The organism is Pseudomonas sp. CFII68, from assembly GCF_000416195.1.
GTDB classification, from domain to species: domain Bacteria; phylum Pseudomonadota; class Gammaproteobacteria; order Pseudomonadales; family Pseudomonadaceae; genus Aquipseudomonas; species Aquipseudomonas kilonensis.
Genome location: NZ_ATLN01000092.1, coordinates 111,174 through 168,844, shown reverse-complemented (window position 1 = coordinate 168,844; position 57,671 = coordinate 111,174). Strand labels below are relative to the sequence as shown.

Below are 57,671 nucleotides of genomic sequence, written 5' to 3'. Positions count from 1 at the left end.
CCCGGAGCTTGGGCGCCTCGCCAAGGTGCTCGACCGCCAGGCTGACCGCAGCGACCGCCGTCGCCAACTGGTCCACGTTCTCTCGCTCCTGCGGCGCCGTCATCAACTCGCGCAATTGCTCGACCACCGGCGCGAGTGCCGCGCTGGCGTTCCGCGCCGCGGTGGCGGCCGCCCCATTACCGGTCACCAGCATCTTGGCCACATTGGCGATGATGATCCGTTCGCCGTTGCGCAGGATATCCAGAATGCGATGAGCACTTTCGATGTTGCTCACCCGCGCCTCGTGCTCAGCGGCGCGGGCATCAACCCCCTTCAGCCCATCGGCGATGCCCTGTTCGACGAGGATCGTCGCCTCTCGCATCCGCCCGTAATGGGCTGTCATGTTCTCCGTTTCGCCATCCATGGTCAGGGTCGCCGCTCGCAAGGTGGCGATTGCCGCGGCGAGCCTTTGCAGACTGCCCTTGAGCGATTGCGCCTCTGCCACCGGAATGGCAGTGAGGCCGGCGATAGCCGTCGCCACCATGCCTTCGGCCTGGGACAGGCTTTCCTGGTCGCGGGTGGCGATGAAGTTTTCCACCCGCCCGGTGGCGCCGTTGACCGAGGCCAGAATTTCCGCAGAATGACTGGCGGAATCCACCGCACGCACCATGCCGCGCAGGCCATAGAGGTTCACCAGCGATACCACCAGCATCAGGAACACCAGCGCGGCGACCGCCAGGCCAATCCTGACGGCAATGGGCCTGTCCGTGGAGGATTTGAATGTCAACATGGCGCCTCGCCCCCTCGCTCCACGCCTGCCACTACTGCTTCGTCACCTCCGGCAAAGGCGTCGGCGCCGCCGTATTGCTGATGGCCGCGTCGATCATCGCCGCAACGGAAGCCTGGCTGTAGAGAGGATTGGCAGCGCCGCCCACCGGCATCGTGGCGAGCCAGGTGTCCAGGTCTTTCGCATCGATGCGTACCAGCGGTACCTCGACGAACTTCGGCACCTGCTTGCCCGCCAGAATCTGCTGGGCCACCCAGAAACCCACCTGGGAGACGCTCGGAGAAGCGGAGACCGAGACGGTCTCGTAGCCATTGGCATCGCGCTCCTGTTTCCACAGGGCGAGTTCATCCTGACGGTTCCCCATCACGATGATCGGCAAAGGGCGTCCCGCCGCCTTGAAGGCCATGGCCGCGCCATAACCATCGCCGCCCTGAGTCGCAACGGCATCAATGCTGGGCAGCGACGGCAGCGCCAGCGCCACCTCCTTGCGTGCGACAGAAGCCGTCCAGTGCCCGTACACGGTCTTGGCGAACTTCAGGCCCGGATAGTCGCTGGCGGCCTTGCGAATGCCGTCGCTGATGTTCTTATCGGTGGCATCACCGGCAATGCCGCGGATCTCCAGCAGCGTTCCGTTCCCCTTGAGGCGCCCGGCGATATAGTCTATTTCCACGCGGCCCATGGCGGCCCAGTTGTAGTCGACGGTATAGGCGCAGGGTTCGGTGACCAGGCTGGCCATGACGACCACCACGATGCCGGCGTTGCAAGCATCGCGGATCACCCCGTTGAGGGCCGTGTCGGACGCGGCCAGGATGACGATGGCGTTGGCCCCCTTGACGATCATGTCCTGGATATGGGCCGCTTGTTCCGATGCCGAGTTATTAGCGCTGACCACCGGCGCCTCGCGGATCAAGCCATCCTTTTGCGCCTGGACCGCAATCTCCTGCCAGTTGCGCACCATCACCTTGCGAAAATCGCTGCCAGCGTAGGAGTTGCTGAAGGCAATGCTATAGCTTGCGGTAGGGCCGCCGGCGATGCCGCCGTCGGCAGCGTGGGCTGGATTGACAGCAACCAGCGCCAGCCCGGTCACGCAGCCGGCCAAGCGCCAGAAGATTTTGTGGGCGATCGAAATACACCGATGGACACGCGTTACCAGACTGCGCATTCGACCATTCAGAGAATAGAACCGGGCATGAAGAATCAGACACATACAGACTCCTTTCCTTGGTGGGCGACAAGTGAAACCAGTACATTGCCTGCAGTGGCAATGAGCATAGTCTCAACGTGCCCGCTTCGCGCGGCCATGGAAGGATTTCAGCCAACTGAGCGATACACAAGGTCACATCGGCTACGGCTATGAAAGGGTCAACCGCAGAATCGCAGGCATCGTAGTCAGTATCAAGATGATGGACATGGACACGTTGAAGGCTAACGAATAGCTGGGGCGCGTTAGCACCTGACGTAATGCAGCCCCACCCACTGCCCAGACTCCCACGCATAGCATCGACAGAGCCGCCAATAGAGCAGCTGCTATACATAGGTTCAGGACATGGTTTTCGACGGGTATATAGGTTGCAGATGCGCTAATTGAAAGCGCCCACGCTTTCGGATTTATCCACTGAAATGCCGCACCCGCTAATAGCCCCATTGGAGGCCGGCTGTCTTGACCGATTTCCAGCGGGCCGCTGGTTGCAATTTTCCAGGCCAGCCAAAGGATATAGCCTGCGCCGACAACGCCTAGCGCTGTATGAAAACCTGGCGCCGCGTCAAATAGGGCACCTAGCCCCAGCCCAAGCAGCACGAACTGCAAGCTGACTCCAAGGGCGATACCACTGACCAAGGGCATCGTTCGCATCACGCCCACCTTCGCACCTGAGACCAACACCATGGCGTTATTAGGGCCCGGTGTACCGGTCATCACGATGGCGAAAATCATGAATGGAATGAGGAGCGTGGGATCGGTCATGACAAGGATAAGCCTGGTTGAGAAGTGCGGAAATTTTATAGCGCAGTACACGCACAGTGGTTGCATAATCACGAATAAATCCAGGACAAACACAACTAATGAGCGAACTTGATCAAATTGACAGGAGAATATTGCGTGAGCTTTCGCGGGACGCCCGCCAGACCAATTTGAAGCTGGCCGAACGAGTCGGGCTGTCTGCCTCCGCCTGCCTGAGAAGGGTTCAAGAGTTAGAGCGATCTGGGGTCATCACAGGCTATAGGGCAGTCATCGATAGGTCTCGCCTGGGAGCAGGGTTTGTGGCCTACGTGACCGTAGGACTCTCCAACCACACGAAGGACACGCTTCGGGCTTTTGAAAAAGCGATCTGCGCCTGTCCGGATGTGGTTGAGTTTCACACTGTCACCGGGACGTTTGAGTATCTTCTGCGTGTCGAGCTGGCGGACATGAAGGCTTACAAGACATTCCACAGTGAGGTCTTGGGTACGCAGCCGCATGTTTCTTCGATTACGAGCTACATCGTAATGGACACGCCAAAGAACGACCGTGCCTAAGCTTGGAGAACCGCGGGCGGCCATACATGGAGCTTCGGCTCAAGCCGGATTGGAAACAGCCAGTTTGAGCCCAAACGCGACAAAAACACCGCCCGTGAGTCGGTCAAGTGCCTTCAGGGCCGCCGGACGCTTCAGGAAATTGCTCAGCGGCACCGTCGCCGCTACCAGAATGCCGAACCAGGCCAGCGTCAACAGCACGTGTAACGCCGCAAGGAAGAAGGAGTAACTGACCACGCTCGCGCCACTCGGGACAAACTGGGGGAGGAACGTGATGTAGAAGACACCAATCTTGGGGTTCAGCAGGTTCGTTAATAATCCGCGAATAAAGGCGTCACGCGAAGAGCCAGCCATGTTCTCGATCCCCTGCCCTTGCAGCGTTGTCCTGGGTCGCAGCAGCAGTTTTACACCCAGCCAGACGAGATAAGCGGCACCCACAATTTTCAGCGCAAGATAAGCCCACTCCGAAGCTTGCAACAAGGCACCAAGCCCCAGTGACACCGCGGCTCCCCACACCAGGCACCCAAGCACAATACCGATAGAGGCCATCGCCGCCGAACGTCGTCCCCCGGTCGCTGTAGCGCGAAGCACCATGGCTGTGTCCACGCCGGGGGTAACCGTGAGCACTGACGCAGCAGCGATGAAGGCAAGCAGCAGGGATAAGTCGCTCATTTGGATCTCCATGGCAGTCGGCAGCTGTACGGCTATCCACTCTAACTAGCTACTTCGGAACATGCTTGCAAAGTGATCCCGGTTTTCAGCGCCCTGTTTAAATTCAATGGCCTACGGCGGGCGGTGATGCCAACCTGCCTGTACATTTTTTGAGCGCTCGTTAAAACGCCCTGCCTACCTGGCATCGGCGTGGTTATCCACAGACATACTCACGGATTTCTTGGATAACTGGATGGGGTCGTGAAGCACTCCTGCCGTAGCGAACCTATGGATTCGATGCCCTGTATTTCGCGAGATGTAACCCCACCTTTAATGCCCCTATATTTTCAACGGATCAAATCCGGTGTATGACAACATCCAGTCCTTCCGTCTGGTCGGGTGCACGAAAGTAGCTCGTGATCAGGTCGAATTCAGCATCAGTGGCTGCGAAGTCATGCTCGGCACGCGCATTCCTGTGGTGCAGCCTTTGACGGCAGATGTCATCTTCCACTTCGATGTAGTGAACACGATGAGGGACTTTCGCAGCGTCAGCCAAGCTGCGTAGCCAGTGACGATCTGCTGGGGTGTTGGCAGGAAAATCGAGAACCACGGAAGTCCCCGTCGAGAGCATGTCGATGACCAGCGGCCCCAGAACATCCCGGATCCGATGCGCATGCAGGATGTAGTCCGCTACCGATTTGATCTGATCAGGGTAGAGCCTTGAAAGCCAGTGATCTTCGCTCAACAAAATGGCTGAATGCTCAGCCTTTAACGATCGGGCCAGCGTGGATTTTCCCGAAGCAATTTTACCGCACAAGAGGTGGAGTACAGGCGTGGGCATGGGACGTGTCCTTATGTCGAGGTCCGATAATGGCCCATCGAGTATTTTGGACGCAATGTGGTGAATGGCGAATGAGCAACGGACTGGCAGTGTTCACACCCATCAGGAAACATGATGAAGGGCTTGGAGGGTCAGTGCCATGTCAATCTTCAGCACCTGCGGCTGGAACATGGCCAGCAGGTTGAGGCCCGAATAGCCCGCGCCAAAATCGTCGACAGCGGTAATGAAACCCTGGCGCTCGTACTCCACGAAAATCGATTTGAGGTGCTCAGGGTCTACCACCTTCTCGCCTCGATGCTTTCGACATGCCCCGACACAGGCTGATCAAAGCCCATCAGCATGATCCGCGCCGGCTTGCCGACGTGGATCTGCCGGATCTTCGTCTCCCTCAAAATAACCTGTGATCCAGAAGCTCGCCGCGTCGAGGACAGCAACCGTTGTCGAACCGGCCGTCGCATACAACGATCGTCGCCAGCCACATACTTTTCAATGACGTTCTCTCGACGATGAAGGCTGCTACACGATATCGCCATCATCCTGAGCAGGCGGACGCGCGGGTGCTGAGGACGAGGTTTGGACCTGCGTAGCTGCGAGCGGTTGCATGGGCACGCTCTGACCATGAACGGCTTGGCTTTGAGAGGTGGCCGCGGCGCGTTGCCTCAGGGCTCCAATGCTTTTGTCCCAGGCCGATTGGGAGGTGGTGCCAATGGCGCTGGCAACGCTAATGACTCCATCCCCTGCCGCTTGGGCTGCACTTTTTGTGTGGTGGGTCGCTGAAACAGCTGTCTCCTTGGCAAATCTGACGCCGGTGAGCGATGTCTTGACTGCAAGCTCACCTCCCTTGACCGCCACCCTGCCAGCAGCATCTGCGCTCCCTTCTACTGCTTTTGGTACATGGGTATCGACAGCAGCGACGGCTTTTTTCGGCAATGATCCACCTAGCGAGGCACCAGCTGCCCACAGCCCGAAAGCCAGGGTACCCAATACGTTTTTTACACCCTCCGAGGCTGCGGTGGCCGCCATTTTTCCCAGCTCCTTCGACTTGGCCAAGTTGGCTGTGGCGGCTGTACCCGCGCCCATGGCAGAAAAACCGCCAATCAGCAGACCATTTCCTAAAACGCTGACCGGGTCTGCTATCTCTTTCAAGGCATCGCCGCTGATGACCGCATTCAGAGCCGTAGCCGCGCCTTCACCCAGCCGCGCGGAGACCATCTTGACCAGGGCAGTGGCATCGAGATCCTTTAACGTCTGGAAGTCATCCAGCCATTCGGTATCTTGATCAATAGGCTTATGAGCCTGCCCTTGCGGCACAGCATCGCGACGACCATAGAGCATTGCCGGGTCAGCTACATGGTTAGTGCGGTCGCGGCTCACATGGTAATGCTCGATTGCCATGCCCACGATGATAGCCGTGACCGGTCGTAGGGCAGGCTGCAGGACTGCATCCAGGTGCTCTTTGCCAGCAGCGGTCATGGCAAGCGTTGACGCGTACATTGCCGTATTACGTACGGCAAACCCGGTAAGCCACTGATTGGCTTCGTCAAAAGCATTACGCAATGGACCCTTGTCCAACGCCAGCAGCTTTTCCGCCACTGATGCTTGAAGCGCCGGGTGCAGCGTATTGCTCTCGGGCTTAAGGTAATAACCAGGCTTGAAGCCCGCAATCATCTTGTTACCGCCAGCATCCGCCATACCGGCATACAAGCACGCCATGGCGTTCTCTATAGCCGCTTCGCGTACGGTATTGGCATGCTGGCCCGCTACCTGGAGGATGGACGGCTGGAAATTTCCTGCCTCGGTAAGCGCCGCAAAAGGCGTCCCCCCCATCCCTGACTTTATTGAGGCAAACAATCTGTCGGCCCTGGCCGCGTTTTTTTCCGCCTTCTCCATGTCATGGACGTTATAGCCGCCTGCCTCCAACCGTTGAGCACGGTCATCGCGAATGGCGTTCAGCTCCGCGTTGCGGGCGCTTGAAGCAGGGGCAGCGGGTTGATCGGAGCCCGCTTCTGTTTCAAGGTGAGCCTCGAAATGGTTTTGAAGCCGCGTGCTCATCGCTAACCCGATAGCGCCGAGGTCAGGAGAGTGAGAGGCCTGTTGCGTTGCTTCCTGCTGTATCTCATCAGGTACACGAGTCAGCTCGCGGCTTGCACGTACATTAGGCGTATCCATGGCATGTCCTCTTAGTGATCGGCAGCTGGAAGAATGCAAATGACCCCGGTATGAGCGGCGACATCCTTACACCTGAGTGACCGTGCCGAGAGAAGCGTTCCAAAGGATGTGATAAAAATGAACACCAAGCGGCTACTGGATAACCCGCGCCGTGGATTGACCGCCGCAACAGCGGTTTTCCAATCTGGACCTCACCCGTTTTTTCCACTGATACAGACCGTCACAACCAATCATGCCTTGGATCAGCGTCCCGCCTGACACTCATCCCAAACACCGCGCATCAGTTCCTTCAGCATCAGCGCATCGCCCCAGCGATCCGTTATATCGCGCCCATCACTCCCTGTGATCGCATAGGGTGGCGGGCCAAGCTCGCAGGTGAAGGACAGGCTCGCGGGAGTGTTCGGTCGCGCCAGCCAATCCTTGATTCCGTAACGCCACCAGCCCAGAAACCGGTCCAGCCAGGGGCGATGCTGGGCGAAGGTCAAGGGCACCTGGACCTGCTCACTATTAGCGACCCGCCCATGAAAACCCCAACTGTGTCGTAGGATGGTGTGAATCTGTTCGTCGTCTTCGGCAGTGGCCGACTCAGGCAATTCGCGGCCCACGACGTAATGGGACAAGTCAGCCAACAATTTGAGGTCGGGCATCTGCGCGAGCAAGTCGAGGGTGAACAACAGGTCGCTGGTGAGACGATAGCGGTGGGTTTCCAGCAGGATCGGAAAGTCCACCTGCTCGGCCAGACGCTGCCAGCCTTCGATCAGTGTGATCGCCTGTGCCAGCGTGCGCGGCCGGACGTCGGCTTGCAGCGTGAGGTGGTGGCAGCCGTAGCGGGAGGCGACCTCAAGCGCTTGCGCCAAGTCACTCACGGTGCGGGGAAACAGTTGACCTTCGATTTGCAGGCCTTGCGCCTTGGCAGCGGCATGCAGGCGCTCGGCCTGTGGCGCGATCCAGAAATGGTCGGTGATCCCATCGAAGCCAGCAGCGGCAATCTTCTCCACCTGCGCCTCAAGGGAAAGATCGCATTGACCACGGTGATCTTGCATGGCCCACAGGGACTGAAATACCAGGAATTCACGCATGTCAGGGCCTTAGCAGATGTTTGAGCGACACATCGGCGTCGGCCAATGCGTCCACAGAGAGTGGGGTCAAGTTGGCAATCAGCCGTTCACACAACTTGATGTCCTTGGCAACGCTGTTGCCCTGCCCCCAACCGCAGGCGCCTTGCAAACGTTGCTCGGTGTCCAGGTAGAACAGCAGCAGACCACCGCCTGCCAAGGTGCGAACGGCCGAAGGTGGCGTCGTTGAGATCACGCCCACTGTCTGCAAGCCCCAGTCGTACTGATCAGACCAGAAGCCGGGAACCCCCTCGAACGGCAACTCGCCGCCCAACAGATTCAATGCCGCGTGGCGGCCCTGGGTCTCGGCATTGCGCCAGGTTTCCTGGCGCTGGAATAACGCGTCGGCGTGCAGGCGAAACTCACACACATCGCCGGCAGCAAAGATGTCTGGCGCGCTGGTGCGCAACTGGGCATCGACTCGAATCCCCTGGCCCACTTCAAGCCCCGCCGCCGCGGCCAATTCGATGTTGGGTTGCATGCCGATACCGACCACCACCCAGTCACAGGGCAGCACCTGGCCGTCCACCAGTTGCACCGCCTCAGCGCGTTCAATGCCTTGTACCCTTTCAAGCGCTACGTTCAGCCGCACGTCAACGCCGTGTTGCCGATGCAATTCCAACAAGGCCTGGGACACAGCTTCAGGCAAGACTCGCCCGGCCAGTCGTGGCCCGGCTTCCAGCAACGTCACCTGACAGCCTAAGGTCCGGGCCGTTGCCGCGACTTCGAGGCCGATAAAGCCACCGCCGATGATCACCAGGCGCGTGCCGGGCATCAATGCGCTGCGCAGGGCCAGGGCTTCGTCATGGGTGCGCAGGTAAAGCACGTTGGCCAGAGGTTCAGGCACCAGGGACAAGCGACGCGCTCGGCCCCCGGTCGCCAACAGTAATCGGCTGTAGGGCAACCAACGTCCGTCGGTCAATTGCAGGCGGTGGTGCTGCGGATCCAGGCTTTTTACCGGGTTGCCCGCCAGGTGTTCGATGTTCAGTCCAGTGCGCTGGCTATCCCTCCACAGGCTGCAATCGTCCAGGTCCATCGTGCCCTGCAGCAAGCCCTTGGACAGCGGAGGACGCTCGTACGGCAAATGGTGTTCATCGCCGATCAGGATCAGCCGACCGGTATAACCCTGCTCGCGCAAGGTCAGCGCGGCACGGCCACCGGCATGGCCGGCGCCGACGATAATCAGTGGAGCATTCATGGCGTGCACTCCTGGCGGTCAAGCCGAAATGGCGAGCAGAACCCGTCCCGCGTCGACCCGTACCGGATAGGTCTTGAGATTGACGCACACTGGCGCCCCCAAGGCTTTGCCGGTGCGATAGTCAAAGCGCCCGTTGTGCTTGGGGCACTCGATGACATGGTCCATCACCAGGCCGTCAGCCAGGTGGATCGACTCGTGAGTACACAGGCCAGCAGTGGCAAAAAACTCGTTGTCAGCAGAGCGGTAGATGGCATAGGTATGCGGACCGTGGTCGAAGCGAATGACGTCTTCTTCATTGATTTCGCCCACGGCGCATACATCGATCCATTGATCGTTCATGGCGTTTTCTCTTGTTCGGGATACAGCCGGAAGGTGTCAGCCCAGGGTGGCTTCAGCCTGTGGATGAGCGTCGGTGGCAGGCCTTGAGCTACCGACGGGGCGTCGCACGAAATACGTCGGGTCCTTGCGCTGCTTCAAGAGGGTCGGAATGATTTCCTTGAAGGCCTCGCCTATGTTGGCGTAAGGCGGCGGGCAATCGTGGCGGATCTCTTCATGGAGTTGCGCCAGGGCGTGGTACGGCACCATCGGGTACATGTGGTGCTCAAGGTGATAGTTCATGTTCATGTACAGAAAGCGCAGTACCCGGTTCATATAGATGGTGCGGCAGTTGCTACGGTGGTCCAGCACGTCTTCCGCCAGGCCCACATGTTGGGTGAGGCCTAACAGGTAGGACAACCAGCCGCCATACAGGATGGGCAGGCCGATATACATCAGCGGCAACCAGCTGTGCAGGTAAAGCGCCGCGCCAAAGACAACGGCGTAAATCACCAGCCAGATGCGGGCCGCCAGGAACACCTTGGACCATTCGGACTCAGGGATAAACGTCTGTTCCTCGGCACCCATTTTGCCAACCGCGTGCCGGCACACGCCTCCCATCGTCTTCAGCAGCAACGGGATCTGGAACAGGCTCAGCAGCATCATGAACAAGCTCGGTGGACGCGGTTCGACGATTTCCGGATCGCGGCCGACGACGATGGTGTCGGTATGGTGCCGGGCATGGCTCCAGCGCCACACATGGGGCTCGAACATGCACATGAAGCTCGCCACCTGGTAGAGCGCATCATTCATCCAGCGGGTCTTGAAGGCGGTGCCGTGAACGGTTTCATGCCAGCGCGGGTTGGAGGCGGTGGCGTATAGAACGCCATACGCAAGGAAAAACGGCACACAAGCCCAAGTGCCCCAGAACCAGTAGCCGCCGAAGCCGGTGATCAGCAGGGTCAGCAGCCAGATGGCGGTGTCGAGCAAGGCCGGGCCGTCGCGGCGCTGCATCAGTTGCTTCATGCGTTGACGGGAAATGGGCGACTGGTACCAACTGGCCGATACAAGGCCTTTTTCAGCCGCGCGGGCGGCTTCAGGGCCGGTCAGGCGATAGTCCCGAGTAGAGGCGGTGTTGTCTTGAGACATTGTTATTGTTCTCCGCAAGCGTGAGATGTCAGGTGCTTTGCGTAAGAAAATATAGAGAGCGTGAAAGGCCCCCTCAAGGTCTTGAATACATTCCCTATCAAGCTATCATCCAGCTCCTGCGGGGCTTGATAGTTTTCTATCAAGACGCTCTGAAGGTGCATCATGAGTAACAATAAACGCCCCACCATCGCCACGGTCGCCGAACACGCAGGCTTAAGTGTCGCCACCGTCGACCGCGTGCTCAACGCTCGCGCCCCGGTTAATCCAGCCACTGCCAAACAGGTGCTTCAGGCCGCCGAAGCCGTGGGTTATTTTGCCGCGCGGTTGATCGGCCAACGCATTCTCGAACGTCGCCCCACGTACCGTTTCGGCATCCTGCTACTGGGTACCGCCCAGGCGTTCTACGCCAACCTGGCCCAAGCCATCACCGAGGCCGCACAGCGCCAGGCCGGGGCCAACCTGACCTGCCAATTCGAATACGTTTTTGATCGCACCCCCAGCGCCATCATCGCCCAGATCGAACAGTTGGCGGTGCAGTGCGACGGCCTGGCGGTGGTCAGCTTCGCCCACCCACTGATCAACGCCGCCCTTGCCCAGATTCGCGAGGCCGGAGTGCCCGTGGTGGCATTGCTGTCGGGCATTCATGGGGCGGCGGCCGAGCCCTATGTCGGCCAGGACAATCAGGTAGTCGGACGCACGATGGGGTGGCTGCTGGCCCGCACCTGTGGCGCGCGCAAAGGCAGCATCGGCATTCTGCTCGGCGGACATCGCTTTCTTGGTCACCAGGAGCGGGTCGAAGGTTTGCACAGCTACTTGGCCGAACACGCACCTGGGTTGCGCCCGCTGGAGCCGCTGATCAATCTGGATAACTGCGACATCACCGAAGAAGCAACCCTCGACCTGCTGGTTCGGCATGACGATTTGCGCGGGTTGTGCGTGGTAGGCGGCGGTGGCGACGGGATTATCAACGCCTTGGCGCAACTGCCCAAGCGCCCGGCGCTGTGTTGCATTTTGCAGGAGTCCACCGAGCTGTCACGCCAAGCCCTGGCCCAGGGTTTGGTCGACGTGGTGATCGATTCTCAGCCACGCCAGACGGCAACGGCGCTGGTGGATCTACTGGTGGAATTGCAGACTGCGGAGCAGTTCGATCCTGTGCGTCACCGGGTGCACATTCCGTTGCAGATTGTGACATCGGAGAATTCCCAAAGCTGATGGGCGGCGGTATAGGTGACCTTTACCTTCGTGGTGCACCTAATTTCATGCAGCCCCAACGCTGGTGTCATTCCAAACTCTTCAAAACCCAACTCATCCAAGAGTTCGTCCTGATAGGCAAATTATTCGTTCCGTAGACTGATTCCTGGTGCCCGACCGCATCTACGCGCGGCAATCTTCCAATCGCAGCAGATCCATCGCCGTCAGGATAACGAAATCCGGCGCCAGCACCTCGCAGCGTGACGCCAGCCCGTACCCGTAAGCCGCCCAGCAACTCGCGACGCCAAGGCTGCGGGCATACCCGAGATCGATCTCGGTGTCGCCGACCACCAGAACCCGGGCGTTGTCGCCGTGACACATCCGGGGCTTGATCTGTTCAAAAAAGCTCTCCGGGCCCGGCTTGGGCACGCGATCACCGACAGCCGCCACTACCCCGCGAAAATACGAGCCCAGATGGTATTGCTCAAGGGTGGCCTGGATCGAGACCTCGCCCTTGTTGGAAACAATAAACAGCTCCTTACCCGCCTCGTGCATCTGCTGCAAAATGGTTTCAATACCGGGATAAGGCGCACTCTCGGCAACGCCCAATCCGCCGTTGTAGATCGCCCGATAGTCAGCGGCCCACGCCGGCAACTCAAGCCCATCCGCAGGCCCCAGCAACACAGCCAGCATATCCACCAACGAGAGTCCCTGATCGATCACCTGGTCGATCAAGTGCACGGCAAACGGCGCCACACCACGGCGGCGGGCCAGGGCTTCAAGGGTTTTGCGGATCGCGTTGCGGGTGTCGAACAGCGTGCCATCGAAATCAACCAACAAGGTGCAATAGTGCATAGACGATGGATCACTCAAAGGGGCAAAAACCACTCAGGCAAACGCCCGGCGAAACCGTGGGCGCAAGGCAAACGGCACCGTGCAATCGAAGACGCTTTTGGGTGCGGTCCCCGTGTACTCCCCCGGGCAGTAAAGGCTCGACAGCGTAGGATCAAGCGGCGTGCCTGGCAGCGGTCGGGTGCCGTGAATATCCATTTCTGCCCGAAAGCGGGTGGACATGGCCCACAACACGTCCTCGGCGGAACAGGGGTTGACGTCCTCGTCCACCAGCACAATATTCTTGGTGCTGGAGATGGCTTCGAGCAGGCGCTGCGAGAGCTGCCTGACCAGTTGATCATCCGCCTCGCAGGACTTGACCACCTGCAACACGGTAAACAGGTGTCCGCCGCCGGCGGGTTGCGCCACGATATCCTTGACCAGCCTGTTCATTCCCCACTCGCTGAGCAACCGCAGGATCGATGCTTCCTGGCCCGCACCCAATAACTCCGACTGCTCTCGACCCGGCCCCGAGAGCGCCTGATACAAGGCACCCGGGCGGTGACTCAAGGCGCTCACACGCAGCGTCGAGACTTCGCCGCACGGTGAGTAGTAACCCAGGTACTCCGGCATGGAGTGCGCATCACCAACCTCTGACTCCGCCTCCATTTCGGTCCCCAGGCTCGCCTCCAACACGATCTGCGCGTGTTCGACAAACCGTCCGGCGTTGGAATAACACGGCGCAAGCTCGACACCGCGTCCGCGAATTGCGCCTGCCACGCCCAATTCGTCGTCACCAAAACCGAGGGCCGGTTTACTCAAGGCCGCCGCAATATAGATGGCCGGGTCCATGCCAATATTGACTGAAACCGGCAACCGTTCGCCTCGCTGGGTATGCAGATCAATCAGGCGTTGCAGGTCGCCTCCCGGATAGATCGCAATCGCCACCGAAGAGGGCTTGATCGTGATGCGATGCACCGAGCAATTGGTCGCGCCACTGCGCTCATCGCGGGCATACACCATACCCAGCGTAATGGTCGGCCCCGGGTCACCGGCCGAACATGTGAGCGCGGGCAGCAGCGTGTGCAAGTCGGGCTGTTCCACCACCACCCGTTCCGCCGCAGAACGCACCATGACCGGCTCGATCGGGCTCATGATCGCCCGATACACCAACTCGGCGTTGCACACCTCCGTGCCGTGCCGGCCTTGAGGGTCCAGGAGAATCCGCGTGTTGGCCCGGCTGCCGAAAACCCCCAGCAACACCGCAAACGCCCCCGTGCGCGGCTTGCGGTACAAGCGCAGAGGCTGTTCAGCGCTCATCACCGAGTTGGTCGCTGTTCGGTACGCCCCCAGGTAATCACTTAGTAAATCCAGGTTCGGATCAATCGGTGCATCGATGTATGCCACGGTTTGCCCGTAACGCTCAAGCACCTCCAGCGCCGAACGCAGGTCATGAATCTCAAGACCGTCTGTCATCACCGCGCCCTCGCTCAGGAACCCGCCGAGGCCGCCGGGATCGCAACTTCAGGCACCTGGCGCCCGGCAATCAGGACGAACACCACCGATAGCAGCGCACAGAGCGCACCCAGCAGGATCGACGCCGAGTAACTCTGATACAGGTCGAACAGCAGCCCCGCGACGCTCCCGCCGATCAAGGCGGCCACCCCTACCGATATGTAGAGCGAGCCCAGGATCGCCCCCAGATTCGCCGTGCCGAACCAACTGGCGGCCACCGATGGGTAAAGGGATATACAGCCACCATTGGCCACACCAAAACACAGGGCGAACAGCGCCAGCGTGGTGAACGTATGGGCACCCAGCCACAGTAGATTGAGCAGCACCAGCGCGAAGGTCAGAACGATCAGCAGGCGACGCGCGCCCATCCGGTCCCCGATGCTGCCCAGAAACAAGCGGCCGGCGACGTTGCCCACACCAATCAGCCCGATCAACAAGTTGGCCTGGGTGGCGGAAATACCAAACTGCCGCGCGTAGGGGTTGATGTGCACAAGCGCGAGAAATAGCCCAACCGAACCAAAAAATATCGCCCCGAAATACCACCAGAACCGCCCAGTACTCGCCGCCTCGGCCAGGCGCATGCCGCTGGGCGCCGCCTGACGCCCGGGGCTCGCATCAGCCGCAGTGAAGCCATCCGGAAAGAGCCCCAGCTCTTGCGGATTGCTCCTGACCAGCGACGCCACCAGCAGCCCCACCACAAGTATCGCCCCCGCAAAAATCTGCAAGGTCGACTCCCAGGAAAAGTGCTGCATCAGCAGCCCGGCGGCGGACGGACCGACAAACGTTCCAACCCCGGTTCCCGCCAGTGCAATGCCCGAAGCCTTGCTGCGATTCTTGACGAACCAGCGCTGGACCGCGGTCACCGTGGGCACATACACCAGGCCTACCCCCAGCCCGACCAAGGAACAGAAACACACGAGGAATAGTTGCAACGATCCCGGGGCAAGGCTGCTGAGGAAGAACCCCAGCGCCAGCAAGACAATGCCCACCCCGACCACGACGCGGGTAGAGATGCGATCCGCCAAGGAACCGGAAAACACCCCGACCACGTAGTAGATGAACGCCGTCAGTGAAAACACCGAGGCCACGGAAAAACGCCCCACATCGAAGTTGGACTGGATCTGTGAAAAGAACGCGCCGAAGGAGTAAGCGCCACCAAAGATAAGAGCCAGCAGCAGATGCGCCGCGAACACCACGTACCATCCTGGAAAGATTCTGGTTTTCATCACACTGTTCTCGCACTTGCAGACGTTAATAGGCGACGCTGACCACGCTGGAAGTGGCCCCGGACACTCGCACGCGAACCAGGGTCTTGACCTCCAGGCCAGTGACATTGCGCACCCGCTCGACGCCGGCGTACTCGAGCTTCTCGGCCACACAGATAATCTGTTCGACATGCGCGCCTGCCCGCCGCACCGCCTCGATCAAACCGATGAGCGTGCCACCGGTGCTGATCAGATCATCGACAATCACCACCCTATCACCGGGCTCGACGCCGTTGAGGTACAACTCGCCGGAAATATACTCACAGTCGAAGCCGACCTTGACCTGCCCTTCGAGCCCCGACGGATACCAGCGCGCAATGCCAAATGGCAGGCCGCAGAGCAACGAGACCGCAGCCAGCAACACTCCGCCCTTGTCCTCCTCTCCTACAAGCTTCAACCCCGGGGAAAGCTCTGCGGCCTCGCACACTCGTTGCGCCGCCACGTGCAGCAACCGCGCCGGGGTCGCGGGTACTTGCTCGGTCAGCGAGTTAATCAGGAACTGCTTGCCGTTGACCTCCACCAGTGGCCGGTCATGGAATGCGTCGCGCAGGATATCGACTTCACCGAATGCCAACTTTTCCAGGCGTGGCTCCTGCCCCGCCGCCTCGACCGCCGAGACAAAGGCGCGCATCTTTGCGCCGTCCTTGGTGGTGGCGGTTGCCGAGACGCCGCTGCTGACATCCACCCCGTCCGGGCTCAAGGCCTCCATCAGGTGCCGCACGTTGTTCACATTCAAGCCTCCGGCGACGATCACCGGGTGGGAAAAATGACGACGCTGCAACAGCGCCCAATCGAAACGCTTTCCCGTACCACCGTCTTGCCCCTCAACATAGGTATCGAACAGATAAGCGCTCACCTGATAGCTATTGATCAGGTCGATATCCACTTCAGCGGCGACACGGAAGCCCTTGATCACTGGCTTGTCGATCTGCTGGCAATACTCATTGCTCTCATGGCCCTGCAACTGGACCATCGAAATGCCGGAGCGCTGGATCGTCTCCAGCACGAAGGGCAACGGTTCATCGACAAATACGCCGACCGTGCTGATAAACGGCGGCAGCTGATTGATGATGCTGCGCACCACGTCGGCACTGACCTGCCGCGGACTTGGCGAAAAGACAAAACCCAGCGCATTGGCTCCCGCACTCACGGCCGCCAATGCATCTTCCAACGTGGTGATGCCACAAATCTTGGTAGTTGTTTTCATAATCCCTGCCCTAAAAATCCTTGAAAAACCTGATAGGCCTTGCCGCTATCAATCGCTTCGCGAGCCATGTATGCGCCTTCCAGGAAACTCCCTGCCCTGGCGCTCAACACCAGCAACGCGCTCGCTGCGATCACCACCGCATCGCTGCGCGGTCCTCGCTCACCTTCGATGATGGCGGTGCACAGTTGCGCGTTGCGTGCTGGGTCCCCTCCGACGAGGTCCTGCATGCGGCAAGCGTCAACACCGAAATCACGCGGATGCAGGCTGAACGTCTCGACGGTGCCGTGACGGACATGCGCGACCCGGGTTTCACCGACGCAACTGACTTCATCGAGGCCATCGAGGCCATGCACCACGAAGGCTTCTTCACGACCCAGTCTTTGCAGCGTGTCGGCCATCAGCTCAAGCTGAGTGGGTCGTGCGACGCCGATCAGTTGACGCTTGACGCCCGCCGGGTGAACCAGCGGGCCCGCCAGGTTGAAGACACTGCGTACACCGATCTCACGCCTGATCTCGCCGATACGCGGCGCAAACCGATGAAAACTGGCGGTGGCCACAAACGCAAAGTTGTACGCGGCAAGGTCCGCGCGGATCTGCTGCGCGCTACTGCGTTGCTCAACATCCACGCCCAGCGCGGCAATCACATCACTGCTGCCACAACGGCTGGTGACGCTGCGGTTGCCGTGTTTCACAACCGGCACGCCCACCGCAGCGGTAACAAAGGCAGCCGTGGTGGAAATATTGAACGTACCGGCCCGGTCACCGCCCGTTCCGCCGATATCGACCGCGTTGTCGAAGCCAGTCTGCAAGGGCGTACTGCGGCTCAAAATGGCATCCACCGCCCCGGCAATCTCGTCCGCTGTTTCACCTTTGCGACTCAAGGCAACCAGCGTGGCGGCAATTTGCAGGTCGCTGAACTGGCAATTGAGAATGGCCTCGACCACGTGCCTCGTCTCCAGTCGGGTCAGATTGGCCCGCTCTTCGACCAACTGGCGAATCACCTGATGGTAATCGGCACACGGCAGCGGTTTCGCGTCCTGTACCGCACTCATGTCGGCATCTCGCAGCTGCCACGCATGTGTTGCATGACCGACGCCAGAGGTAGTACCTGGCCAAGCACGTAACCGATATGTTCCAGCGCCGCCAAATGGCGAGCCTCACTGGTCCCCGCCACGCATTCGTGCGGCACCCAGACCCGGTAGTCCAACTGCAAGGCATCCTGGGCGGTGGCACGCACGCAAACGTCCGTCGCGACGCCGGTCAGCACCAGGGTATTGACACCCAGGCCCTTGAGTAGCAAGTCTAGGTCCGTGGCGAAGAAGCCGCTGTAACGGCGCTTCACCAGGACATAATCGCTCTCGTGGGGCCGCAGTTCGTCGATGATCTCGATTCCCCGCGTCCCCTCGACGCAATGCTCGGTTTCTCCATACTCCAGTTCCAGCCCGAAATCGACCTTCTGCTTGCGGTGCGACTCGCGGGTATAGATAACCGGGATCCCCAGGGTGCGGGCCAACCCGGCCAATTCGTGGATCAGCGGCACAATGGCGCCGGCCCCCTTGCAGGCAATGGGGGCGTCTTCGTCGACAAAATCGTGCTGCATATCGATCACCAGCAACGCAATACTGTGCGTGGCGCTGGCCGTTGTGAAAGGTCGTTGCATGGTGCTCCCCCATTCCATTGAGACGAGTCAAAAATCGTTGGCGACTATCCCTGCCAGGGCGGCATAACTGTCCCGGGTAGCCGCCAGGTCATCCAGATGGTCGAAGCACATGATGTGCAATACGCCAAAACCGCCGGACTGTGCCTGCATATCCTCGATTCGCTGCCTGACTGTTTCGGCAGAACCCACGATCCAGCAATGCTGGGCGACATACTCCATCGTCACATCGCTGTCGGGCACGTCGGGGTGATGCTTGAGCAATCCCAAGGCGTTGTTACCCGCCAGCATCGGCAGGTAGTCCTCGCGGAAATAGCGGCCCATCTCACCGCCCACCGAACGACGCCAGGCCTCTTTATCGGTGTCGGCGACGAAGAATGGGCGGCTCACCCGCCACATGTCTCTTGACGGCGCAGCGCGTCCGGCCTCAAGCGCCCCGCGCTCCACCGCCGCCCAATGGGTATGCAGGTATTGGGGAGTGAAGCAAAAGCTGATGGGGATCCAGCCATTGGCACCGGCGAGTGCCAGGGTGGCGGATGAGGCCGAAAGGCCAGTCACGCCAATCGGTGGGTATGGCTGCTGGAAGGGCTTGAGGTGGTAGCCCGAACACTTGTCCATCTGGTCGGCGGGCCGCCGTACGGTCCAGTACTTGCCGCGATGCTCAAAGGGGCCTTCGCTTTCCCAAAAGCGAGTCATGATCGCGATCGACTCGGCGGTCATCTCGCGATGTGCGCCAGACTTGTGATCAATGTTGAACATTTCAAGATCGAGGTTGGTACCGCTGGCGCCGATACCGACCATGAGGCGCCCTTCGGAAATATGGTCGAGCCAACTGATGCGATGCGCCAGTTCCGCCGGGTGATGGAAAGGCAACATAAAGGCCCCGGGTGCCAGTTTGATGCGCTTGGTTTTGAGGAAGGCTTGTGCGATCAACAGGTCAGGTGAAGGACATGGTTCTGACGGCATCATGTAATGCTCGCCAATCCAGGCCTCTTCAAAACCGATGCGGTCCAGGTACTCCAGCGTGTCCAGATCGTGAAAATGGCCGTCGCGGATGGATCGATGGCGCGGATGCGCCGGCATCATAAAAGCTCCCAACTTCATCAGGTGTCCCCTTAGATCCGTCTATGGTTTTCGTACAACCCCAGAAATCCACATAAGCAATTTCTCGGCCAGCCTCGCTTCACCCACGTCCTGTCGGATGCACCCAAACGCGTGAAAGCGGCAAAACACATTGGATCCAATAAATCCATCGCGTAAAAAAACAGGCCCGACAACCCCCTGAATCGAACAGGCTTTTAAGACGCTTCGCAGCAAAAGGATACATTTAGTAACACTACCTGGAGTCGGTACGCGTACGGTAGGTGACGGGTGCAGCTCGAAGGGAGAAAGCGATGTCCCCCCCATGCCTGATATCCTTCCCAGCAGGAATCCAAGCCCAAGCGCTTCAAGGACGAAAATGAATCCACAAAACATCGTGCGCTATTGGCACGCCGTCGAGCTACTGCAACCTCAGGCGGTCCCCAAGCTGAAGAAGCGCGACAGCGACTATCAGCCCTATTTCCAGGACATCCCCGCCTCAGCCCAGATTCTGCCATGGATGCCAGCCAACCCCCTGAGCAGACAGCCCCTGCCTAACAAACGGGCATGGAGCCACACGCTCTACGCACACCTCTACGACAATCTGGATGTATCCCGCCAGTTGGAGGCGCTCTATGGCGCAGACCAAGGCTACAAGGAGCCGCAACGTCGACAGTCGGCCCTGTTTGCATTGAAATTTGAAAGCCAGGGCAGGATGGTGATCGACAGCCTGGTGTTGTCTAGCGAGGCGTGGTTTGTCGGCTGCGCCATCAACCATGAGGATTGGACTCGAGGCTTCGACGAAACCCAGAAGTTCCTTCGCGAACAGGCCAACAGCCTGCTTGGAGGTGTGGTCATGGCTGCCGACCTGGCAAGCATGACCGAGCTTATCCGCCAGACCCTCGGGCTCGATGCGTTGTTCGGCGACAAGCCGCGCGTACATCGCTTCCGCTCAGCGCCGATCAACCCGGACAAGCCCGAACAAGAAGACGATCCACTCAACAGCTTCCTGCTCAGCGATCTGGCCGACGTGGCCGATGCCCTGGCCCACGGCAAGACCAGTGACCCGCTAGCCCGTTATCTGAGCCTGCACGACCCCAGCCAGCGGCTGCATCTCGACCAGCCCCGCGCGGACCTTGCGCTAATCGATCGCCTCGCCCCCTCGCGCTACGCCGTCGGCTGCTGGCCTGCCGAACGGCACCTGGGCCTGGTGCACTCCCAGCAACTGGCGGTCAACAGTCTGCTGCAGACGTTGGGCAACGACACCGGCGTGATGGGCGTCAACGGCCCGCCAGGCACCGGGAAGACAACCCTGCTGCGCGACCTGATCGCCGCCGTGGTGACGCAGCGGGCCGATGTGTTGGCTTCGCTGAGCAAGGCCTCGGAGGCCTTCATCCAGAATGGCCGCGAATCTGCCAACGATGGCGGACGCGAGCGCTATGCTTACCAACTTGACCCGCGCCTGTTCGGCTTCGAGATGGTGGTGGCCTCCTCCAACAACGGTGCCGTCGAGAACGTAACTCTCGAGTTGCCCCAGCGCGACAAAATCGACCCGTCCTGGTTGCCCGATGCCGAATATTTCAGCGAGCTCGCCGAGCTTACCAGCGGCAGGCCTGCCTGGGGCCTGATCTCTGCAGCGTTGGGCAGCAAATCCAAGCGCACCCAGTTTGTCGAACGCTTCTTCTATGGCAAACGTCCTTCTAAAGCGACGAGATCAGAAAACGAGCCTGCGCCTCTGAACCTGGAACCTCTCGACAGCCAAGCCCCGGACGAAGACCTGTACACCGGTGAGCTCATGCTCGACAACCCGGAAGCGGACAACGAGCCGGCGCCCAAAGGCATGCGTGAGTGGCTGAACGAGCAGGCGCAGCAGATGAAGCTGCTCGCGCCCGCCGAAAAAGCTACCCTCTGGCGCGTCGCCGTCAAACAGTACCAGGCCGCCAAGGACACCGAACAGACGCTGCGTGCTCAGGTCAGCGACATCCTGGAACGGATCCGGGCCGTGATCAGTGCCAAGGCGCGGATCAGACAGAAGGAACAGGAGCGCCAGATCCGCCTGACGCAGCGCCGCAGCCTCGACGAGGAACAAACCACGCTTGAAATCCGACAGCTAACGCCCGCCCGTGAGCAACTGCAGCGTGAACTCCAAGCCCTCGAAGCGCACCTTGTACAAAAGCCCGGTTTGCTCGCCAACCTGTTCAGCCTATGGGGTGCTCATCGCACTTGGTCCGCCCGGCAACGCCTGCTCGACGGCGCCCATGCCCTGGCCCGTGAGGCCTTCGACAGCGTCCAACGCCAACTGCAGCGACTCAGCGCCCAGCTCAGCCAACTCAATCGACAATTGGCCACGGACGAACAGGAGATCAACGAAGCCATACGCCACGCCACCCTGCAAATCGACAAGGCTCGTAGCGTTGCCCAGGCCGGCCAGGCCGAACACCTGCTGATTTGGCTCGCGCAAGGCCAGCTCGGCAGAAGCAGCGAGATCGAATTGCTCGAACCCTGGATCCTCGAAGGCTGGCGCCAGGCCAGGTCAAAAGTGTTCATCGAAGCGCTCAAGCTACATCGCACCTTCTTCCAGATCGAAGCCTCGCGCCTGGGCAATAACTTGGCCTTCATCACCAGCCTGCTGACCGGAAGCCGTTATCGTGGTGTGTCCCAAGCCGTGATGCGCTCGGCCTGGGCGTCGCTGTTCATGGTGGTACCGGTGCTCAGTAGCACCTTTGCCTCGTTCGCCCGCTCCTTCGGTAGCCTCGGTTGCGGCGAGATCGGCTGGTTGCTGGTGGACGAAGCTGGCCAGGCCACCCCGCAGGCTGCGGTGGGCGCGCTATGGCGCGCGCGCCGTGCCGTACTGGTCGGTGATCCGCTGCAATTGGAGCCCATCGTCACCGTCTCCGACGCCGTGCTTGAACACATGCGCACCCGCTACCAGGTCGACGCCCACTGGCTGCCCAACCGCCAGTCCGCCCAGACGCTTGCCGACCACGCCACACCCTGGGGTCGCATGGCCGGCCCCCAAGGCCAAAAATGCTGGGTCGGCCTGCCGTTGGTGGTGCACCGGCGCTGCGACAAACCGATGTTCGACCTGGCCAACCGCATCGCCTACGACGGCGCAATGGTCTATGGCACCATTGCCCCGTCCCCAGCCAAGGAAACCCCAGCCCGCCTATCCACCGGTTGGGTGCACGCAAGCGGTCGCTCTTCCGGCAACTGGGTCGACAACGAAGGGCACGCCCTCGAACGCCTGCTGGCGTTGCTTGATGCCGACGGCGTGCCGCCCGACAGTATCGCCGTCATCACCCCCTTTCAGGACGTGCGCAACCAGCTCAAAGACCGCCTCCACGGGAAGATCGTACGTGGCACCATCCACACCATGCAGGGCAAGGAAGCCGCAGTCATCATCCTCGTCCTGGGCGGTAACAGCGAAAACGCCGGCGCTCGCAATTGGGCAGTGTCTCAACCCAACCTCCTCAATGTCGCCGCCACTCGGGCCAAGCGCCGGCTGTATGTGATCGGCGATCGCAATGACTGGAGGCAGCGTAATCTCTTCTGCAACGTCATGGACCTGCTACCCGCCCATCTCCAGATGACTGCCGATACACCCGCATGACAAAAGGCCGCCTCCAGTATTCCAGGCGGCCTGACGGTTCAAGAAGCCATTGGGTTCTACATCCAAGCAATACGGCATGCTAGCCGCCGATTCAATGGCCTGAAGCGGTACAGCAACCGGCCGATGGCGCGGATATCGTGCTTGGTGCACTCGGTCAAAGCGCCATGGGCAACCAACCTCATCCCGTTATACCAACGCCTCTTTGTAATTGTTCGGCAGTGACGTTTGCCCCGCTGCAGGTGGTGCAAACGCCGCCATTGCTCCGACCAGTTGGTCTACCTGATTGTCCAGCAGGACTTTGCCATCGGCGGTTCGGAACTGTTCGACGTGCTGAGCCTTTTGCGTACCAGCCTGGTCCGAGGATGACCATTTGGAAATCGTCACCTTGTCTGCCGTGCCGATGATACTGACCTCTAGATCCATGCCGTTTTTACGAAACCACAGCTGATCAGCGGAGATTCCGCTACCGAATTGCAGCACATCGGTATTCGTTGCAGAGTCGAAATCATCAATGACGCCCTGGCTTGCGTTGCGATCAAATTGGTAAAGGTCGTTGCCCGCGCCGCCGCGCCGCCAGTCATTGCCCATCCCGCCATCCAGGCGGTTATTGCCCCCGTTGCCCGTCAGCTGATTATTCGCGGCGTTACCGGTGGCGTTGAGTTTGATCCAGTCGGCGCGCATGAATGGGCATGATCCGTATGCTTATCTCAAAGATGTGCTGACGCGGTTGCCGACACAGCGGGCCAGTGAGATCAGGCAACTGCCACCGCATCAGTGGATGCCGGCCTGACTTACGCAAGGTGAGAGGGGTGGACGCTTACGCCCAGCGGACGGGTTTCGAAGAAACAGCGACCGGATGCTAGCTCCGGTCGCTGTCGTGAAGGGTTACGCTATGCAGGCATTAAGCGCTTTTGTATTTTTAATATTGGTCGGAGCGAACCCATTCCCCCAGGCCTACGTTCCTCCAGCCGGGTGCGACTGCACTGGATAGCGCCCCTGAACCCGTCCGTGATGTATCGATGGTTCCTATGTCGGAAAACGAAACCGTGTTGCGCTGACCTTCATAGACAGTGCTTCTCAGCACGAACGTCCCGTTCTTCTCATCGATGCTTTCCAGTATGCCTTGTACGGCCAGTGGATTCCCGCTTCCGGTGGTTGTCACGCGCCAGACGAGCAGATACCGGTCGAGTGATTGTTTGAGTTGGGCCGCCACTTGAACACGGGTGACATACTCATTGACATAAGCATCACACGCTTGCTTCACAGGGCTGGTGATATTTCTGATCTGCCGCTTCCTGTCATAGTATTCCTCATAAGGGTCTGCACTAGGCCCTTCGGAGGAATAGATGACGTCTTGGCTTGCGAGGTGATGCTCGATGTCGGCGGAGGCCATTTCGGCGGCGGCAGCATCGGCAATGGCGTCGATGCCGTTCTTGCCGGGTGCAGCCTTGGCTGCGTCATCGGTTACGGATTTGATGGCGTCGTTGATGAGGTTGTTGTCCGCATCCAGGGCCTCTTCGTAGGCGGTACAGGCTGCCTCGTAGGCGATGTAGGCAGCTTCAAGAGTTTTGTTATCTGCGCTCGCTTGAGCGGCCTCGAGTACCTTGAGGGCTTTGTCGTAGGCGACGATCGGCGCCCCCTGGTCGAGGGCGACAGTAAACACCCCCCAGACCAGTGCATACACCTGGGCATCCCGCAGCGCCCGCACCACATCAGGGTCAGTAGCAGCGTCCTTTTTTTCTGTGATGATAGCGAGGCGATTTTTTACCGCGTCGCAGGTTTTGCAGTCGCGAATACTTGAGAGCAACGCGTCCAGTTCTGTAGCCATAAAACGGACTCCTTGTCCGATCAAATTGGAAAAGCGCTGGCACTTCTGTTTGCCAGCCTGTCCATGTATAGGCCACCTTCTGAGAGGCTGCCACTGCCAGTTTGTTTTTTTCTTACAACGACTTACAGATGATTGGCCGGTAGATGGACCCGAAAGTGGACTTCGAAAACGGCACAGCGAACAGCCTGGGTTCTGCCCACCGTCCGCGCGGCACGGGGGGATCTACGAATACGATTGACTTCAATGGATTGGAATTATTTCCTGCGCTCATGGCAACAGATCGCGTAAACCTGCTTACACTCATGCAGCGTCCGCAGGCTGCCAACCAGGCTGTTGTTACGGCACTGTCCAAACAAAATAGGGTGTCCAACATCTTGCAGCCTTTGCCCTCCAACACGCATCCTTTGGTCATGCGAGCGGCCATTACCGGCGTCAGTGCTGTCACCGGGTGCCGCGAGCAAAACACCGAGGTGCGTCCTGAGTACGCTCATTCACTAGTAGTGAGTAAAAGCACGGCATTGGTCGGACAAGAAAATTAGAAGTCGACGGACGACGAAACGTTTTGATCTTAGGGAAAGGATGACCCGATGCATGACCACTTGTGGCAGATATTCAGTCGCAGTTTTGGACGATCGAAGAAGGCTTCAAAAGCAGCACCGTTGCTAAATTTACCCACAATTGCTGAGGTTGAAATCAGCAATCCGCCGTGGGTCAAATTGCAATTGGCAGGATGGGGCAATTTTCTATCAGCGCCAACAGCACGATGGCAGGGGTAGAAAAATGACCTTTTTGTTGGTAGACGATCAGCCCATCATCACCTATGCCTTGAGTGAACTGCTTAAGGACGCATTTCCCGATGCAACCCACATCGACGCGGTTGCCGATAGTCTGACAATGCTCAAATGTTTGACGAGCAAGCATTACGACTTTCTCATTCTGGATCTGATTGTGCCTGGCGCCAGACAAAGTATCGCCATGCTACGGGCTGCACTGAGTGAAGCGCCGCATCTCGGGGTGGTGGTCTTCTCGGGGAACAAGTCACCCTGCCTGGCGCTCGCTGCACTGGAACAAGGCGCTTGTGCCTACGTCTGCAAATCCAGCGGACATCACCTGATCATCGAGGCCATCCAAGCGCTCAAAGCTGGGAAGGTTTTTTGCGATCCGGCGATCGACCTTGGCAGCGCCCACAAGCATCCCTGGTATTCACTCAGCGACCTTGAGTGGCATGTGCTGCTGTCGCTGGCCCGTGGCGAACGCTTGCACCTGGTAGCTAAACGCCAGAGCCGCGACTACAAGACCATCGCCGCTCACAAATACAACGCGCTGAATAAACTCGGACTGAAGACCGGTGTCGAACTGGCGAATTATCTCGCTACGCAGGGATTGGGCTATCTACTCACCGACATGACGGTCGACTGCACGGATCCAAGCGGCGTAAAACGGCCATTACAGAACGTTTCTACGGCCAGTCGCAGGTGTTTCCACCCGTCACAGGAGCAGTAGCACTGCGGCTGTTTTTCTGCGCTTGGTGTGAAGCGCGATCGTCCCGGAACACCGGGCGATCGCAACCGCATCACCGTTACAGTGCAAAGATGTCGTAGTCTCGGCAACTCGTCAGCCTCCCCTACCAGGACCAGCGCACTCCGACGCTAACCTGCTGCTGACTCACATCGCTGCCTCCCAGGTTCGCGCCTATTACCGAAGCTGTGCCGAATACCCTCAGATCCTGAGTTACCTGGGCCTCCAGCCCCACATCCAGCGTTGCGTTCAATCCCAGGTCATGCCCAGAGAAGTTCTGCCGAGTCCCGCCCGGCAGTGTGACTTCCAGGTTTGTTGAGTTCTCCCCCAGGGTGTCCTGCAACCCTACGGCCAACCAAGGCTTCAGGGTCGCGCCGCCATCCGTCTTGACGGTCTTTTCGACGCGCACCGCAGTCCTCACTAACCCCAGTACATCGTCCTTTATATTCAGTTGCTTGCCGCTGGAGTCAGTCTTGTCGTCCCAGCGCATGTGGATGGCACTCGCTTGGAACTGCGGCTCCACTACCCATCCGTTGCTCAGGGGATATCTGTGCCCCACCTGTCCACTGAGACTCAAGATGTCGCCGCGTATCTGCTCACTGAAGCCATCGGCCGAGCGGACATGTGCATCGGGCAGCAGAACCGTCAGGCTCAGGTCGGCATAGGTGCCGCTCTGCCAATCCAGGCTTCCATAGGCGCCAAACGCCAGTGCTTCCATGTCCACATTGGATCTGCCCGCACTCACCAGACCGGTCGAACTCTCGCCTGTGGTCGAGTAATTGCCCTGCTGCTGGCCGATGAACAGACCACCACGCATGCGGTAAGCCTGCTCGTCCACAAACAGGTGGTCGTAGCCGGCATATAGCCCTGTGCTGTTGCCATCGAACTCAAACCCCGGATTCGACTCCATCGACAAGTGACTGCCGATGGTGGCCAGCCATAGCCCTTCGCAGGTGCCGAACCACTCCAGACCAATGCGCGTGCGCTCTTCCTCGCTGCGATTGCAGTAGGGGTTATCTCCACGGCCTCCCGCCATGCGGTCAAACAGCAGTCGGTTGTTATCCAGAGTCATGCTATAGCCGATATCCGGCACCACCGTATAGCCGGGAATTTCCGGCAACAGCAGATTGTCGGCCGAACTCAAATACCAGTCCGAATCGTTCTTGCCCTGAGCGAAACTCCAGGCCAGGACACTGCCGTTTAAACGCACGGTCTTGTCCGAAACGAAGCCTCCGGCGGTTGACGGATTGTCATTGGGGCTGCTGATGACTCGGATCGTTGCCCCCGGCTTGGCCTCAGTACCATCATTGGCGAAACTGACGCGAGTCGTACCGAGCACATCACCGCCTATGTCCAACCCACCAGACGTACCGGCGGAGGCAGCGACCTGCACGTCGAGGGTACCGTTACCGCTGTAGTCGCCGCTGATCGCCAGACGGTGCGATCCGACATCAATCAGGCCGTCGTTATGAACGCTTCCTCCAACATTTGCACCGGCGCGGGCGAGCAGGCGCGAAGTGCTGCCAATGGTCAATAGACCACCGTTCAGGTCGAGCGGGCTGGCCAGCGAGAAAACGCTGCTGTCGACTAATTCGACCCGCTCCCAATTGTTCAGCGCCGGAGCACCGGCACTGAAGTCCAGACCGCTGAAACTGAGGCGGTCATCGCCATCCCCCCCACCCAGACTGCGTAGACCGCTCAGATCGCCGCCGATGAAGCTGACCGAGTCATTACCGGCACCGAAGTCCAGCATGCCGCGCACAATGCCTCTCGAGGTGAAGCTATCATCTGCGGCGGTACCGGTGTAACTGCCCTGCGCGTCGAGCGTGGCACCGACGGCGACCGTCGTGTTTTGCGCCACGACGCTGCCGTTGGCGCCCACGATCAAGGTGCCGGCGAGCACATTGACCGTGATGAATTCCGACCCCAACGGGCCGTTGATGTTGAGCACGCCGACATCGGTCTTGCTCAGGGTCTCGAAGCTCTGCACCGCGCCCAGGTCAGCACTCACCGAGATGTCGGCATTGAAGACGTCAGTGCCTGCACCTGCTGCCACCGTGCCCAGGAGGTTAGTGCCGTCGTGGATGGTCAGCGTATCGTCACCATCACCCAGTGCAAAGATCCCGCCCCCGGTATCGAGTGTGCCGGCGACATCCAGCACGTCGTTGCCCGCGCCCAGATCGCCATTGCCCAGTAGCGTGCCGCCCGCACCGATCGACACCGTATTGATGCCGGCGTTGCCGGTGATCGTCACGACCGCGCCGCCGACTGCCTGCAACCTGCCGTCGACATTCAGCGTGGTGCTGTCACCCAGCATGACGGTGGGTGTATTCAACGTGCCGTCCACGTCCAGGGTGCCGGCATTGAGCGCGGCGCCACCGGAGAAGGTACTGGTGCCGACCAGGGTCGCGACGCCGATATTATCCTTGGTGAGGAATTCGAAGTGGGTTGTGTTGACGCTGTCGAATGTCATCGACGCGGCATTGTTCAACACCACCGTATCGCCGATGGCGTGGCCGCCGCCGTCAATCACGGCAGCCAGCACCGCGCCGTCGCTTAGGGTCAATGTGTCGTCACCGTCACACAGATCGATGGTGCCGCTACCACTGACGGTGCCCGACACGCTCATCGTGTCGTTGCCGGCACCGCAGCCGTAGCTGCCATCCACATTCAACGTCGCACCGCTGCCCACCACGGTGGCGAGCGTGCTGCCAGAGGTCGCCACCACGCTGGCGTTGGGACCGACATTCAGGGTACCGCCCAGCACGCTGACTTCCTGGAGATCGGTTGCGCCCGGTCCGTTGATGTTGAGCACGCCGGTCCCGGTCTTGGTCACACCTTCGAAGCTCACCAATTCGCCCAGGCTGGCGGTCAGGTTGATGTCGTAGACGCGGGTGTCCAGCCCGGCGCCGCCGTCGATCGTACCCAGCACCACAGTGGCGTCGTGTACCACGAAACTGTCGTCACCATCGCCCAGTGCAAAGGTCCCGCCCCCGGTATCGAGTGTGCCGGCGACATCCAGCACGTCGTTGCCCGCGCCCAGATCGCCACTGGCCAACAGGGTGCCGCCCGCACCGATCGACACCGTGTTGATGCCGGCGTTGCCGGTGATCGTCGCGACCGTGCCGCCGACTGCCTGCAACCTGCCGTCGACATTCAGTGTGGTGTCGTCACCCAGCGCGACGGTCGGCGTATTCAACGTGCCATCCACGTCCAGGGTGCCGGCATTGAGCGCGGTCCCGCCAGAGAAGGTACTGGTGCCGAGTAGGGTCGCGACGCCGATATTGTCCTTGGTGAGGAATTCGAAGTTGGTTGTGTAGCCGCTGTCGAATGTCATCGAAGCTGCGTTGTTCAACACGACAGTGTCGCCGGCGCCATTCGTGCCACCGTCGATGACGTTGTTCAGCACCGCGCCATCGTTGAGGGTCAGCGTGTCGTCGCCGGCGGCCAGGTCGATGCTGCCACTGCCGCTGACCATGCCGGACACGTCGAAGCTGTCGTTGCCCGCACTACCGGTGTAGCTGCCATCGACATTCAAGGTCGTGCCACTCGCCACCGTCGTGGTGACCACGCCGTTGATCGCACCGCCGGCACCGATGTCCAGCGTGCCCCCCTCCACATTGACGACAGTGAAGCTCGAACTCGTCGGCCCATCGACGTGGAGCGTGCCTGTGTTGGTCTTGGTCAGGGTCTCGAAATTGATAGCGCCGCCCAGCGTGGCGATGCCTGCGATGTCTGCCAGGAAGGTATCGGTGCCCGCCCCTCCATCCACGGCATTCGCCAAGCCCGACAGATCGGCGCCGTCCTGGACAGTGAAGGTGTCGTCGCCGTCGAGCAGGTCCACGGTGCCCGTACCGATCACCGTACCCGCTACGATCATAGTGTCGTTACCGCTCGTGCCGGTGAAACTGCCGTCCACGTTCAACGTCGCGCCGTTGCCGACCGTGGTGTCCTGCACCGATACCGTGGCGCTTGGACCGATATTCAGCGTGCCGCCGAGCACGTCGACTTGCAGCAGGTCGGTCGCGGCGGGACCGTTGATGTCGAGGGTGCCGACGCCGGTCTTCGTCACGCCTTCGAAGTTGACCAATGCGCCCAGATCGGCGGTCAGGTTGATGTCGTAGACGCGGGTGTCCAAGCCGGCACCACCGTCGATGGTGCCGATGATATTGGTGCCGTCGTGCACGATGAAGCTATCGTTGCCATCGCCCAGCGCGAAGGTTGCGCCCTGCGTATCGAGCGTGCCGACCACGTCGAGCACATCGTCGCCGACGCCCAGGTCGGCGCTGGCGAGCAACGTTCCGCCCGCCCCCACAGTCACTGTGTTAATGCCCACACTGCCGGTAATCGTTGTAGCTGTGCCACCCGCGCCCTGCAGAGAACCATCGACATTGAGCGTCGTGCTGTCGGCCAGCATCACGGTCGGCGTAGTCAGGGCACCGTCCACATCCAGCATACCGCCGTTGATGGTGGTGCCGCCGCTGAAGCTCTGTGTCCCGGTCAACGTCGCCGTGCCGGTGTTGTCCTTCTGAAGTAATTCGAAGTTGATCGTATTGCCGGCGTCGAAGCTCAATGCGTTGGCGTTGTTCAGCACGACGGTGTCGCCTGCGCCATGCGCGCCGCCGTCGATGATGTTGTTCAGCACCGCGCCGTCGTTGAGGGTCAGCATGTCGTCGCCAGCAGCCAAGTCGATGGTGCCACTGCCGCTGACCGTGCCTGACACGTCGAAACTGTCGTTGCCCACGCTGCCAGTGTAGCCGCCGTCGACATTCAAGGTCGCGCCGCTCGCCACCGTCGTGCTAACCACGCCGTTGATCGCACCGGCGGCACCGATATCCAGCGTGCCGCCGAGGACATTGACCGTGGTGAACGACGAAGACGTCGGGCCGTCGACATTGAGCGTGCCGATGTTGGTCTTGGTCAGCGTCTCGAAGTTGACCACGCTACCCAGGATCGCACTGCCGGCGATGTCGGCCAACACCGTATCCGTTCCGTTTCCGCCACTCAGCGCGTTGGCCAGACCCGACAGGTCCGCGCCGTCGTTTAGGGTCAACGTGTCGTCGCCGTCACACAGATCGATGGTGCCGCTGCCTGTCACCGCGCCGCCAACAGTCATTGTGTCGTTGCCGGTGCCGCAGCCGTAACTGCCGTCCACGTTGAGGGTGGCGCCACTTGCAACAAGGGTACTGAACGGACTACCGTCGTCGGGCCCCGCCACGATGCCATCCGGCCCGATATTCAACGTGCCCTCCAGCACGTTGACGCTCTGGATGGTAGACGGGAACAACACGCCGTCGGTATCGCCGTTGATGTTGAGGGTGCCGCTCCCGGTCTTGGTCAGGACTTCAAACTGCACCAGTGCGCCGAGATCAGCAGTCAGGTTGATATCGGCGATGGCGGTGTCGGTGCCATCGCCGCCGTAGACGACGCCATTCACCTCCCCCCCATCGTGCAGAGTGAATAAATCGTCGCCGTCGCCCAGCGAGAGCACGCCGCTGAAGTTGCTGCCATTCGTGTTGAGTTCACCGAACACGTCCAGCACGTCGTTGCCGCCCGCCAAGTCGCCTGTCGCGAACAGCAAGCCACCAGCCCCGATCGTTACCGTGTTGACGTCATCGTCACCTAAGATGACCGCTTCGGCGCCATTGAAGCCTCGTACTACGCCGTCAACGTTGAGGGTCGTGCCGCCGAGCAGAAGCATATTCGACGTCTCCAGCGTGCCGTCTACATCCAGCGTACCTGCCATCACATTGACGCTGTTGAAACCCTGGGCTCCGATCAGGGTCGCAATTCCCGTGTTTTCCTTCTGCAGGAGCTCGAAGTTGGTCGTGTTACCAGCGTCGAATGTAAAGGCGTTGGCGTTGTTCAGCACGACGGTGTCGCCTGCGGTGATGGAGTTGCCGCCGCTGACGACGTTGCTCAGTACCGCGCCGTCGTTGAGGGTCAGCGTGTCATCGCCGTCACACAGGTCGATGGTGCCGGTGCCCGACACCGTGCCGGACACTGTCATGGAATCGTCGCCATCGCCGCAACCATAGCTGCCGTCGACGTTCAAGGTGGCGCCGCTGCCAACCAAGGTGCTGAGCGTGCTGCCCAGGGTCGCCGTTACGCTGCCGGCGGGCCCGATGTTCAACGTACCACCCAGCACGCTGACTTCCTGCAGATCGGTCGCGCCGGGGCCGTTGAGGTTGAGAGTGCCGGTTCCGGTCTTGGTCACGCCTTCGAAGCTGACCAACTGGCCCAGGTCGACGGTCAGATTGATGTCGTAGACGCGGGTATCCACGCCAGCGCCACCGTCGATGGTGCCGATGACATCAGTGCCGTCGTGCACCGTGAAGGTGTCGTCGCCATCGCCCAGCGCGAAGGTTCCGCCCTGCGTGTCGAGCGTGCCAACCACGTCGAGCACATCGTCGCTGGCCCCGAGGTCGCCGGTCGCGACCAGCGTGCCATTGACCGCCACCGTATTGATGCCGGCGCTGCCAGTAATCGTCGCCGCCGTACCGCCCGCGCCCTGCAGCGAACCATCGACATTGAGCGTCGTATTATCGGCAAGCGTCACCGTTGGCGTAGTCATTGCACCGTCCACATCCAGCGTGCCGCCATTGATCGCGGTGCCGCCGCTGAAGCTCTGTGTCCCGGTCAGCGTCGCCGTGCCGGTGTTGTCCTTCTGCAGGAATTCGAAGTTGACGATGTTGTCGCCGTCGAGGGCAAGTGCACCGGCGTTGTTCAACACGACCGTGTCGCCTGCGCCATGCGCGCCACCGTCGAGTGGATTGGCCAGCCCACTCAGGTCAGCGCCGTCGTTCAAGGTCAGTACGTCGTCGCCGCCGAGCAGGTTGATCGTGCCCGTGCCATTGACCGTGCCCGACACGGTGAATGTGTCGTTGCCTGCGGTGCCTTGGTACGTCCCGTCCACGGTCATGGTCGCGCCCGAGGACACCACGGTGGTTTGCGGATCGACGATCGTCCCCGCGGCGATGTTCAGCGTCCCGCCCTGCACCAGCACCGTATCGAACTGCGAAGTCACCAGACCGTTGATATTGAGCGTGCCGACATTGGATTTGATCAAGGTTTCGAAATTGACCGCGCCCCCCAGGGCCGCAGTGGTGGCGATGTCAGCCGTCAGCGTATCGATGCCGAGGCCACCGTTGATCGCGGTCGTCAGACCGCTTAGATCCGCGCCATCCTGCAGCGTTAACTGATCGTCGCCATTGAGCATGTCGACGGTGCCTGCCCCCGCTACATTGCCTGCAACGGTGAGGCTGTCAGAACTTGTGGTGAAACCCAGGCTGCCGTTGACGTTCAGCACCGCGCCGCTGGCGACCATCGCGTCGGATACGCCGGTAAAGCCGGCAGCGGCATTGATGTCCAACATGCCGGCCAGCACGTTGACGGTCGTGAAGTCCGAACCTGTCGGGCCATTGAAGTTGAGTGCGCCGACGCCGGTCTTGGTCAGGGTTTCAAACCCTTGCACTGCGCCCACGTCTGCGCTGGTACTGATATCAGTGGCGAAAGTATCGGTGCCCGCACCCGCCGTCACGGCGCCGATGATGTGGGTGCCGTCGTGGATGTTCAGCGTGTCATCGCCGCCGCCGAGTGCGAAAGTACCACCGCCGGTGTCGAGCGTGCCCGCCACGTCCAGGACATCGTTGCCGCCATCCAGATCGCCACTGGCGACCAGGTTGCCGCCAGCCCCCACCGTCAAGGTATTCGCGCCGGCACTGCCGGTGAGCGTGGCCGCTGCTCCACCAACACCCTGCAGCGAGCCATCGACATTGAGCGTCACATTGTCGGCCAGACTCACCGATGGCGTTTCCAGCGCACCCACCACATTCAGCCCGCCGCCGTTGATCGTGGCACCGACACTGACGCTTGTACTGCCGGTCAGGGTGGTGACGCCGCTGTTCTGCTTGAGCAGGCTTTCGAAACCTGCGGTCGCGCCGCCGTTGAAAGTCAGCGCCAAGGCATTGTCGAGCAGCAACTGGTCGTTGCCGGTTCCGGCGTTGATGCCCACGCCGCTGATCGTGGCGCCGTCACGCAGGGTCAAGGTTTCGTCCCCCGCGCCCAGATCGAGCGCGGCGCCACCGGTGTTGAGCGTACCCGCGAGGATGACGTTGTCGGTGCCGTCGCCAAGGCTACCGTTTGCTTGCAGCGTTGCGCCGCTGTTGATGTTGATTGTGTTGGCGCCGGCGCTGCCAGTGAGGATGGCGGTCGTCCCGCTCATGCCCCGCACCGTGCCATCCACGTTCAAGGTGGTGGCGTCCGTCATCGAAAGGGTCGGAGTATCGAGCGTGCCGTTCACATTCAACGTGCCACCGTTGAGTGCAGTACCGGCGCTGTAACTCTGGTTGCCGGTCAGGGCCAGCATGCCCGCGTTCAGCTTGGTCAGTTGCTCGAAGCCACTGAAACCGCCGAAGGTTCTCGCCAGCGCGTTGTTGATCACCAGGCTGTCGGTGATGCCGGCACCCGCGTCGATACCGGCACCGTTGATCACTCCGTCATTGATGGTCAGGGTGTCGTTGCCAGCACCCAGGTTCAACACCGCGGCACCCGTATCCAGTGTGCCCGTCACGTTGAGGGCATCACTGCCATCGTCCAAGTCGCCGTTAACGCGCAGGGTCGCACCGCTGTTGACGTTGATCGTGCTGGCGCCTGCGTCGCCGGTGATCACGGCAGTCGTTCCGCCCGCTGCCTGCACGGTGCCGTCTACGTTGAGGGTGGAGGTACCACTCATGGCGGTGGAGCCGGTGTTCAGCACACCATTCACGTCCAGTGTGCCCGCGCTCACCATGGTGGCGCCGATGCTGTTGTCCGCGGTCAGCGTGGTGGTGCCGGTGCCGATTTGAGCAAAAGTGCCCGGACCGCTCAGGGTGGCATTGAAGATGACCGTGTCACTGCGGTTCATCGACAACCTTGAGGTCGCCGCATCGACGATCACGTTGCCGGTGCCGAGATTGCCCGACGTGTTGCCGTCGCCGATCGTCAGGTTGCCGTCGTTGATGACGGTGTTGCCGGTGTACGTGTTATTGCCGGTCAGGGCCCAGGAGCCGCTGCCGTTCTTGGCCAGCGTGGTGATACCGGTACCGCTGTTGCCGATCACACCGGCCACGGTGTTGCTGTCGGTGTTGGTGCCGCCCAGGGCGACGGTGCGCGCCAAGTTCGGACTCAATAGCCCGATCGTGCCGGTATTGGTGAAGTTGACCGCGCCCGTACCCGACGATTCGAGGAACGAAACGCCGCTCGCCAGCGTGAACAGTCGATTGCTGCTGTCGCCCACACCGGTGTAGCGCAGGGTCGAGCCGTTGCCGATCACCAGATTGGAGGCCGCACTGGATGCTGCACCGATACCGCTGGCCGCGCCGCCATTGCTGAGTTTGCTGACCCCAAGCACGCCGCCGCTGATGGTGGTGACACCGGTGTAGTCGCTGTTATTGTTGGTCAGTATCCAGGTGCCGGTGCCGGTCTTGGTCAGCGAGCTGACGCCCGCGCCGTTGTTGTCGAGCTGCGCCGACAGCGTGTTGTTGCCGGTGTTGGTACCGTTGAGCGTCAACGTGCGCGCGACGCCGGCGCCGGTCAACGCAATGGCGCCGACGCTGGTCAGGTTCCATGCTCCTGTGCCCGAGGAATCCAGCGTGCCACCGCCCGCGCCGAGCGTGAACAGGCGGTCGCTGCTTTGGCCCGCGCCGCCGTACGACAGGGTGGCACCACCGTTGATGACCAGATTGCTTGCGGCCGCGCTGCTGGCTCCGGTACCACTGTTGTCGCCGCCATCGGCCACGCAGTCGACGGCCAGGGTGCCGCCGTTGATGGTAGTGGTGCCGGTGTAGCCGTTGTTGCATCCGGTCATTCGCTGGGTCTGCGCGCCGTTCTTGACCAGGTTGCCGGTGCCATTGATGTTACCTGCATAGGCAACGCCAGCTGTATTGTTGCCGGTGTTGATCGTCAGCGTCTGCCCGCCCAGGTTGATGTTGCCGCCCGTGGTGCCGCCACCTTGCAACCAGGTGAACGACGGATTGAAACCGTTCGCATCCAGCGTGGCGCCAGCCACGTTACCCATGTTCAGGTAGCCGTTGCCAAAGGCCGTGGCTGAGCCGGCGCGCAGGATGCCGGCCTGATCAACCACCGTACCGCCGGTATACGTATTGTTGCCGGACAGCACCACCGTGCCGGGCCCTCTCTTGTACAGGGTGCCGGCGCCGCCCACCGCCCCACTGATGCCCAGGGTGGTCGCCGAATTGGTGACGTTAAGCACGCCAAACCCGCTCTGTATTGTGAGTCCGTGATCGATGTTGACGCTGCCACCGGTGTAATTGAGAGAACCGCTATTGAACAGTAGGTTGGAAGCAGCGCCAGTCGCTGCGCCAATACCGCTTGCCTGCCCGCCATTGGCCAGACAATCGACGGTAATCTGGCTGCTGCTGTTGATGGCGGTGGCGCCAGTGTAGGTATTGTTGCAACCGGACATGACCTGAACGCCACCAGCCTGCGTGTAGCCGCCGCTACCACTGATGACTCCGCCATAGCTCCCGCCGGCGAGCGCCGTTAGTGTGGCGGAGCCCAGGTTTACGTTGCCAAGACCCTGGAGCGCCCCGATCGAGGTGTTGAAACCATTGAGATCCGCCGTGGCTCCGCTCGCCACGCTCAGGTTGTTGTTTGTGCTGCCAAAAGCCGTGGTAGACCCTGCGCGCAGCGTGCCGGCAGTGACCGAGGTACCGCCTGAGTAGGTATTGGTGCCGGAGAGCACCAGGGTGCCCGCCCCGTCCTTGCGAAAACCATCATCACCCACTGCCGTGCCACTGATGGTCAAGGTGGTGGCCGCATTGCTGACGCCAACGGCACCTACGCTGCCGCCAGCACCGGGGGTGCCGACGGTGAAACCACGATCAGTGCTGGTCGTACCACCGAGGTAATCGAGTGTGCCGCCATTGAGGATGAGATTGCCCGAGGCATTGCTGGACGCACCGATGCCGCTGACCTGGCCGCCATTGGCCAGAGTGTTGACCGCCAGCGTGCCGCCGGAGACGGCGGTGATGCCGGTGTAGTCGTTGCCCGCGTTGCCCAGCGTCAGCGTGCCGGCGCCGGTCTTGGTGAAATTGGCGCCATCGGTGCTGGTGACCAGGCCGTTGAAACTCAGGTTGCTGGCGGCACTGGTGACCTCGACGGTACTGCCCAGGATCGAGCCGGATTTGGCGATGGTGAAACCGCGGTCGCTGGTCGTCGTAAGGCCGGTGTAGCGCAGTGTGCTGCCTCCCAGGAACAGGTTGGACGACGCCGCAGACGAGGCGCCGATGCCGCTCGCCGTACCGCCGTTGGTGATGTTGCCGACCGAGAGGATCCCCTGCGACACGGTAGTGGCACCGGTGTGGGTGTTGTTGGCATTAGTCAACGTGACCAGCCCAGTACCGGCCTTGGTGAAGCCAATGCTGCCGCCGTTGTCGACGATCTGGGACGCGATGGTAAAGTTGCCGGTGCCGTTCTGCTGGATGCCCAGCACACCACCGCCAGAGGTACCGGTGAGCGAACCTCCCGTGATTGTCTGATTATTGGCCCCGACCGACGGCGCAACGATGATGGTGCCATCCACACCTAGGGTATTACCGGCGCCCACGGTCACGGTGGAGTTGGCTGCCGCGGTGTACTGCAAGCCACCGATCTGCTTGCTGCCGCTCACCGTGCCGGAATAGGGCGAGCTCGCAGTGCCACCGGCATCGCTGAGGATCTCGTTGTTCAGCCAGGTGGAAGCATTGTCCTTGTTGACATAGTCCGCCGTGGTGAAGGCAAGGATGTTGCCACCGACCACTTTGGTGTAATTGGTGCCATTGACCGTGGCCCAACCGCCCAGAGTGCTATTGGTGGTGGTGATGTTGCCGCTGCCCGGCAGGTTGAAGTTGACCAGGCCACTGGTGCGGGTGATCGCCCCCAGGTTGAGCGCCATGCTACCGCCGGTGCCGGATGTCGCGCCGATCGTGTTGTTGCCTCCGGTGACGGAGAGACCGTTGAACGTCTGCGTATTGGCCTCGCCAGCAGCACCGATCGCATTGAGCACCCCGCCGCCCATGTTCAGGGTCGAGGCGCTGGAAATGATGTTGCTGGTGGGTGCGGTGGCTGCACCGTAGTCCAACCGCAGCGTGCCGCCGTTGATCGTGGTCGCACCCGTATAGGTGTTGGTCCCAGTGAGGGTCTGCGTGCTGGCTCCGGTCTTGACGAGGCCACCGCTGCCGGTGACGTTGCCGGCGTAGGCTGTACTGATACCCGCAGCATCGTTCAGGGTCAGCGTCCCCGATCCCAGGTCGACGGTGCCGCCCGTACCGGCCAACGAGCGTACCGTGATGTTCAGATCGTTGAGGTCCAGCGTACCACCGCTGTTCACGGCGACCCCACTGGTTGCTCCAAAGGCCGTGGTGCTGCCGGCGCGGAGCGTGCCGCCATTGACCGTGGTGCTGCCGGTGTAGGTATTGGCGCCACTGACCACCCAGGTGGAGGCGCCGCTCTTGGCCAGGCCGCCCGTACCAGAAATGACGCCCGAGAAGAGGTTGTCGGTACCCACGTAACTGCCGCCGAGCGTGCCGGTGTTGGTGAGTGCCAAGGTGCCGCTGAGCGCAAGCGCGCCGGTGCCGTCGTTGTTGATCGCGCCGCCGTTTAGCCCCCATGTCCGATTGCTGCTGTCGCCAGCGCCGGTGTAGGTCACGGCGCCATTGGTGATGCCGATGCCACTCGCCCCCGTGCCGGTGCCAAAGGAACTGGCGGTGCCGATGTCCTTGAACGAACCGGCCCGCACGGTTACACCGTTGATGCCGGTGGCGGTCGTATACGTATTGACGTTGCCAAGCGTGATGGTTCTTCCGGCGCTACCGGTATAGGAGACCAACCCATTGCCTGAAATGATGCCCAGCAATGACATGTCGGCCGAATTGGCATTGAAGTTAGTGCCATAGGTGCTACCACCGGCCACGACCATGTTGCCGGTCAGTGTCAACGCGCCCGTCCCAATGTTGCGGAAGGTGAGCGGCGCCACGGTGCCCGCGGCGTTGAGTTGCCAGTTGCGGTTGGAACTGCTGCCACTACCGGTATAACTCAGTGTTGCACCAACGCCACCGCCGGACCCAAGCGTGATGGTGCCATTGGCCACCGTCGTTGCCGCACCCAGGGAACTGGCCACGCCCAGATCGGCGATGGAGTTGAACGAAAAGCTACCGCCATTCCCATTGCCGAAAATGGTCGCCCCGGTATAGGTGCTAGCGGCGTTGGTGAGGCTGACACCGCTATTGAGCCTGAGTCCGCCTGCGCCGGTGAAGCGGGCCGAACCCACGCCGGCGCCGCTCAGCAGGACGCTGCCGCTGGTGAGGGTGATGTTCCGGCTCGTTGCGAGGGCACCTGTACTGCTCAAGCTTGTGCCGCCGGCGATGGTGACGCCGTTGCTCGCCGCCCCCAGCGCGGAATCGCCGTTGAGGGCCAGGCCGCCGGTATTGACCACGACACCACCACTGAAGGTGTTGGCACCGTTGAGACTGAGGGTACCGGCCCCCGCCTTGGTCAGACCCGCGCTGCCAGCCAGGATCGAACCGATGGTGGAGGCGCCAGTGACGGTGATGGTGGGCGTGATCCCCCCCAGGGTCAGGGTGCTGCCGTTGAGCGTGTAACCGGTGCTCTGGAAGGTGAGGTTATGTACGGTGATCGGCGTGCCCAGGGTCACGGTGCCGGCGGTGCCGCCGAAGAAGGCGTCGTCCAGGGCGGCGTTGTTCCAGGCGCTATAGGGGCCGCTGACACCGTCGTTGTTGGGACTCCAGAAAGCGCCGGAAAGACTCCAGGTGCCTGTACCACCCGAGCCCAGTGTCGTGCCGTTGGTATCCCAATACCGATCGGCTGCCTGCAGCAGCGAGCTGAACGCCAAGCCCACAGACAGCAACAAGACCAGTATTTGGAGTCTGCGACCCCGCCGCCCACCGCTGCGACCTTTGCCATGGGATTTCGCATACTCGCTGACTGCTACGAAAGTACCTGCACGTCCATTCCAGACAAGGCGAAATACATGATTCATGGACTTTCCCTTTTTTCTTATTGGGTTGTGCCCTGCCGAGCTTCCCGCTCAACAGATCCGCGCTGACCGCCCCACGCAGTAAATGCACGCCGATACGTCAAATCTAGGCAGGAATATCACTAAGAAAATTCTGAAAATGCGCAATTGCCCGTAGCGTCGCTCAACAGGCGGTCGGAGAAATGCCCAGCGGCACATGAATTGATTGGCTAAAGTTTGCGAGCGCTCTGGAGGTTGCGCACCCTTGGGGACGGTTCGCGCGCGCAATGCCGAAAAAAAGACGCTATCCGGCAGTGGCGCAACTCAAGTTAAGGGTAATGACGAGCCCGCGCACAATGTCTATCCGTGCGGGTTTGGAAAGCATGCATTTTGCATGTTGCTACGAAAAATCTCGTCCGAGCAGTCAATTTTTTTCGACGCAAGTATTTCCTGACCGACTAGCCTATGAAGAGTCCCGCTACGCCCTCAATTGGTTTTGTCGAGACTTCATTATGCAGTGGCCATCACATTCTTTAGCGGTCCGACTTACGGCAGGTATTGTTTCCATCATTTTGTTTGTCTATGCGCTGGCGGGGCTGGCGCTCTACCAGAGCAAACACCAGCATGAGCTTCGAGCGGTGACCACCACGGAGAACCTGGCGCGGTCCTTGGCAATCAACGTTTCCGGCATCCTTGATAAAGTTGACGTCGGCCTGTTTGCTATAACCAGCGAAGTAGAGCGGCAAATGGCTGTCGGAGGCATCAATGGGGCGTTGCTGAACGGGTTTCTAACACAGCAGCAGGTGCAGATTCGGGATTGCGAAGGGCTGTGGGTGGCGGATGAGAAAGGTGATGTCCCCTGGGGAACAATAATGACCGCCGGCAAAATAACGAATATAACCGATCGAGAGTATTTCCAGCGCCTGCATGAGAATTCGCATCTCGGAATGGTCGTATCCAAGCCTGTGATAGGACGCACCACAAAAACCTGGTCGGTCCTCCTGTCCCGACGCATCAACAACGCTGATGGCTCCTTTGCAGGTGTGGCGCTGGGCTCGTTGCGCATGATGGAGTATTTCAGCAACATGTTTTCCACTATTGATGTTGGAAAACACGGGGTCATTGCTATTCGTGATGATGAGATGGCGCTCATCGTCCGGTATCCGACAGTAGCCAATGAAAGCGGGCAAGTTGGCGCCAGGTTGGTTTCAGCCAAGGCTACAGAAGCGACTCGATCGTCCCCGGAGGCAGGGAGCTACACCGCAGTTACCCCAGTAGACGGCATCGAGCGCCTCTACACCTATCGAAAAATCGCGAATTACCCTCTCTATGTTTTCGTCGCAAAGAGCACCGACGACTTTCTTGTTCCCTGGCGAAAGGAAGTGGATATAACGCTTTTACTACTGGCCGTTTTCACCCTGGTTATTCTTGTTTTCACGCGTACCAGCTACAGACGTGAAACTGAATCGCGCAGGGCGAAAAAAATGGAGCTCTTTCGTACCGCGTTTCGCACCAGCCCGGATAGTCAATTCATCACCTGCCTAGAGGATGGGCGAATTCTTGAGGTCAATGACGGATTTACGCCCGTATTCGGCTGGACAAGGGAGGATACTACTGGCAAAACGGTTTTTGACATCGATATCTGGCGCTATCCGGAAGAGCGTCATACGTCGGTTCGTCTCTTGCGGCAAAATGAATATTTCATTGATCGTGAAGCTGAATTTGTAAGCAAGGATGGCCGAACGTGGCCCGGTCTGGTTTCGGCGCACGTTATGACTCTGAATGACACGCTGTGCATTCAAGCGATCATCCGGGACATCAGTGACCGAAAGGCTGCCGAGCAACAGATCCAGAAACTATCGTTCTCTGACCAGCTCACGGGGCTTCCAAATCGCCGACTCTTTATGGATCGGCTAGAACAAGCATTGATTTCGAGTGCTCGCCATCAATGGATAGGCGCATTGATGTTTGTCGACCTTGATGATTTCAAGTCCATCAACGAAACCTTGGGCCACGGCCAGGGTGACTTATTTCTGAATGAAATCGCCCAACGATTGAGGCGCTGTGTACGGGAGGGCGACACCGTTGCCCGCCTTGGGGGCGACAAATTCGCTTTTATTTTGGAGAACCAGAGCACCCATCCGCAGGCGGCGGCGAGCCATGCTGAAAACATTGGCAAAAAAACGCTGCTGGAGATCGGGCAGCCTTATCAGCTATGTACCTCTACACTGCACCGAACCTGCAGTATCGGCATTACTCTATTTGGCGAGCAGAATGAGGATGCAAGCGAACCCTTGAAACGCGCCGAGTTGGCCATGTACCAGGCCAAAGCGTGCGGACGCAACATCTTGCGCTTTTTCGACCCCAAAATGCAGGCGATCGTCAGCGCGCGAATCGCGCTTGAAGATGGTTTGCGCGAGGCGATCAAGCAACACCGGATCCTGTTGCACTATCAGCCGCAGGTCACGGACGAAGGTCGCATTACAGGCGTGGAAGCGTTAGTGCGCTGGAAAAACCTGCGCGATGGCATGATTTCTCCGGCAGAGTTCATTCCACTGGCAGAGACGACTGGCTTGATTTTTCCGCTAGGTCAGCAGGTATTGATAATGGCCTGTCAGCAGTTGGCGGTATGGGCAGAAAGATCCGGATTCTCGCACCTGAGCATCGCCGTCAACGTCAGTACTCGGCAGTTTAATCAGGATGACTTTGTCGAACAAATACGCTCTGTGCTCAATCGCAGCGGTGCCAATCCTCATCGTCTCAAGTTGGAAATTACTGAGAGTATGCTGGTCTCCAACGTCGAGGATGTGATTGCCAAGATGAATGCGTTGAAATCCATCGGTGTTGGCTTTTCGCTGGACGACTTTGGAACCGGTTACTCCTCCCTGTCGTATCTCAAGCGCCTGCCGCTGGATCAACTCAAGATCGACCAGGGATTTGTACGCGATATCCTAGTTGACCCAAACGACGCTGCAATTGCCAAGACGGTGGTCGCATTGGCAAGCAGCATGAGCTTGTCAGTCATTGCTGAGGGGGTTGAAACACGAGCACAACGTGACATGCTGGCTGCTATTGGTTGCCATAACTATCAGGGATATCTATTTGGTCGCCCCATGGACATAGATGCATTAGAGGATTTCATCGAAGGTGGAATTGATCTAGTTCGTCTAGACCGTTCGGTGGATCGGAACAAGTGAGTCATCCATCGTCTTGTCGAGAGAGTTGTTCACGGCATGAATCTGTCACATAAAGCCAAGAAAAATCAACTGATACAACCCTGTAGTAACACACTTGTTTGCCACTACAGGTGGGGAATTGCACTCCTCTTGACCAAGCATTTTCGGCGATATTACGCGAGTTCTGCATGAATGTGGTTCGACTCTGCTCTGGTTACGATCTGAAGGTGAGTTTGCCGACTGGTTCTCGATAGCGTTGGGCACGCTTGATACGCTCTTCCCTCCTCTCAAAAGCAGAAGTTACGCGATCGATGAGCGTCGATTTGTCAAGCGGCATGATTCTTTCAGGGCCTAGTAAGTTTAAATTCTGCGAGGACGTCACCTTGATCAAAATATAGAACTGGTGAGCAGCGTGCATTGCCTGAATGCTTACCTTTCGCAGGCAACTTTGGCAGGTCACTACACCAAAGCTGATTCCTTCAGAAATTTTCCGTGCCGCCGATAACCAAAAGAGTTGGACTACACTTCCGGAGTTTCAATGCTTGTAAGCAGTTATAACAGCCTATATGTCCTGCTATCCCTGATTGTCGCGATCTTAGCTTCCTATACGGCGCTGAACATGGCTGGTCGTGTCACGCGCACCCAAGGAAAAGCCTCGGCACTTTGGCTGGCGGGCGGTTCATTCGCCATGGGCACCGGCATCTGGTCAATGCACTTCATCGGTATGCTGGCCTTCCAACTGCCCATCGAATTGGGCTATGACTTGACCCTCACTGGCCTATCGCTGGTGATCGCCATCGCCTCCTCGGCCTTCGCCCTTTGGCTGGTATGCCAAAAGGAAATGCCGCTGTCTTGGCTGCTGGTGGGCGCGGTGTTGATGGGTATCGGCATTGCAGCCATGCACTATACCGGCATGGCGGCGCTGCTGATGAATCCCGTGGTGGAATACGTTCCGTCGCTGTTTGTACTGTCGGTGCTGATCGCCATCCTCGCCTCTGGAGCGGCGCTATGGATAGCCTTCCGCCTGCGTGGAGAAGGCAAGTACATCAATCGCGCGCGCCTCTGCTCCTCCCTGGTGATGGGTTGCGCCATTGTCGGAATGCACTACACAGGCATGTCAGCAGCAAATTTCCCACTGGGTAGTGTATGCGGTGCGGTCAACACAGGTATCGATAGTAAATGGTTGGTGGTGCTGGTGATCCTGATCACCTTGGCCGTCTGCGCAATTGCCCTGATTATCTCGATGCTCGACGTCCGTACCAGCCTACTGGCCAACTCCCTTGATCGCGCCAACAGTGAGCTAGTGCAACTGGCCCTGCACGACAATCTGACACGTCTGCCCAATCGCATCCTACTCAACGACCGCCTTGAGCAGGCGATTCAGAAAGCCGCCCGGCAAAAGAGCCAGTTTGCCGTGCTGTTCATGGACTTGGACGGATTCAAATTGGTGAACGATACCTACGGCCATCACACCGGCGACCAGTTGCTGGTGGAAGTGGCTACGCGTATCAATAATGCCAAGCGCGGCGAAGATACGGGCGCGCGCTTAGGGGGCGACGAATTCGTGCTGCTGATCGACCTCGCCGAACCAGATGACGCTGCGGCTCTCGCCCAACGCCTGGTGGAAGATATCAAGGCCCCATTCGTCTTGGGGCGGCAGACAGTACATGTTTCCACAAGCATTGGTATTGCCATTTTTCCAGTCGATGGTCATACCGACCATGAGCTTATGGTCAACGCTGATGCGGCCATGTATCACGCCAAAGAACAAGGTCGAAACGGCTACTGTTTCTTCGAAAGAACCATGAATATCAATGCCCGCCAGCAACTGCAGTTGCAGCAGGAGCTACGCAAGGCCCTCGACCAGAATGAGTTCATCCTGCACTACCAGCCGAAAATGATTGCTCCCGACGGCCCTATGACGGGTGTTGAGGCCCTGTTGCGATGGAACAGTCCAAACTGGGGCCTAGTGCCGCCCGACCGCTTTCTGCCCCTAGCCGAACGAACTGGGCTGATAGTGCCAATCGGGAACTGGGTAATAAATGAAGCCTGTCGGCAGATGGCCGAATGGCACGCCCTAGGTAAAGGAGAATGGAGTATTGCGGTCAATCTATCGACGGTACAATTGGCCAATGCAGGACTGGTTGACATCGTGCGTACAGCACTGCAAAGCAACGGTCTGCCACCTCGCTTTCTGACCCTGGAGGTAACCGAGTCTACTGCCATGCGCGACGCGGAAGCCGCGCTGATCGTCCTCGATCAGTTGTCAGCGCTGGGAGTCAGTATTTCCATTGACGACTTCGGTACCGGATATTCCAGCCTGCTTTACCTCAAGCGCCTACCAGCCAATGAGCTGAAGATCGACCGAGGCTTCATCACCGAGCTGGCTAAAAACAACGACGACGCGGCCATCGTTTCGGCGATAGTAGCGCTTGGCAAAACGCTGGGTCTGAGGATCGTCGCCGAGGGTGTGGAAACCTCTGAACAACAAGAGATGCTTACAGAGCTGGGGTGCGACATCTTGCAGGGTTACCTACTGGGCAAACCGATGAGCGCACAGGGGATGCTGGAAAGCTTTAACACCTCCAGTAATCCTGCAGCGGCCACAGGCCCAGCACTAGCAGTGCACCGGTACGATTGATGTTCAAGATCATCACCCAACCAGCCTCCTCCGCTCCTAATACTGGTCTAACCTTTCTTTCAGATTCATCGCGTGGTTCTGTTCGATAGAGGGTCAAGTCATCACGAAGGTGACTGTTCGCAACTTATTGATCGAGGTGCAGTACTGCTTGGCTCCAATCCTGGCGGCCTTGACCTGTCTTAGCGATAACGGGCTGTTTGACTTCGACCGAGCCCTGGCATTGCGGCTGGGAGAGTCAGCAAGAGGCATCTGACTGGCGTTGCCCCATCCTTCTACTTGGAGCTCTAGGCGTTATGATCACCGCCGATACCGTATTCTTAGTCGTCGACGACGCAGACACCATGCGCAGGGTCAACAGTAGCCAACTAGAGCGCTTGGGTGCACGACACATACTAACCGCCGCCAATGGTAAAGAGGCATTCGCGCTACTAAGGACGCGTAAGGTCAACGTCATTCTTTCCGACTGGAACATGCCAGTCATGGATGGCCTCACGCTGTTGCGCAAGGTACGCAGTGACCCCAAGTTGGCCATGCTGCCTTTCATCATGATTACCGCAGAGAGCTCCCGCGCCCAAATCACCGAGGCCATCGCTGCCGGGGTCAGCAACATTCTTATCAAGCCCTTTACCGCCAACGACCTTTCGCAGCGCATAACGCGTGCTATGAACCATCGTCCTCGGTTGCATTCGCCACCAGTGATTGCTGAACCAACTCAAGAGTCAAAGGAGGAATACCGTCCGACATTGCTGGTTGTCGATGACGTACCGGACAACCTAGCGCTGATTGCCGGGTTGTTTCAGGACGAGTACCGCATACTGGCAGCGCGCGACGGACGCCGTGCGTTGGCCCTCTGTACTTCCGAGACCCCGCCAGATCTTCTTCTGCTGGATGTAATGATGCCGAACATGGATGGTTTCGAGCTGGCCCAGCACCTGCGCAGCCATCCCAGCGCTAGCCGCATCCCGATCATCTTTATCACCGCCATGAGCGATCCGGCAGCCCAGCTGCGCGGGTTGGAGCTGGGCGCAGTGGATTTTGTCAGTAAGCCGGTGGATCCCAAGTCGCTACACCTTCGGGTAAACAATCTGTTGCGCCTGGTCGAACAGCGCAACGCGCTGCAGCAGGAATACGACACCATGCTGGAGCTGGAACGCTTGCGTGAAGAGGCCAGCAGTATTTCACGTCATGATCTGAAGGCGCCGCTGTGCAATATCCTCGGCTTGGCCCGCAGCCTGCTCGAAGGCGGCAATCTGCTGCCACGCCAGATGCAAATGTTGCATAGCCTGGAAATCGACAGCCAGAACCTGCTAGGAATGATCGACATGGCTGGCGACATCTACAAAATCGAGACCGGTAATTTCGAACTTAAGCCGGTCGCGGTCGAACTGCTGCCCCTGGTACGGCGCCTATGCGAATCGGCCAGGCTGACCTATCAGGCAAAAAAATTGACCATCGAGGTAGTGGCGGAACACACCAACGAATCAACACCGGTGCTAGCCAGTGGAGACGAATTGCTGTGTTTTTCGCTACTGAACAACTTGCTGAAGAATGCCTGCGAGGCGGCTCCTGAGAAAAGTCGCGTGCGACTGACATTGATACCTGCCGAGCATATCGAATTGGTAATGGAGAACCAGCCAGCGGTACCCGTAGCATTTCGGTCACGGTTCTTCGAAAAATACGCAAGCGATGGCAAATCTGGCGGTACGGGGCTGGGTACCTACTCAGCGAAACTACTCGCTGAAGCCCAGCAAGGAAGCTTGGAGCTGGAGATCGATGACGAGGCGAATCTGACACGCTTACGGTTGCAGCTGCCGCCTAGGAAATGAAGTTCTATACCTCGGCTGAACAGATCTAGACCTTGGCAGTACATCATGCTTGGTTTGATCGCCGCGTACTGTTCAGTACTTATGGTGGGGCCGTTGAACGCTGATAATTCCTAACTCGTGGAAGCTGTTCCCAATCTCGAGGATCAGTCCGCTCTGCGGAAATCCACTGAGCGAAGACTCGTCCAATACTATTCGAAAGCGACCAATGCGAAGAGGTCGAACCTCACGCCGGCGTGTGCTTGTGCTTTCGAGGCGCATCAGCAGCAGGGTAAGTGCGGAAACAATACAGACGATCGCCACACAGCCACTGACATTGGGAAATCCCAGGCACAAAAAAGCCACTCATCCGAGTGGCTTTTTTGTGAATCTTGGAGCGGAAAACGAGACTCGTATCGGGTGTCCTACTCGTTGAAATCTAAGGATTTTACTTTCTTTCCGGAGCAGGAAAAGACTTGATTCCGGACTTGTTTTGGAGGGGTATCAAGGACCAGAGGTATGATTCCCAGCTCTGCCATTGGGTCTACGCGAACATCCGTAAGTTGCCCAAAAAATCCAAATCAGAAGTAATAGCCGATATTCATATACAGCTGGTTTTCCCACTGATCACTACCACCAGCCCCCAGACTCTGGGTGAGGCTGCTGCCACCGATGACCGGATCATTCTTGCCGTACAACCATTCCGTGGCGATCCACAGTTTGCTGAGGGAGAACGAGGTGCCGAAAATCATCCGTTGCGAGGTCTTGAAGTCGTCTGCGGATTTATCGAAGGCGCTGTAGTTGGCGTACAGCTGCACACCGCTGATCTGATCGAACAGGTACTTGCCACCAACGTCGTAGCTCACATCCGCCACGTACAAGTTGCCGCGACTGGCGACGTTGTAAGTGGCGTCGTAACCGCCGAAAGTCACCAGTTCATCAGTGCCGGGGTTGCGCGGGGACATCTGCTGTCGCGCAGCTTGCAGTTGCACTCCCCATGGCCCGTTTTTACCGATGTAGTGCACCGCCACGGCATTGCGCCGGCCGTCGTTGTTGGTGTCGCGGTTCTCCAGGGACGAGGTCAGGCCAGAAATCCCGACTTCGGACTTCCACGGCCCCAAGTCCATCGCCTTGGCCACCCGCAGTACCACGGTGTTGCGTTCCTGGTTGTTGCTGCCGTCGATGACATAGCTGTCCGCTTCGGAGACAACGCTGGAGTAGGTTTCGCCCTTGCTGGTGCCTTTGCCCTGCGAGGCAGGGCGAACGTAGTAACCGGCCTGGATATTCCAGTCACCGCTTTGCTGGATGTACTTGGCGCCAAGTTCTTCCAGGTCTTCCAGTCCCACGACGTTGCCCAGGGTTTGATAGAACGTGCTGCCAAAATACGGCTGCAAACCGAACGGCACCTGGTTCAGACCGACCTGGATTTGTTGGTCAGGGTTGAACTTGTAGCCGATCCAGGCGAACTCGGCGAACTGGACGTCACCTACGTTTTCTGTGTACTGATAAGGGTAGGCTCGTCCGTAGAAACGGTACTTGGCCTCGCCGATCCAAGTATCAGAGTTGTACTTGGCGGAAAGGATCACGGTATCGAAGTTGAACTTCTGGATGTCGCGATCCGGGTCATAGTCCCAACGCGCCCGGACCGCGCCACCAAGATTGAGATTGTCAGTGACCTGTATCGCCATCGCAGGCGTGGACAGCGCGTACGACAGCGCCAGCGGGATCAATGAGCGCAAGGCCCGGGTGGTATTCAAGTTCATGGTCGCTCCGTCTTTAAGTTTTATTTTTGGCAACAACCATCCCGGCCACGGCAAAGCGCGGTCTGGATGAAATAGGTATGGCCCGCCGAGACTGAGGCTGGAACAGCGTCCAGGTGCTAGCGGGCTAAACGGTGTTTGAGAAGCCGCTGTCGTTTAAACTTCGGCGTCAGTTGCGTTGAAGTTCTTCAACCACAGCGGCACAAGCACGGAAGGTGTCCAACGTCCACTCTGGATTGATAAAGTCCGGCCAACTGGAAAGCTTTACGATCGCCACTTCAGCAGCCGGATCCCAATAGATACTCTGACCAAATACTCCGCGCGCCGAGTAGGTGCCCTGTTCACTGTCCAATACCCAGCACTGATTGCTGTAAGCCGCAGTCGGAAAGCTCTTGGTGTAGTAGCCGTAGAGGACTTCGAAAGCGGGTGTGGAACCACGTCCGCATGCACGCACAAACGTCTCTGGGACGATCTGCTGGCAATTGAAATGTCCACCCTGCAAATACATCTGGGCAAAACGCCCGAGATCACGCAGCGTGGCGCTCATCCCGCCATCGGCCAATGCAGTTCCAACACAATCGAGGGTGATATTCGCGTCTTGCTCTGCCCCCAGTCTTGACCAGATCTCTCGACTCAACAAAACGGGGAGCCGCTCGCCGCACGCCCGCTCACAAACCCAGGCCAACACGTCGGTATCCACCGAGCGATACTCAAAGAACTGACCATGCTCACGGTCTTTACTCAGCGACTTCAACAAACCATAAATGCTGTCAGGAGACTCTCGCTCTCCCCGTTCACGCCAACCCGAGGCGATATCCAACTGGATGAATTCAGCATCCGGATCGGTGTAGTCCTCCCTGAACCTCACGCCCGTGCGCATATCCAGCAGATCCTGTACCCGGGCATCGCCATAGCCGCTTGCCGAAAGCTCGGGCACATAGTGGCTGACGTGCGCTTGGGGATCGATTCTGCCCTGGCCTATCAACCTGCCGACCAGGCTGCCGACGATGGTCTTGGATACCGATTGCAACAGATGCAACGTGTGCGGCTGCATACCATTGAAATACTGCTCGGAAACCACCTTGCCCTGATGAAGCACCAAGAAACCATCGGTGTAGCTATCGGTCAGGAAGGTCGCCAGATCGGTTTGCCCGCCGTCGACCCGCTGGAAATGTACGTCGTCCAGTGAACGCTCGTTGCGCTTGAGTTCGCTGACCGGCCCGGGACCACGATGAATAGCAGCCACCGGAAACAGCTGGCTCATGTGCTGGAACGACCAGCGGTTATAGGGCGGACTGTCCCAGTTGTGCTGACGGACTTGCTTTTCCCGGGGCGGCGGATAGCCCTGCATCAGCCTTAAATCCTGATAACCAATGCCAGGAGCGGTCATGTCATTTTTATTGTACATAGGGGTTCAGCTCTCATCGTTCAGAGGGTGGTGGCAAGAAAAACGGTGGCCATGATCCTGGGTCTCGGCTGGCACCTCTCGGCGACAACGCTCACTGACCCTCGGGCAACGGGGCGCGAAGTGGCACCCGGTAGGCCGGTTCAAGGGGCTGGGGATCTCGCCGCTCAGGACTTGCAACTGGTCACGGCGTTCCGGGTCGATGGAGGGCACTGAATTGAGCAGCGCACGGGTGTAGGGATGACGCGGTCGACCGAACACCTGCCCCACAGGCCCGGCCTCGACGATGCGCCCCAAGTACATCACCAGCACCTGCTGCGCCAGATATTCGACCGTCGCAAGATCGTGGCTGATGAACAGGTAGCTCAGGCCATTATCGGTCTGCAGCGTCTTGAGCAATTGCAGCACTTGGGCCTGGACCGACACGTCCAGCGCCGCCGTAGGCTCATCGAGGATCAACAGTTTTGATTCCAGCGCGAGGGCCCGGGCGATAGCGATACGCTGCAACTGGCCACCGGAGAATTCATGGGGATAGCGCTCCATGTGTTCCTCGCCCATCCCCACATTTCCCAACAGCGAGAGAATGCGCGCGCGCAAGGCACTACCGCGCAAACCAAAGGCAACCTTCAGCGGCTCGGCAACAATTGCCTTGATTGTCATTTTCGGATTCAGCGAGGCGTAAGGATTCTGGAACACCATGCTCAAGCTCCTGCCCCGCGCCCTGGCATCAGTAGGCAGCGGGTGACCTTCGACCAGAATTTGCCCACTGTCGGCTGGCAGCAGACCGAGCAAGGTCGCGGCCACCGTACTTTTTCCACAACCGGATTCCCCCACCAGCGCGACCGTCTCACCGACCTGCACCTCCAGGCTGATGTGGTCGATGGCGGTCACCAGGCCGTCGCGGCTGGCGTAGGTCTTGTGCAACTGAGTGACGCTCAGCAGTGCGGGCTGTTTGTTGTTATTCATAGCCGTTTACCTTTCAAAGAAGCCTCACACCTTGACCAACGTGTTGTGACAAGCCACCCAGTGTTCCTCGCCGATTTCCACCCTCGGCGCAGCCTGGACGCATCGTCCGGTGGCGCGCTCACAACGCGGGTTGAAGGCACAGCCAGGTGGGGGAGCCGCCATGTTCGGCACCTGCCCAGGGATGAAGCTCAGGGGCTGAGCCCCCTGCCCCAACTTTGGCACGGTGCCCATCAATTTCAGGGTGTAAGGGTGCGCAGGTCGCTTGAACACCTGGCCCACCGGACCGCTCTCCACCACTTCGCCGGCATACATCACCGCCACCCGATCACAGAGCGAAGCCACCACCCCAAGGTTGTGCGTGATAAACAGAATCGCCAGGTCCTGCTCCTGCGCCAGCTTGCGCAGCAAGGCGATGATCTGCGCCTGCACCGTGACGTCCAGCGCGGTGGTCGGCTCATCGGCGATCAGCAGTTTCGGTCGACAGGCCAACGCCATGGCAATCACCACCCGCTGCAACTGGCCGCCAGACATCTGGTGCGGATACTTGGCTAGCGCCAGAGAAGGATCAGGCATGCTCACCGCCTCCAGCGAGCTCAGCGCCTCGGCGCGGATTTGCGTCTTGCTCAGTTGCCGATGGCAACCGATGACATCGAACATCTGCCGTCCGACCGTGAAGAACGGGTTGAGCGCCTTCATCGGATTCTGAAAGATCATCGCCGCCCCTCCGCCGCGCAAATCCGCTAGCTGCGATACCGACGCACCGTTGACCTGCTGTCCGGCGACCTTGACACTGCCGCCCAGCCGAGCGGCCTCAGGCATCAATCCAAGGCAGGACATGGCCGTCATGGACTTGCCCGAGCCCGACTCCCCCACCAATCCAAGGATCTCGCCGCGCCTGACCTTGAGGTCGATGCCGCGTACGGCCTTTACGGTCTTGAACAAACCAGGGAAGGACACCGTCAGCCCTTCCACTTCCAGCACCAACTCTTGAGCGGCGTCGTTATTCGAAGCAGCGAGATGTTCGGGAGTAGACGGTTGCAAGGATTCGTTGATCATCAGCGCGTCCCCTTCTTTGGATCGAGCACATCGCGCAGCCCGTCGCCCACCAGGTTGACGGCCAGTACCAGGACAAAAATCGCGACGCCGGGGAACAGCACCGTCCAGGGATTTTCGAGCAATTGCGAGCGCGACGCCGCGGCCATCAACCCCCATTCGACCATGGGCGGCTTGGCCCCCAGCCCGATAAAGCTCAGCGAGGCAGCGGCGAGAATGGTGTAACCAAAGTCCATGGAGCCCTGCACGATCACAGGCGTGGTGGCATTGGGCAGGACATGGCGAAGCAAGATACGGAAATGACTGACACCCATGGAGCGAGCGGCATGGATATAGGTTTCTGAACGAACCCGTACTACCGCACCACGCATGATCCTCGCGTACCAAGGGAACCAGGAGACCGCGAGCGCTAACATGGCGTTGGCCAATCCCGACCCCAGCGCAGCGGTGATAGCGATCGGCAACAACAGCGGCGGAAAAGCCAGGAATACGTCCGAGACACGCATCAGCAGCGTATCAATTCGACCACCGAAGTAACCGGAAACAAGCCCAATCGGAATCCCGATCAGCATCGCGATCAGCGTCACGCTCACTCCGATGATCAGCGAGGTGCGTGCGCCATAAAGCACCCGAGAAAGGATGTCGCGACCAAACTCGTCGGTGCCCATCCAATGTACCCAGTTGGGTGCCATTAATTTCTGGGAAAAGACAATCTTGTTCGGTTCATAAGGCGCAAGCCAGGGGGCGAAGATTGCCGCCAGGACGATCAGCAGCAGTAACAGCGCGCCGAATACAAACAACTTGTTATCGCAGGCAAACGCCAGGGCCTTGATGCGCCATGATGGGGCTCGCGAGGGCATGGACAGGGATACGTCTTGGATACTCATTGGACTCGCAGCCTCGGATCAACAAGGTGATACAAGAGATCAACAATCAGGTTGATCGACAGATACGTCGTGGCCAGCACCAGGGTGGCCCCCATCACAGCGGGGAAATCATTCTGGGCAATCGAAAAAACCACGAAACCGCCCAGGCCGGGCCAATCGAAAACGAACTCGACAACGACTGCACCGCCGAGCAGGTAACCGAAGGTCAGGCCCACCACTGTCAGCAGCGGAATCATTGTCGCCTTCAAGGCATAGGCGTAATGGATACGCCACTTGGGTACGCCGTAAGAAACCGCCGTACGGATGTACTCCTCGGAGAGCACCTCGACCATCATGTTGCGGGTGATCCGGGTGACAGTGGCCAAGGTCACGACCACCAGGGTGAGCACGGGCAGCGTCAGGTGTTTGATGGCGCTCCACAGTGCTACGAAATTACCGGCCAGCAGCGTGTCGATCAGGTAAAAACCGGTCACGCGCTCAAAGGGGCTATCGAGAAGAATGGAAGCATCGATACGTCCTTGCAGGGGCAACCAATTGAGCTTGCCGTAGAACAGCAACTGCAACCCCATGGCCAAGATGAAAACGGGAAATGCCGTCCCGGCGATGGACCCCGCTCGTGCCACGTTGTCGACCACTGAGTTCTGCCGGGCCGCCGAGATGACGCCGATTGGCACCCCGAGCAGCACCACCCAGAACATCGCCAGGAATGTCAGTTCAAACGTCGCGCCTACCCGCCTGATGACCTCCTCCGCCACCGGCCGCCCGGTGCGCAAACTGGTGCCAAAATCACCCTGGAGAAGATCGCCGATGTAATTGAAGTATTGGATCGGCAGAGGTTTATCCAACCCCAGTTTTTCCCGCGCGACGGCAATCTGCTCCGCCGTGGGGTGGTTTCCCAGCATCATCTCTACCGGGGATCCGGGAAGAGCTCGGCTCAGAACGAAGGTGATGGTCAACACGCCCAGAAGAATGAAGAACATCACTACCAATCGCTGGGCTATATACTTCGCCATTTATACTACCTTTTGTGGCTAATAAACTTGGCCCTGACTTCTTACGCCCAGCACAAAGCCCTCAAAAGAAAATTAGCTCTTGAGGAGTAACCGGGCGAATCAACCGACTGTCGGTTTACAAGGTAAATCAGGCCTACACCTACAACTTCATCGCAAACAACTCGGCATTCAGCGATTCAAGTTGTAATAGAGAATTGCCTCATAAGCAGGGTTCAGGCTCTTTTCCATACCCTTGATGTCTTTGCGGGAGACACGTATCTGCTGCACGTCGGCGTACCAGATCGCAGGAGCGTCCTTAGCCAGGAGCTGCTGGGCCTGAACGTACTTTTCAGAGGATTTTGTCCTATCACTGCCTTCCAGCGCCGCCGCCTCTTCGATCAACTGATCAAAAATTGGGTTGCTGTAATGAGACAGATTGAACAGCGTTGCCTTCTCGGTATGGAACTCACTGAAAAGCCAATCGCTGGGTGTCGGATACGTTGGCCACCAAGCCATGGATTGCAGGTTGGGAGCGGTGTCCAACTTCTTCGCCTTATCCCAGATCACCCCCCACTCACCGGGGCGTAACTCCACTTCCAAACCAACTTGGGAGGCGGTCGCCTGGAAGAGTTCAGCAGCGTTTGCATAGACACCACTGATGTACTGCATCGAGACCTTCCAGTCCTGCTTAGGTACGCCGGAGGCTTCCAATAATTGTCGGGCTTTATCCAGATCGTAAGAAGCCATAGGCACGCTGGCATGCCCCCAGATACTGCTGGGCAAAGGTCCCTTGGACACACTGCCGTAGCCGTGCAAAATATCGTTGGTGACACCTTCATAGTCCCAGAGATATTGCAGCGCCTGACGAAATGCCACGTTATCCGTAGGGTACTTCTGGGTATTGATCAAGAACTGGAAGTTCTTCCACGAAGGCGCGGTGCTCACCTTGATGGCGGGGTTCTCTCCCAACACCTTGAGCTGATCAAGAGGGATATCCCAGGCGACACCGGCCTCGCCATTTTTGATCATCTGGGTACGTGTAGAGGCTTCCGATACGACTTTTACGATGACCCGATCGAATTGCCCTTCTTTCCAGCCTCCCCAGTAACCATCGAAACGTTCGAGTACCACTTGCTGGCCCTGTTCAACCTGGCCAAGCTTATAGGGGCCGGTGCCGATGGCGTTGGGAGCCATCATCCAGTCATGCCCTTTATCCACCGCCGCCGGGGCGATGATGTAAGCCGCATATTGACCTGCCGCGATCAGATTGGCCGGAGTGGGATTCTGGAACTTGAGCACTACCGTGTCGTCAGCGACGACCTCGACGGAATCCAGGGCTTTCCATACATACGCAGCGCCTTGTTTTAGCCCTTTGACGTAGTCGATGGATTTTTTGACCGCGGCGGCGTTGAAGGGCGAACCGTCATGAAATTTAACGCCGTGCCGCAGCTTGAAGGTCCAGGTCTTGCCGTTGTCGCTGCTTTCCCAGGACGTGGCGAGCCCAGGGGAAAACTCCTCGGCACTGCCCGGAGCGTTATAGACCAGAAGCGTCTCGTAGATATTGCCCAGCACCCGCACCTCTTCCGAAAACGCCGAGGCTGGATCCCAATCCTTGAAAGAGGCTCGATCAGCGACAACCAAGGTATTGTTTGCCGCACACACCAAGCCACTGGTCAACGGCGCAGACACGGAAAGCGCCATCAACCCTGCCATCAATGTTCTTTTGAAGTTCATCGGTGTTCCTCTTATTTTTATGATGGGCGCAGCGGGTCACTTGCACGAGCAGGCATTAATCCAGCTGGAATGAACGACGTAATTGGTCGTTCGTGAAACTGCCTGTTGAGCGGTGTGGCTCATTATTGATCTGCCGCACCGCCAGCTCAATTTCGCGAGCGCTAAGAAAAAAACGCCTGATGACGCTTGAAAGCGTCACCTGGCGTCTGTTTTTAAAGCGGGGTTAGAACAACGGAGGAACGAGGTTGAACTCACCCTCGGATGGGCGAATCAGCAGCCGCGCCCTCACCTCGCTGGGGATCTCAGGGGCATCAATCGGGAAGCAGCTGCAACTGGAAAGCGCGTTACGCAGATCGATCGATTCACCGAGGTACTCAAACACAATCTGCGCACCAAAAGGACGTCGAAAATTGTCGCCCGACACGCCGAGCACCAAGCCGTTGAGAAAGCGGAAACGACTGCGATAGGACGGGTAAAGCGCCGACCAGATATAGCCCCGAGACGATAGGTATTCGTGCTCGACGATGTAAATCAGATCGGATGAGGCAAAGCAGAACCCACGATATTTATTGATGCCGAAACTCTTCAGTTGGTCATCACCCAACCTCACTCGCTCGTAGGTTTTACTCAGGATCTTGTTGCCGGAACGGGTCAGGCGGGTAATCGACTTGATCACCTCCCCTGATCCGGAGGGCGACATCAAATAGACAAAGTAGTAACCCTGGTACTTCGACAGTTCCTGCGCGGAGCTTGGGAAAAAATCGGCTGGTACTGCGCTGTCCGGCTCTCGCACTGTGCGCTGTCTGTTGAGCAAAGCGCGGAAC

General features: G+C 59.2%; 35 protein-coding genes and 3 pseudogenes (1 of these 38 only partly in view). 9 read left to right on the top strand and 29 right to left on the bottom strand.

The genetic code is table 11. The annotated features are described in order from the left end of the window. Positions 1-800: 800 nt before the first annotated feature. Both CFII68_RS12020 and CFII68_RS0126050 read right to left on the bottom strand, forming a co-directional pair. Entirely contained in the window at positions 801-1,928 is a 1,128-nt protein-coding gene (locus CFII68_RS12020; RefSeq protein ID WP_018608151.1) for an ABC transporter substrate-binding protein, read from the bottom strand. Between the two features lie 189 nt (positions 1,929-2,117). Beyond that, positions 2,118-2,729 carry a LysE family translocator gene (locus tag CFII68_RS0126050; RefSeq protein WP_050585404.1) on the bottom strand — a complete coding sequence of 204 codons (612 nt, stop codon included), beginning with the start codon at positions 2,727-2,729 and terminating at the stop codon, positions 2,118-2,120. Positions 2,730-2,827: 98 nt separating this feature from the next. Between CFII68_RS0126050 and CFII68_RS12025 the strand changes: the two genes are divergently transcribed. Continuing rightward, positions 2,828-3,280 carry an Lrp/AsnC family transcriptional regulator gene (locus CFII68_RS12025; protein WP_018608148.1) on the top strand — a complete coding sequence of 151 codons (453 nt, stop codon included), beginning with the start codon at positions 2,828-2,830 and terminating at the stop codon, positions 3,278-3,280. 39 nt (positions 3,281-3,319) lie between these two features. On the opposite strand, the gene CFII68_RS12030 is transcribed toward CFII68_RS12025, so the two are convergent. From CFII68_RS12030 to CFII68_RS12065, 8 genes and pseudogenes are all read right to left on the bottom strand, one after another. Next, positions 3,320-3,949, bottom strand: a complete 630-nt coding sequence (locus CFII68_RS12030) for a LysE family translocator (RefSeq protein WP_018608146.1) — start codon at positions 3,947-3,949, stop codon at positions 3,320-3,322. 334 nt (positions 3,950-4,283) lie between these two features. Then, positions 4,284-4,769: an ATP-binding protein gene (locus CFII68_RS12035; protein WP_018608144.1), complete on the bottom strand. Its 486-nt coding sequence runs from the start codon at positions 4,767-4,769 to the stop codon at positions 4,284-4,286. 129 nt (positions 4,770-4,898) lie between these two features. After that, a pseudogene (locus CFII68_RS12040) lies at positions 4,899-5,060 on the bottom strand (EAL domain-containing protein); the annotation flags it as partial. Between the two features lie 225 nt (positions 5,061-5,285). Beyond that, positions 5,286-6,938 (bottom strand): hypothetical protein, encoded by a 1,653-nt coding sequence (locus CFII68_RS12045; RefSeq protein WP_018608138.1) that lies wholly within the window; start codon positions 6,936-6,938, stop codon positions 5,286-5,288. A gap of 242 nt (positions 6,939-7,180) precedes the next feature. Continuing rightward, on the bottom strand, positions 7,181-8,017 hold the full coding sequence (locus tag CFII68_RS12050; RefSeq protein ID WP_018608136.1) for a sugar phosphate isomerase/epimerase: 837 nt from the start codon (positions 8,015-8,017) through the stop codon (positions 7,181-7,183). 1 nt (position 8,018) lies between these two features. Next, positions 8,019-9,251 carry an NAD(P)/FAD-dependent oxidoreductase gene (locus tag CFII68_RS12055; RefSeq protein WP_018608134.1) on the bottom strand — a complete coding sequence of 411 codons (1,233 nt, stop codon included), beginning with the start codon at positions 9,249-9,251 and terminating at the stop codon, positions 8,019-8,021. 18 nt (positions 9,252-9,269) lie between these two features. Next, positions 9,270-9,590, bottom strand: a complete 321-nt coding sequence (locus CFII68_RS12060; protein ID WP_018608132.1) for a MocE family 2Fe-2S type ferredoxin — start codon at positions 9,588-9,590, stop codon at positions 9,270-9,272. A gap of 36 nt (positions 9,591-9,626) precedes the next feature. After that, positions 9,627-10,715: a fatty acid desaturase family protein gene (locus tag CFII68_RS12065; RefSeq protein ID WP_018608130.1), complete on the bottom strand. Its 1,089-nt coding sequence runs from the start codon at positions 10,713-10,715 to the stop codon at positions 9,627-9,629. Between the two features lie 162 nt (positions 10,716-10,877). Here CFII68_RS12065 and CFII68_RS12070 point away from each other — a divergent pair, with 162 nt between their 5' ends. Continuing rightward, positions 10,878-11,927, top strand: a complete 1,050-nt coding sequence (locus tag CFII68_RS12070; RefSeq protein ID WP_018608129.1) for a LacI family DNA-binding transcriptional regulator — start codon at positions 10,878-10,880, stop codon at positions 11,925-11,927. Between the two features lie 162 nt (positions 11,928-12,089). Here the strand turns inward: CFII68_RS12070 and CFII68_RS12075 are convergent, their stop codons facing one another. The 7 genes from CFII68_RS12075 to CFII68_RS12100 are packed head-to-tail and all read right to left on the bottom strand — an operon-like array spanning position 12,090 to position 19,467. Next, positions 12,090-12,746 carry an HAD family hydrolase gene (locus CFII68_RS12075; RefSeq protein ID WP_177325048.1) on the bottom strand — a complete coding sequence of 219 codons (657 nt, stop codon included), beginning with the start codon at positions 12,744-12,746 and terminating at the stop codon, positions 12,090-12,092. Between the two features lie 48 nt (positions 12,747-12,794). Then, complete coding sequence (locus CFII68_RS12080) at positions 12,795-14,213, bottom strand: UbiD family decarboxylase (protein WP_018608127.1); 1,419 nt, start codon at positions 14,211-14,213, stop codon at positions 12,795-12,797. Between the two features lie 14 nt (positions 14,214-14,227). Then, positions 14,228-15,478: an MFS transporter gene (locus CFII68_RS12085; protein WP_216598576.1), complete on the bottom strand. Its 1,251-nt coding sequence runs from the start codon at positions 15,476-15,478 to the stop codon at positions 14,228-14,230. 25 nt (positions 15,479-15,503) lie between these two features. After that, positions 15,504-16,724 (bottom strand): phosphoribosylanthranilate isomerase, encoded by a 1,221-nt coding sequence (locus CFII68_RS27715; protein ID WP_018608123.1) that lies wholly within the window; start codon positions 16,722-16,724, stop codon positions 15,504-15,506. After that, positions 16,721-17,776 (bottom strand): anthranilate phosphoribosyltransferase, encoded by a 1,056-nt coding sequence (gene trpD / locus CFII68_RS12090; protein WP_018608121.1) that lies wholly within the window; start codon positions 17,774-17,776, stop codon positions 16,721-16,723. The genes CFII68_RS27715 and trpD overlap by 4 nt, the downstream gene beginning before the upstream one ends. Beyond that, on the bottom strand, positions 17,773-18,384 hold the full coding sequence (locus tag CFII68_RS12095; protein WP_018608119.1) for a cysteine hydrolase family protein: 612 nt from the start codon (positions 18,382-18,384) through the stop codon (positions 17,773-17,775). Before CFII68_RS12095 ends, trpD begins: the two co-directional genes overlap by 4 nt. A gap of 27 nt (positions 18,385-18,411) precedes the next feature. After that, complete coding sequence (locus CFII68_RS12100; RefSeq protein ID WP_159439824.1) at positions 18,412-19,467, bottom strand: LLM class flavin-dependent oxidoreductase; 1,056 nt, start codon at positions 19,465-19,467, stop codon at positions 18,412-18,414. Between the two features lie 373 nt (positions 19,468-19,840). Between CFII68_RS12100 and CFII68_RS12105 the strand changes: the two genes are divergently transcribed. Beyond that, a complete protein-coding gene (locus CFII68_RS12105) occupies positions 19,841-23,071 on the top strand; it encodes an ATP-binding protein (protein ID WP_018608115.1) in 3,231 nt (1,076 codons plus the stop codon). Between the two features lie 186 nt (positions 23,072-23,257). Here CFII68_RS12105 and CFII68_RS12110 read toward each other — a convergent pair whose 3' ends face one another. Further along, positions 23,258-23,752, bottom strand: coding sequence for a calcium-binding protein (locus tag CFII68_RS12110; protein ID WP_018608113.1), 495 nt, complete (start codon positions 23,750-23,752; stop codon positions 23,258-23,260). Here CFII68_RS12110 and CFII68_RS26870 point away from each other — a divergent pair. Then, positions 23,727-23,861, top strand: a pseudogene (locus tag CFII68_RS26870) (transposase domain-containing protein); the annotation flags it as partial. The gene CFII68_RS12110 and the pseudogene CFII68_RS26870 overlap by 26 nt on opposite strands. A gap of 129 nt (positions 23,862-23,990) precedes the next feature. Here the strand turns inward: CFII68_RS26870 and CFII68_RS26320 are convergent. Then, a complete protein-coding gene (locus CFII68_RS26320; protein WP_018608109.1) occupies positions 23,991-24,899 on the bottom strand; it encodes a hypothetical protein in 909 nt (302 codons plus the stop codon). Positions 24,900-25,054: 155 nt separating this feature from the next. Here CFII68_RS26320 and CFII68_RS27500 point away from each other — a divergent pair, with 155 nt between their 5' ends. Next, entirely contained in the window at positions 25,055-25,438 is a 384-nt protein-coding gene (locus CFII68_RS27500) for a hypothetical protein (protein WP_156886098.1), read from the top strand. Between the two features lie 241 nt (positions 25,439-25,679). Continuing rightward, positions 25,680-26,402 carry a response regulator transcription factor gene (locus CFII68_RS12115; RefSeq protein WP_018608105.1) on the top strand — a complete coding sequence of 241 codons (723 nt, stop codon included), beginning with the start codon at positions 25,680-25,682 and terminating at the stop codon, positions 26,400-26,402. Between the two features lie 121 nt (positions 26,403-26,523). Here the strand turns inward: CFII68_RS12115 and CFII68_RS12120 are convergent, their stop codons facing one another. Beyond that, entirely contained in the window at positions 26,524-40,326 is a 13,803-nt protein-coding gene (locus CFII68_RS12120) for an autotransporter-associated beta strand repeat-containing protein (RefSeq protein WP_018608103.1), read from the bottom strand. 3 nt (positions 40,327-40,329) lie between these two features. Continuing rightward, a pseudogene (locus CFII68_RS28220) lies at positions 40,330-40,455 on the bottom strand (ESPR-type extended signal peptide-containing protein); the annotation flags it as partial. Positions 40,456-40,787: 332 nt separating this feature from the next. On the opposite strand from CFII68_RS28220, the gene CFII68_RS12125 reads away from it, so the two are divergent. The 3 genes from CFII68_RS12125 (at position 40,788) to CFII68_RS0126035 (ending at position 48,074) form a co-directional block, all read left to right on the top strand. Further along, positions 40,788-43,628, top strand: coding sequence for an EAL domain-containing protein (locus CFII68_RS12125; protein ID WP_177325047.1), 2,841 nt, complete (start codon positions 40,788-40,790; stop codon positions 43,626-43,628). A 517-nt stretch (positions 43,629-44,145) separates the two neighbouring features. After that, on the top strand, positions 44,146-46,248 hold the full coding sequence (locus CFII68_RS12135; RefSeq protein WP_018608098.1) for a bifunctional diguanylate cyclase/phosphodiesterase: 2,103 nt from the start codon (positions 44,146-44,148) through the stop codon (positions 46,246-46,248). A 293-nt stretch (positions 46,249-46,541) separates the two neighbouring features. Next, positions 46,542-48,074: a hybrid sensor histidine kinase/response regulator gene (locus CFII68_RS0126035; protein ID WP_050585401.1), complete on the top strand. Its 1,533-nt coding sequence runs from the start codon at positions 46,542-46,544 to the stop codon at positions 48,072-48,074. 557 nt (positions 48,075-48,631) lie between these two features. Here CFII68_RS0126035 and CFII68_RS12140 read toward each other — a convergent pair. The 8 genes from CFII68_RS12140 to CFII68_RS12175 all read right to left on the bottom strand — a co-directional run. After that, a complete protein-coding gene (locus CFII68_RS12140; protein ID WP_018608094.1) occupies positions 48,632-49,813 on the bottom strand; it encodes a hypothetical protein in 1,182 nt (393 codons plus the stop codon). Between the two features lie 166 nt (positions 49,814-49,979). Then, entirely contained in the window at positions 49,980-51,218 is a 1,239-nt protein-coding gene (locus tag CFII68_RS12145; RefSeq protein ID WP_018608092.1) for a serine hydrolase, read from the bottom strand. 6 nt (positions 51,219-51,224) lie between these two features. Beyond that, complete coding sequence (locus CFII68_RS12150; RefSeq protein WP_018608090.1) at positions 51,225-52,181, bottom strand: ABC transporter ATP-binding protein; 957 nt, start codon at positions 52,179-52,181, stop codon at positions 51,225-51,227. Between the two features lie 24 nt (positions 52,182-52,205). Beyond that, the gene (locus CFII68_RS12155; protein ID WP_018608088.1) at positions 52,206-53,237 is read right to left on the bottom strand and encodes an ABC transporter ATP-binding protein; all 1,032 of its coding nucleotides are present in this window, start codon (positions 53,235-53,237) and stop codon (positions 52,206-52,208) included. Continuing rightward, positions 53,237-54,121, bottom strand: a complete 885-nt coding sequence (locus CFII68_RS12160) for an ABC transporter permease (protein WP_018608086.1) — start codon at positions 54,119-54,121, stop codon at positions 53,237-53,239. The genes CFII68_RS12155 and CFII68_RS12160 overlap by 1 nt, the downstream gene beginning before the upstream one ends. Next, complete coding sequence (locus CFII68_RS12165; protein ID WP_033062669.1) at positions 54,118-55,134, bottom strand: ABC transporter permease; 1,017 nt, start codon at positions 55,132-55,134, stop codon at positions 54,118-54,120. Before CFII68_RS12165 ends, CFII68_RS12160 begins: the two co-directional genes overlap by 4 nt. 168 nt (positions 55,135-55,302) lie before the next feature. Continuing rightward, the gene (locus CFII68_RS12170; RefSeq protein ID WP_018608082.1) at positions 55,303-56,847 is read right to left on the bottom strand and encodes an ABC transporter substrate-binding protein; all 1,545 of its coding nucleotides are present in this window, start codon (positions 56,845-56,847) and stop codon (positions 55,303-55,305) included. A 223-nt stretch (positions 56,848-57,070) separates the two neighbouring features. Beyond that, positions 57,071-57,671: the 3' portion of a helix-turn-helix transcriptional regulator gene (locus tag CFII68_RS12175; RefSeq protein ID WP_018608079.1), read on the bottom strand. The gene runs 227 nt beyond the window's last position; only the last 601 of its 828 coding nucleotides appear in the window; the start codon falls outside the window, past its right edge — the gene reads right to left on this strand; it ends in the stop codon at positions 57,071-57,073.

Coding starts and splice junctions, on each gene's coding strand:
- CFII68_RS12020 (WP_018608151.1), bottom strand. CDS start 1,928: ATGCGCAGTCTGGTAACGCGTGTCCATCGGTGTATTTCGATCGCCCAC.
- CFII68_RS0126050 (WP_050585404.1), bottom strand. CDS start 2,729: ATGACCGATCCCACGCTCCTCATTCCATTCATGATTTTCGCCATCGTG.
- CFII68_RS12025 (WP_018608148.1), top strand. CDS start 2,828: ATGAGCGAACTTGATCAAATTGACAGGAGAATATTGCGTGAGCTTTCG.
- CFII68_RS12030 (WP_018608146.1), bottom strand. CDS start 3,949: ATGAGCGACTTATCCCTGCTGCTTGCCTTCATCGCTGCTGCGTCAGTG.
- CFII68_RS12035 (WP_018608144.1), bottom strand. CDS start 4,769: ATGCCCACGCCTGTACTCCACCTCTTGTGCGGTAAAATTGCTTCGGGA.
- CFII68_RS12045 (WP_018608138.1), bottom strand. CDS start 6,938: ATGGATACGCCTAATGTACGTGCAAGCCGCGAGCTGACTCGTGTACCT.
- CFII68_RS12050 (WP_018608136.1), bottom strand. CDS start 8,017: ATGCGTGAATTCCTGGTATTTCAGTCCCTGTGGGCCATGCAAGATCAC.
- CFII68_RS12055 (WP_018608134.1), bottom strand. CDS start 9,251: ATGAATGCTCCACTGATTATCGTCGGCGCCGGCCATGCCGGTGGCCGT.
- CFII68_RS12060 (WP_018608132.1), bottom strand. CDS start 9,590: ATGAACGATCAATGGATCGATGTATGCGCCGTGGGCGAAATCAATGAA.
- CFII68_RS12065 (WP_018608130.1), bottom strand. CDS start 10,715: ATGTCTCAAGACAACACCGCCTCTACTCGGGACTATCGCCTGACCGGC.
- CFII68_RS12070 (WP_018608129.1), top strand. CDS start 10,878: ATGAGTAACAATAAACGCCCCACCATCGCCACGGTCGCCGAACACGCA.
- CFII68_RS12080 (WP_018608127.1), bottom strand. CDS start 14,213: ATGACAGACGGTCTTGAGATTCATGACCTGCGTTCGGCGCTGGAGGTG.
- CFII68_RS12085 (WP_216598576.1), bottom strand. CDS start 15,478: ATGAAAACCAGAATCTTTCCAGGATGGTACGTGGTGTTCGCGGCGCAT.
- CFII68_RS27715 (WP_018608123.1), bottom strand. CDS start 16,724: ATGAAAACAACTACCAAGATTTGTGGCATCACCACGTTGGAAGATGCA.
- trpD (WP_018608121.1), bottom strand. CDS start 17,776: ATGAGTGCGGTACAGGACGCGAAACCGCTGCCGTGTGCCGATTACCAT.
- CFII68_RS12095 (WP_018608119.1), bottom strand. CDS start 18,384: ATGCAACGACCTTTCACAACGGCCAGCGCCACGCACAGTATTGCGTTG.
- CFII68_RS12100 (WP_159439824.1), bottom strand. CDS start 19,467: ATGATGCCGGCGCATCCGCGCCATCGATCCATCCGCGACGGCCATTTT.
- CFII68_RS12105 (WP_018608115.1), top strand. CDS start 19,841: ATGAATCCACAAAACATCGTGCGCTATTGGCACGCCGTCGAGCTACTG.
- CFII68_RS12110 (WP_018608113.1), bottom strand. CDS start 23,752: ATGCGCGCCGACTGGATCAAACTCAACGCCACCGGTAACGCCGCGAAT.
- CFII68_RS26320 (WP_018608109.1), bottom strand. CDS start 24,899: ATGGCTACAGAACTGGACGCGTTGCTCTCAAGTATTCGCGACTGCAAA.
- CFII68_RS12115 (WP_018608105.1), top strand. CDS start 25,680: ATGACCTTTTTGTTGGTAGACGATCAGCCCATCATCACCTATGCCTTG.
- CFII68_RS12125 (WP_177325047.1), top strand. CDS start 40,788: ATGTCTATCCGTGCGGGTTTGGAAAGCATGCATTTTGCATGTTGCTAC.
- CFII68_RS12135 (WP_018608098.1), top strand. CDS start 44,146: ATGCTTGTAAGCAGTTATAACAGCCTATATGTCCTGCTATCCCTGATT.
- CFII68_RS0126035 (WP_050585401.1), top strand. CDS start 46,542: ATGATCACCGCCGATACCGTATTCTTAGTCGTCGACGACGCAGACACC.
- CFII68_RS12140 (WP_018608094.1), bottom strand. CDS start 49,813: ATGAACTTGAATACCACCCGGGCCTTGCGCTCATTGATCCCGCTGGCG.
- CFII68_RS12145 (WP_018608092.1), bottom strand. CDS start 51,218: ATGTACAATAAAAATGACATGACCGCTCCTGGCATTGGTTATCAGGAT.
- CFII68_RS12150 (WP_018608090.1), bottom strand. CDS start 52,181: ATGAATAACAACAAACAGCCCGCACTGCTGAGCGTCACTCAGTTGCAC.
- CFII68_RS12155 (WP_018608088.1), bottom strand. CDS start 53,237: ATGATCAACGAATCCTTGCAACCGTCTACTCCCGAACATCTCGCTGCT.
- CFII68_RS12160 (WP_018608086.1), bottom strand. CDS start 54,121: ATGAGTATCCAAGACGTATCCCTGTCCATGCCCTCGCGAGCCCCATCA.
- CFII68_RS12165 (WP_033062669.1), bottom strand. CDS start 55,134: ATGGCGAAGTATATAGCCCAGCGATTGGTAGTGATGTTCTTCATTCTT.
- CFII68_RS12170 (WP_018608082.1), bottom strand. CDS start 56,847: ATGAACTTCAAAAGAACATTGATGGCAGGGTTGATGGCGCTTTCCGTG.